The 57,671-nt window shown below is 62.6% G+C and carries 46 protein-coding genes and 2 pseudogenes (1 of these 48 running past the window's edge); 20 read left to right on the top strand and 28 right to left on the bottom strand.

Annotation, left to right across the window (positions count from 1 at the left end):
- The 4 genes from ACFSQT_RS31530 to ACFSQT_RS31515 form a co-directional block, all read left to right on the top strand.
- Positions 1–101 carry the end of a 4a-hydroxytetrahydrobiopterin dehydratase gene (locus ACFSQT_RS31530; RefSeq protein ID WP_136621984.1) on the top strand. It extends 265 nt beyond the left edge of the window, so 101 of the gene's 366 nt are visible here — the last part of the coding sequence; its start codon lies off the left edge, out of view; it ends in the stop codon at positions 99–101.
- A gap of 35 nt (positions 102–136) precedes the next feature.
- Complete coding sequence (locus tag ACFSQT_RS31525; protein ID WP_379025471.1) at positions 137–463, top strand: antibiotic biosynthesis monooxygenase family protein; 327 nt, start codon at positions 137–139, stop codon at positions 461–463.
- Between the two features lie 67 nt (positions 464–530).
- The gene (locus ACFSQT_RS31520; RefSeq protein WP_379025469.1) at positions 531–1,451 is read left to right on the top strand and encodes a complex I NDUFA9 subunit family protein; all 921 of its coding nucleotides are present in this window, start codon (positions 531–533) and stop codon (positions 1,449–1,451) included.
- Between the two features lie 320 nt (positions 1,452–1,771).
- Positions 1,772–2,116, top strand: a complete 345-nt coding sequence (locus ACFSQT_RS31515) for a hypothetical protein (protein WP_379025467.1) — start codon at positions 1,772–1,774, stop codon at positions 2,114–2,116.
- Between the two features lie 517 nt (positions 2,117–2,633).
- Here ACFSQT_RS31515 and ACFSQT_RS31510 read toward each other — a convergent pair.
- Positions 2,634–3,577 (bottom strand): IS630 family transposase gene (locus tag ACFSQT_RS31510; RefSeq protein ID WP_379018015.1). Its coding sequence is split into 2 segments (ribosomal slippage): positions 2,634–3,241 and positions 3,241–3,577, totalling 945 coding nucleotides; the frame shifts between segments, so codons are not numbered across the junction.
- Positions 3,578–4,213: 636 nt separating this feature from the next.
- Between ACFSQT_RS31510 and ACFSQT_RS31505 the strand changes: the two genes are divergently transcribed.
- The gene (locus tag ACFSQT_RS31505) at positions 4,214–5,428 is read left to right on the top strand and encodes an NAD-dependent formate dehydrogenase (RefSeq protein ID WP_379025465.1); all 1,215 of its coding nucleotides are present in this window, start codon (positions 4,214–4,216) and stop codon (positions 5,426–5,428) included.
- A 333-nt stretch (positions 5,429–5,761) separates the two neighbouring features.
- Here the strand turns inward: ACFSQT_RS31505 and ACFSQT_RS31500 are convergent, their stop codons facing one another.
- Positions 5,762–6,136 carry a VOC family protein gene (locus ACFSQT_RS31500; RefSeq protein ID WP_379025463.1) on the bottom strand — a complete coding sequence of 125 codons (375 nt, stop codon included), beginning with the start codon at positions 6,134–6,136 and terminating at the stop codon, positions 5,762–5,764.
- Between the two features lie 143 nt (positions 6,137–6,279).
- Entirely contained in the window at positions 6,280–6,795 is a 516-nt protein-coding gene (locus ACFSQT_RS31495) for a GNAT family N-acetyltransferase (RefSeq protein WP_379025461.1), read from the bottom strand.
- A gap of 70 nt (positions 6,796–6,865) precedes the next feature.
- On the opposite strand from ACFSQT_RS31495, the pseudogene ACFSQT_RS31490 reads away from it, so the two are divergent.
- Positions 6,866–6,996: pseudogene (locus ACFSQT_RS31490) on the top strand (UvrD-helicase domain-containing protein); the annotation flags it as partial.
- Positions 6,997–7,082: 86 nt separating this feature from the next.
- On the opposite strand, the gene ACFSQT_RS31485 reads toward ACFSQT_RS31490, so the two are convergent.
- The 4 genes from ACFSQT_RS31485 to ACFSQT_RS31470 all read right to left on the bottom strand — a co-directional run bounded on the left by ACFSQT_RS31485 (position 7,083) and on the right by ACFSQT_RS31470 (position 10,255).
- Positions 7,083–7,703 carry a nuclear transport factor 2 family protein gene (locus ACFSQT_RS31485; protein WP_379025459.1) on the bottom strand — a complete coding sequence of 207 codons (621 nt, stop codon included), beginning with the start codon at positions 7,701–7,703 and terminating at the stop codon, positions 7,083–7,085.
- An 84-nt stretch (positions 7,704–7,787) separates the two neighbouring features.
- The gene (locus ACFSQT_RS31480) at positions 7,788–7,973 is read right to left on the bottom strand and encodes a sigma factor (protein WP_379025457.1); all 186 of its coding nucleotides are present in this window, start codon (positions 7,971–7,973) and stop codon (positions 7,788–7,790) included.
- Positions 7,974–8,013: 40 nt separating this feature from the next.
- Positions 8,014–8,319 (bottom strand): hypothetical protein, encoded by a 306-nt coding sequence (locus ACFSQT_RS31475; RefSeq protein ID WP_379025455.1) that lies wholly within the window; start codon positions 8,317–8,319, stop codon positions 8,014–8,016.
- 388 nt (positions 8,320–8,707) lie between these two features.
- Positions 8,708–10,255 carry an FAD-dependent oxidoreductase gene (locus ACFSQT_RS31470; RefSeq protein WP_379025453.1) on the bottom strand — a complete coding sequence of 516 codons (1,548 nt, stop codon included), beginning with the start codon at positions 10,253–10,255 and terminating at the stop codon, positions 8,708–8,710.
- A gap of 500 nt (positions 10,256–10,755) precedes the next feature.
- Between ACFSQT_RS31470 and ACFSQT_RS31465 the strand changes: the two genes are divergently transcribed.
- The 3 genes and pseudogenes from ACFSQT_RS31465 to ACFSQT_RS31455 all read left to right on the top strand — a co-directional run bounded on the left by ACFSQT_RS31465 (position 10,756) and on the right by ACFSQT_RS31455 (position 16,445).
- Positions 10,756–11,217 carry a phasin gene (locus ACFSQT_RS31465; RefSeq protein WP_379025451.1) on the top strand — a complete coding sequence of 154 codons (462 nt, stop codon included), beginning with the start codon at positions 10,756–10,758 and terminating at the stop codon, positions 11,215–11,217.
- A 1,339-nt stretch (positions 11,218–12,556) separates the two neighbouring features.
- Positions 12,557–14,306, top strand: a pseudogene (locus ACFSQT_RS31460) (adenylate/guanylate cyclase domain-containing protein).
- 507 nt (positions 14,307–14,813) lie between these two features.
- Positions 14,814–16,445, top strand: a complete 1,632-nt coding sequence (locus tag ACFSQT_RS31455; protein WP_379019611.1) for an IS66 family transposase — start codon at positions 14,814–14,816, stop codon at positions 16,443–16,445.
- A 331-nt stretch (positions 16,446–16,776) separates the two neighbouring features.
- On the opposite strand, the gene ACFSQT_RS31450 is transcribed toward ACFSQT_RS31455, so the two are convergent.
- Complete coding sequence (locus ACFSQT_RS31450; RefSeq protein WP_379025449.1) at positions 16,777–17,961, bottom strand: NAD(P)/FAD-dependent oxidoreductase; 1,185 nt, start codon at positions 17,959–17,961, stop codon at positions 16,777–16,779.
- A gap of 212 nt (positions 17,962–18,173) precedes the next feature.
- On the opposite strand from ACFSQT_RS31450, the gene ACFSQT_RS31445 reads away from it, so the two are divergent.
- From ACFSQT_RS31445 to ACFSQT_RS31425, 5 genes are all read left to right on the top strand, one after another.
- Complete coding sequence (locus ACFSQT_RS31445) at positions 18,174–19,079, top strand: LysR family transcriptional regulator (protein ID WP_379025447.1); 906 nt, start codon at positions 18,174–18,176, stop codon at positions 19,077–19,079.
- A 90-nt stretch (positions 19,080–19,169) separates the two neighbouring features.
- Complete coding sequence (locus ACFSQT_RS31440) at positions 19,170–21,254, top strand: hydantoinase/oxoprolinase family protein (RefSeq protein WP_379025445.1); 2,085 nt, start codon at positions 19,170–19,172, stop codon at positions 21,252–21,254.
- A gap of 4 nt (positions 21,255–21,258) precedes the next feature.
- Positions 21,259–23,244, top strand: coding sequence for a hydantoinase B/oxoprolinase family protein (locus tag ACFSQT_RS31435; RefSeq protein WP_379025443.1), 1,986 nt, complete (start codon positions 21,259–21,261; stop codon positions 23,242–23,244).
- Positions 23,241–23,543 (top strand): (2Fe-2S)-binding protein, encoded by a 303-nt coding sequence (locus ACFSQT_RS31430; RefSeq protein WP_379025441.1) that lies wholly within the window; start codon positions 23,241–23,243, stop codon positions 23,541–23,543. Before ACFSQT_RS31435 ends, ACFSQT_RS31430 begins: the two co-directional genes overlap by 4 nt.
- Positions 23,540–24,907, top strand: a complete 1,368-nt coding sequence (locus ACFSQT_RS31425) for an FAD/NAD(P)-dependent oxidoreductase (RefSeq protein WP_379025439.1) — start codon at positions 23,540–23,542, stop codon at positions 24,905–24,907. The genes ACFSQT_RS31430 and ACFSQT_RS31425 overlap by 4 nt, the downstream gene beginning before the upstream one ends.
- A 38-nt stretch (positions 24,908–24,945) precedes the next feature.
- On the opposite strand, the gene ACFSQT_RS31420 is transcribed toward ACFSQT_RS31425, so the two are convergent.
- Entirely contained in the window at positions 24,946–26,271 is a 1,326-nt protein-coding gene (locus tag ACFSQT_RS31420; protein ID WP_379025437.1) for an NAD(P)/FAD-dependent oxidoreductase, read from the bottom strand.
- A 224-nt stretch (positions 26,272–26,495) separates the two neighbouring features.
- Between ACFSQT_RS31420 and ACFSQT_RS31415 the strand changes: the two genes are divergently transcribed.
- A complete protein-coding gene (locus tag ACFSQT_RS31415) occupies positions 26,496–26,972 on the top strand; it encodes an Lrp/AsnC family transcriptional regulator (protein ID WP_379025435.1) in 477 nt (158 codons plus the stop codon).
- Between the two features lie 81 nt (positions 26,973–27,053).
- On the opposite strand, the gene ACFSQT_RS31410 is transcribed toward ACFSQT_RS31415, so the two are convergent.
- From ACFSQT_RS31410 to ACFSQT_RS31380, 7 genes are all read right to left on the bottom strand, one after another.
- Positions 27,054–28,709 carry an ABC transporter ATP-binding protein gene (locus tag ACFSQT_RS31410; protein ID WP_379025433.1) on the bottom strand — a complete coding sequence of 552 codons (1,656 nt, stop codon included), beginning with the start codon at positions 28,707–28,709 and terminating at the stop codon, positions 27,054–27,056.
- Complete coding sequence (locus tag ACFSQT_RS31405; protein WP_379025431.1) at positions 28,706–29,557, bottom strand: ABC transporter permease; 852 nt, start codon at positions 29,555–29,557, stop codon at positions 28,706–28,708. Before ACFSQT_RS31405 ends, ACFSQT_RS31410 begins: the two co-directional genes overlap by 4 nt.
- Entirely contained in the window at positions 29,554–30,504 is a 951-nt protein-coding gene (locus tag ACFSQT_RS31400) for an ABC transporter permease (protein WP_379025429.1), read from the bottom strand. Before ACFSQT_RS31400 ends, ACFSQT_RS31405 begins: the two co-directional genes overlap by 4 nt.
- 91 nt (positions 30,505–30,595) lie before the next feature.
- Positions 30,596–32,206: an ABC transporter substrate-binding protein gene (locus ACFSQT_RS31395; protein WP_379025427.1), complete on the bottom strand. Its 1,611-nt coding sequence runs from the start codon at positions 32,204–32,206 to the stop codon at positions 30,596–30,598.
- Positions 32,207–32,269: 63 nt separating this feature from the next.
- Positions 32,270–32,962 carry an HAD-IA family hydrolase gene (locus ACFSQT_RS31390; protein ID WP_379025486.1) on the bottom strand — a complete coding sequence of 231 codons (693 nt, stop codon included), beginning with the start codon at positions 32,960–32,962 and terminating at the stop codon, positions 32,270–32,272.
- Positions 32,963–33,229: 267 nt separating this feature from the next.
- Positions 33,230–34,603: an aspartate aminotransferase family protein gene (locus tag ACFSQT_RS31385; RefSeq protein WP_379025425.1), complete on the bottom strand. Its 1,374-nt coding sequence runs from the start codon at positions 34,601–34,603 to the stop codon at positions 33,230–33,232.
- A 14-nt stretch (positions 34,604–34,617) separates the two neighbouring features.
- On the bottom strand, positions 34,618–35,457 hold the full coding sequence (locus ACFSQT_RS31380; RefSeq protein ID WP_379025423.1) for a GNAT family N-acetyltransferase: 840 nt from the start codon (positions 35,455–35,457) through the stop codon (positions 34,618–34,620).
- A 320-nt stretch (positions 35,458–35,777) separates the two neighbouring features.
- Here ACFSQT_RS31380 and ACFSQT_RS31375 point away from each other — a divergent pair, with 320 nt between their 5' ends.
- Positions 35,778–36,446: a haloacid dehalogenase type II gene (locus ACFSQT_RS31375; RefSeq protein ID WP_379025421.1), complete on the top strand. Its 669-nt coding sequence runs from the start codon at positions 35,778–35,780 to the stop codon at positions 36,444–36,446.
- A gap of 16 nt (positions 36,447–36,462) precedes the next feature.
- On the top strand, positions 36,463–37,737 hold the full coding sequence (locus tag ACFSQT_RS31370; RefSeq protein ID WP_379025419.1) for an NAD(P)/FAD-dependent oxidoreductase: 1,275 nt from the start codon (positions 36,463–36,465) through the stop codon (positions 37,735–37,737).
- A gap of 38 nt (positions 37,738–37,775) precedes the next feature.
- Here ACFSQT_RS31370 and ACFSQT_RS31365 read toward each other — a convergent pair whose 3' ends face one another.
- The 6 genes from ACFSQT_RS31365 to argE all read right to left on the bottom strand — a co-directional run bounded on the left by ACFSQT_RS31365 (position 37,776) and on the right by argE (position 44,354).
- On the bottom strand, positions 37,776–39,233 hold the full coding sequence (locus ACFSQT_RS31365; RefSeq protein ID WP_379025417.1) for an NAD-dependent succinate-semialdehyde dehydrogenase: 1,458 nt from the start codon (positions 39,231–39,233) through the stop codon (positions 37,776–37,778).
- Positions 39,234–39,249: 16 nt separating this feature from the next.
- Positions 39,250–40,293 (bottom strand): tartrate dehydrogenase, encoded by a 1,044-nt coding sequence (locus ACFSQT_RS31360; RefSeq protein WP_379025415.1) that lies wholly within the window; start codon positions 40,291–40,293, stop codon positions 39,250–39,252.
- Between the two features lie 10 nt (positions 40,294–40,303).
- Entirely contained in the window at positions 40,304–41,767 is a 1,464-nt protein-coding gene (locus ACFSQT_RS31355; protein ID WP_379025413.1) for an aldehyde dehydrogenase family protein, read from the bottom strand.
- A gap of 150 nt (positions 41,768–41,917) precedes the next feature.
- Positions 41,918–42,271: a cupin domain-containing protein gene (locus ACFSQT_RS31350; RefSeq protein WP_379025411.1), complete on the bottom strand. Its 354-nt coding sequence runs from the start codon at positions 42,269–42,271 to the stop codon at positions 41,918–41,920.
- Between the two features lie 23 nt (positions 42,272–42,294).
- Complete coding sequence (locus ACFSQT_RS31345; protein WP_379025409.1) at positions 42,295–43,218, bottom strand: 2-hydroxyacid dehydrogenase; 924 nt, start codon at positions 43,216–43,218, stop codon at positions 42,295–42,297.
- Between the two features lie 11 nt (positions 43,219–43,229).
- Complete coding sequence (gene argE / locus ACFSQT_RS31340; protein ID WP_379025407.1) at positions 43,230–44,354, bottom strand: acetylornithine deacetylase; 1,125 nt, start codon at positions 44,352–44,354, stop codon at positions 43,230–43,232.
- Between the two features lie 240 nt (positions 44,355–44,594).
- Between argE and ACFSQT_RS31335 the strand changes: the two genes are divergently transcribed.
- A complete protein-coding gene (locus ACFSQT_RS31335) occupies positions 44,595–45,494 on the top strand; it encodes a GNAT family N-acetyltransferase (RefSeq protein WP_379025405.1) in 900 nt (299 codons plus the stop codon).
- Positions 45,495–45,976: 482 nt separating this feature from the next.
- Here ACFSQT_RS31335 and ACFSQT_RS31330 read toward each other — a convergent pair whose 3' ends face one another.
- The 6 genes from ACFSQT_RS31330 to ACFSQT_RS31305 all read right to left on the bottom strand — a co-directional run bounded on the left by ACFSQT_RS31330 (position 45,977) and on the right by ACFSQT_RS31305 (position 51,411).
- Complete coding sequence (locus ACFSQT_RS31330) at positions 45,977–47,017, bottom strand: EscU/YscU/HrcU family type III secretion system export apparatus switch protein (RefSeq protein WP_379025403.1); 1,041 nt, start codon at positions 47,015–47,017, stop codon at positions 45,977–45,979.
- Between the two features lie 168 nt (positions 47,018–47,185).
- Complete coding sequence (gene sctV, locus ACFSQT_RS31325; protein ID WP_379025401.1) at positions 47,186–49,351, bottom strand: type III secretion system export apparatus subunit SctV; 2,166 nt, start codon at positions 49,349–49,351, stop codon at positions 47,186–47,188.
- Positions 49,348–49,659, bottom strand: a complete 312-nt coding sequence (locus ACFSQT_RS31320; protein ID WP_246691349.1) for a tetratricopeptide repeat protein — start codon at positions 49,657–49,659, stop codon at positions 49,348–49,350. The genes sctV and ACFSQT_RS31320 overlap by 4 nt, the downstream gene beginning before the upstream one ends.
- Positions 49,660–49,676: 17 nt before the next feature.
- Complete coding sequence (locus ACFSQT_RS31315) at positions 49,677–50,006, bottom strand: hypothetical protein (protein WP_379016934.1); 330 nt, start codon at positions 50,004–50,006, stop codon at positions 49,677–49,679.
- A gap of 101 nt (positions 50,007–50,107) precedes the next feature.
- The gene (locus ACFSQT_RS31310; RefSeq protein WP_379025399.1) at positions 50,108–51,109 is read right to left on the bottom strand and encodes a SctD/MshK family protein; all 1,002 of its coding nucleotides are present in this window, start codon (positions 51,107–51,109) and stop codon (positions 50,108–50,110) included.
- A 119-nt stretch (positions 51,110–51,228) separates the two neighbouring features.
- Positions 51,229–51,411: a hypothetical protein gene (locus tag ACFSQT_RS31305; RefSeq protein ID WP_142868881.1), complete on the bottom strand. Its 183-nt coding sequence runs from the start codon at positions 51,409–51,411 to the stop codon at positions 51,229–51,231.
- Positions 51,412–51,624: 213 nt separating this feature from the next.
- Here ACFSQT_RS31305 and ACFSQT_RS31300 point away from each other — a divergent pair, with 213 nt between their 5' ends.
- Positions 51,625–52,485 (top strand): MurR/RpiR family transcriptional regulator, encoded by an 861-nt coding sequence (locus ACFSQT_RS31300; protein WP_379025396.1) that lies wholly within the window; start codon positions 51,625–51,627, stop codon positions 52,483–52,485.
- A 78-nt stretch (positions 52,486–52,563) separates the two neighbouring features.
- Positions 52,564–57,267, top strand: a complete 4,704-nt coding sequence (locus tag ACFSQT_RS31295; RefSeq protein WP_379025394.1) for a LysM peptidoglycan-binding domain-containing protein — start codon at positions 52,564–52,566, stop codon at positions 57,265–57,267.
- Positions 57,268–57,671 lie beyond the last annotated feature (404 nt).

Here is a 57,671-nt window from a genome sequence, read left to right as displayed (position 1 = left end):
CCAAGAAGATCAAAGGGCTGCACGAGAACGATTTCATCATGGCGAGCAAGATCGATCGGGTGCTCGATCGCTCGGGCCGGCCCGTCGACCGCCAGCAGTGACACGGCAAATCCATCGCCAATCTAGCGAGGTTTCCATGACAAAGATCCGAACCGACAACCAACCCGTCACCCAAATCACCATCGTCGATTCTGAACCGGACAAGCAGGCCGAGGCATTGTCCGTCATGACCGAGCGGGCGCGCTTTATGGCGCGCCAGCCTGGCTTCATCTCAATCAGCCTGCATCGCAGCCTCGACGGGCGGCGCATCGTCAACTACGTCCAATGGCAGAATCGCGATCTCTTGCGATCGGCTCATCAATCGCCGGAATTCCGGAAGGAGTGGGGTCATTTCGATCAGTTGACGGACGAGATCGATCCCAATCTGTACGAGGTAGCCCAGGTGATAGATAGTGGTCAGTAGGCGTGCCGCCCACGTGACCTGAACCGCCGGGTCGAGACGGCCGACAAGAGCTGACAAAGTCTAAGCCATGGCTGCCATGAACCATCGCGTCGTCACCGTGTTCGGTGGAACCGGGTTTCTCGGCCGCCGCGTTGTTCGGCATCTCCGCGATGGTGAGTTTTTTGTTCGGATCGCATCAAGACATCCGGAACGGGCCAAGAGGCTGTTTGGTTCTGATGATCCGCAACTTCAATCGGTCGAAGCCAATATCCACGATGAGCGGGCGATCGCCGATGCACTTGCTGGTGCTTACGGTGTTGTAAATGCGGTCAGTCTTTATGTCGAACAGGGACAGGAGACCTTTCATTCCGTGCATGTCGAGTCAGCCCGGCGGGTTGCAGCCCAAGCACACCGAGCTGGCGTCGAACGGCTCGCTCACATTTCAGGAATCGGCTCCGATGTTGCCTCGCCGTCGCTCTACATCCGTAAGCGTGGCGAAGGCGAACTGGTGGTGCGTGCCGCGTTTGCTGACGCCACTATCATCCGCCCGGCGGTGATGTTCGGGCCGGATGACGCGTTTCTCACCATTGTCCTCAAACTTCTCCGCCGGCTTCCAATCTATCCGATGTTCGGTCGCGGCCTGACGAGATTGCAGCCGGCCTATGTGGGCGATGTGGCAGAGGCGACCGCAAGAGCGCTGCAGGGGACGGAGACGCATGCGATCACGTACGAGTGCGGCGGTCCTCGCGTCTACTCTTACAAGGAATTTCTCAGAGCCGTTGCGCACGAAGCCGGTCTTAAGCCCAAACTGATTCCAATCCCATTTGCCGCTTGGCACGCGCTGGCTTGGTTCGCCGAAATGCTCCCGAGCCCGCCTGTCACTCGGAATCAAGTGGAACTGATGCAGGTCGACAACGTGTCATCGCCGGAGATGCCGGGATTTGGAGAACTTGGAATTTCGCCGTACTCGGTCGAGGAAATGCTCCAGGAGATATTGTGGGATCACTGATTAAAGAGCTTCTTCGGCTAGTGCGCTCCCGCCAAGGGGAACGACAAGGGCAAGGTCGAGGGCATGGTGAAGTATTCCCGCTCGAACTTCATGACGCCGATACCGGCGGCGGCGAGCGTCGATTAGTCTTCGGTCTATCGTCTGCTCAGGGCGCACGACCTGATCAACAGTCCGGCCTTCATCGTCATGAAGGCTGCCAACGAGTTGAGTCGTATGTACCAAACCGGCACACTATATATCGATGGTCGCCTGCACCTTCCCGGCAAGCCGGCGAGTGGAAGAGACCACCACGCTTTCGCCCAACAAAGGGAGAAGCGATAATGACGTTCAATGACTCAGCGGACTCAAAGCAGCTTTCAATACTGGCCACAGTGGTCGATGATTATTGCCGTCAGGCCGGGATAGCAGCGGGCGATCCGGCCAGGGAACGTCTTGGCCGTCAAATCATCGAGTTGTTCCAAAGCGGCATGGATCATCCAGACGAGTTGTTGTTGGCCCTAAACCATCACTACGACGAGTGGCTTGGTGAGGTTGGCCTGCCGTCGTCTTGTGCCGACCAAGCCGCATCGCTGATCTCTGGCGCTGCTCCCTCTCCTGCGGATCACCCGTCGATGTCGCCGCAACGCTTCCCCCAACGAAAAACCCCGCAGGGGCGGGGCTTCTAGTATTTTTCGGCGCGGGCTTGCGCTCCACTGAAAACAGTGACGGAGCAGTTAGGCGACAGGGCCAGCGTCTGCCGTTACGGCGAGTCAGGATATCGTTGCATCATCGGCGTTCCGAGCCGCGTCGAACGCGACAGGTCGATTCATGACATTGCTGACGGCAGAACCAGCGAGTGTGCGCGTCACGGAAGCCGGAAAGCAGCGGTCGTTCAATTACGGAATTCGGATGCAATTGTATCGACTCCGACTATCCTTGCACACCCTGCAAAGCTGCGCCGATGGCGCTTGCAAGGACGACAGGAAAACACCACCTATAGACTGATAGCGAACAAGCTGGAAACGTCGGTTCAAGTCCGACGGCCCCGACCAAATCGGGGTTTCGTCTAGGGTAGGACACCACACTTGGTAAACGCCGCTCCCTTCCGGTCGAGCGGCGTTTTCGTATTTTCTGTAAAAAGGCAACAAACGGCCCGCATTGTGGAAAGGCTAGCCTTGTAGCGCTGGCTAGAGCACGTCCGGTTTAATCTGGGTCATAACCTGCGGCCTTGAAGTAGTTCTGGCATTCGGCTGGGGTGAAGAGGTCGACGAGCGATCCGACGGCGGTCCACAGGGCTGTGATTGTCCTCTCGGCTTTGGCCCGCATAAGAGCCTTGAGTTTTGAGAAGGCGTTTTCGATCGGATTGAAGTCGGGGCTGTAGGGCGGCAGGAACATGAGCCTCGCGCCGGTCGTCTCGATTGCATCGCGAACGCCGGCGGCCTTGTGGGCGGGAAGGTTGTCCATCACGACGATGTCGCCCTCCGACAGGGTCGGGACCAGCACCTGCTCGACATAGGCCAGGAATACGTTGCCGTTCATGGCGCCGTCATAGACGAACGGGGCGGTCATGCCCGTCAGCCGCAGTGCGCCGGTGAAGGTGGTGGTTTTCCAATGGCCGTGCGGCACGCCCGCCCGGCAACGCTCACCGCATGGCGCACGGCCCCGCAGCCGGGCCATCTTGGTCGATAGTCCAGTTTCATCGATGAACACCAGCTTTGCCGGATCGAGGTCGAGTTGGCCGTCGAACCACGCACGACGGCGCTTCAGGATGTCGGGACGATCCTGCTCCAGTGCATGTGCGGACTTTTTTTGAACGTCCAGCCGTGCCGGCCAAGCCAGGCGCTTAAGGCGCTGCGACTGATCCGAGCCGATCGCTCGACCGCCAGCCGCTCTACCATCTCGTTCAGCGTGATGTCCTTGCGCTCATCGATCAACCCCACGATGAAGGCTTTATGCGCATCGAGGCTGGACGCGCGTCGACGGCCTTGCGGCCGCGGCGTCCGCTCGCCGATCTTCGCCCGTGCGATCCACCGGATTGCACTCGATATGCCGACGCCGAACCGCGCCGCCGCCTGCCGGGCAGACATGCCCGCGTCCGAAGCCTTCAAGACCCGCGATCGAAGATCGTCGCTCAGTGCTCTTCCCATCATCCACCTCATCAAAGTGGATGTTGAATCACCCGCGAAGCCCGACGTCACATCACAATCGATTCATTGATCGCGGGACGTGCTCTAGTGCGTCCGCAACTCGAACTTGATCAGGACTTGCATAAGCTGCCTGTCTGTCTCGTCACTTTCGCCATTTCCAGGTGTGACATCGGTGAGCGTTGCGAACTGGCTTGGCAATACCGTCTGAGCGGCAAGCGATGCGAGATTCCTCTGCTTGATAAGCGCTGAATAACAGGTTGTTTGCAATCTTTGAGGGGATGCAGAAGCCCTTGAGGCCTGCGAAGTCGGAGCCTGTCAGTGATCATGATGCACGGTGCCCAACCTCGGCAATTCTGAAGTGTCCGCATCAAGCATTTGTTGTCAGCAGAGCGTGCGCGCGGTCTGAAATAAAGGAACTCGAACGCTGCACCAGTGCCGCCCGCAGCACTTGAAACCATGCCCGGGTCTTCCATGTAATACGCAATAGCGCACAACTTTCCGAATGAGGAAGCGCCGGCAGATGAGTCTGCTCCCCACCAGCAATTCAACAGAGCATCGCCGTGCCGACCATCGTTGGCCGGCAGCGTTAACAACAGAGCGTTTTCCTCTTCGTTGTCAGACGAAGGGAGATACACAATGGCAAAGGTCGTTTGCGTCCTCTATGACGATCCGGTCGACGGTTATCCGACAAAATATGCGCGGGACGGCCTGCCAAAGCTCGACCGCTATCCCGGCGGCCAGACACTTCCCACGCCGAAGGCCATCGACTTTGAACCGGGGGTTCTGCTCGGCAGCGTGTCGGGCGAACTCGGCCTCAGGAGATTTATCGAAAGCGCCGGGCACAGCCTGGTTGTGACTGCGGACAAGGACGGTCCCGACAGCGTTTTCGAACGCGAACTCGTCGGCGCTGAAATCGTCATCTCGCAGCCGTTCTGGCCGGCATACCTGACCGAAGAACGCATAGCCAAGGCAAGCAGACTGAAGCTTGCGATCACCGCCGGCATCGGATCCGATCATGTCGATCTTCAGGCCGCCATGGACCGCGGCATCACGGTCGCCGAGGTGACTTACTGCAATTCGATCAGCGTGTCCGAGCATGTGGTCATGATGATCCTGGGGCTCGTGCGCAACTACATCCCGTCCTACCAGTGGGTCGTGAAAGGCGGCTGGAATATCGCCGACTGCGTCGCACGCTCCTACGATATCGAGGGAATGCAGATCGGAACCGTCGGTGCCGGCCGGATCGGCAGCGCGGTGTTGCGCCGGCTGAAGCCGTTCGACGTCAAGTTGCACTACACCGATCGCCACCGCCTGCCTGAGGTGGTCGAGAAAGAGCTTGGCGTCACCTTCCACAAGGACCCCGCATCCATGGTCGGCGTCTGCGACGTGGTCACCATCAATGCACCTCTGCATCCCGAGACGGAAAACCTCTTTGACGAGACGATGATCGCCAGGATGAAACGCGGCGCCTATCTGGTGAACACGGCGCGCGGCAAGATCTGCAATCGTGACGCCATCGCCCGCGCGCTGGAGAGTGGCCAACTCGCTGGCTATGCCGGCGACGTCTGGTTCCCGCAGCCGGCTCCCAAGGATCATCCGTGGCGATCGATGCCGCATCACGGCATGACGCCGCACATTTCAGGATCGTCGCTCTCCGCCCAGGCGCGCTACGCCGCGGGCACCCGCGAAATTCTCGAATGCTGGTTCGAAGGCCGGCCGATCCGTGAGGAATATCTGATCGTCGATGGCGGCAAGCTCGCCGGCGCCGGTGCACATTCCTACAGCGCCGGCGACGCCACCCGCGGTTCGGAAGAGGCAGCACGCTTTAAGGCCAGGAGTGATCCGAGCTAGATCGATTTCCGCTGCGCTCGACTCGGACGGGAAGAAGACAAGGGTGACGTGGGGCAGATCAACATGGGTCCTGCTGCCAAGGTTGACGAAAAGACCAAGGCCGAACTCAAGAAAAATTGGACGATGATGCTGGCCGGTTTGAAAAAGTCCGCTAAAGAAGATTGATGTGTCCGTGCCTCTGATTAGCGTTAACACGCTAGGGCGGAGCGGTTGGACGGGGACTCATCCCAACCGGAACAAGTCAGTATCCGCGCATGTATTCTCAAATTTCGTTGACTGACAAGTCTTCCCGATGTGTCGCGATCTGCCATCTATTCCCCCACGCATCCCGCATCATCGCTCGTCGGTCGTCGGTCGCCATAAGGGCGTGTCCTTGGGTTCCTCAATCGACTCTCCGCCCGCACCGATAGCACGCCGGTACGTTTCGTCAGCGTCTTCTACATACACATAGAGGAAAGCCGGCATTGCTTCGCGTTCGCCATCGCCGCTGACCATCACGATAGGGTCGCCAATCTTCTCTCTGCCGGCGCCCCAGTCCGGTACTCGCCGGTCGCGTCGAATACGGTTTTGAGAAATTCGACCAAGCCCCTGACGTCGTCGGTGACGATTCTCGGTGTGACGTGCGCCAGCCATCGGGCTGAAATTTGACCATTTGCTCACCCTATCAGTCAGCCACGACAGTTGCATGAGGGGCGAGGGGTTAGCCATGCTGCCTCGTGGGCTCTGCACGTTACCGGCGGATCGGCGCGGTTGGCGCTGCAGTCGTTCCTCGAGGGATCCTAAGCTTTCTGCCGCAAGTCGAACAAGAGCGCGTGCTCGGGTTATAGGGCCAGGTTCGGTCCTCAGGGCGCTTACCCACGTAGGAACAGATGAATTTCCTGACCGGGATGTTCAGTGGACGGGTAGGGAGACCCATTGGCCGTGAAACCGCGAGCCGGCAAGATTCGTCGCATGGCGGCATTATTGCTGCGTGTTGTAGCGAACACGGCTGATCCGCTTGCGAATGACAGCGCCGCGTCGACGAGACGCCAGCCCAATTTATGACGGCGATGGCTTTCTGCGACGACCACATACCCTAGTTCGACTGGGTAGGCGGCGGCGTCAGCATTTGATTTCGACTTGGCAAAGACGGCGGTTCGATAGTCCGGCTCTGGATTTTTAATCGCTGCAGTTCCGACCAGCTTCTTACCGTCATAGAGCATGACTAGGCCCCGCGCGCTTTTAATGTGTTCAAGCAGCCCATAGTGGGAAACTTCGCCCTCCGAAACAACCAACCTGACAAAGGCATCGAGTTCTTTATCGGAATATCCATGCGGGGGCTTGGCGGTCAACGAACTGAGATGTTGCATCGCTTGAGCATAGGTCACTCAGATTGAGGTCGCAAATTCATCGACACGGGCGGGCCGAGAGCGCCCTCCTCAGTCCTCATCTTTCCAGATGATCCGCCGCACCACCCTTAAGCTCAAGCACGGTGAAGGATGGATCGCCGGGCCGCGCTCGTCATCGCGGGTGCGGGTTCCGGCAAGACCAATACGCTTGCCTATCGCGTCGCGCATCTGATCGTCAAGGCGCGGCGCAATCCAAAGCAAGCTCCGTGCCGCGCTTAGCAGCGACAGGTACTTGCCAGGCCTGTGCTCTCCGCCTGACGTTCCGCTCAATCGTCAATCGAGCGGACTTCCGCGTCGATGAGACAATGGGGCGCGTAGCGGAAATCGCGGATCTGGATGACCCGCTCTTCAAGCCACTCGACCAGCATGAAGCCACGCACGCCGCTTTCCGGCGCCTGCGGGTCGCGGATCAGGATGGCCGACCTGCCGTCGACAAAGCCGAGCGACAGCGCCCAGTCGCGCACGCGGTAGTAATTGCCGAAATAGTTGGAAACCTGAGCCTTGCCGCGCATGCGGGTGCGGTTGACGACTTCGAGCTGGATATCCTCGGCGATCAGCGCCCGCACTGCGTCGAAGTCGCGTGCGTTGAACAGATCAACATAGCGGCGCAGGCGCCGCTCGTCGTCGACATCGAGCCGCGGCACGACCGCCTGATCTGGTGCCGATGCCAGCAGTTTCAGTTGCGCCCGCCCGCGATGCAGCGCCGCCTTGGTCGCGGCCAGCGTCGCACCTGACACCTCGCAGGTCTCGTGCAAGCTGAGGCCGAGCACGTCGACGAGGATCACAGCGCTGCGCGGCGCAACCGAAAGCTGCATGAAGCTGCGCAGGCCGGTCGCGGCGGCGAGCCTCGCGTCGGCGCTGCCGGAGGGATCCTCGATCGTACTCATATCGGCCTCTTTGATGCGCAATCTCTCCCGATTGCGCCGGCGTAGATGATCCTGCGCGGCATTGTGGGCGATGCGAAACAGCCATTACTCGGGCCGCTCGACCGCGGCATTGCCATCGAGCGCCTGCAGCGCCTTTAACAGCGTCTCCTGCACGATGTCTTCGCCGTCGATCACCGAGCCGGCCATGCGGGCGCAGTAGCGGTGCAGTTTCGGCCGCAGCCCGGTCAGCATCGCCTCCAGCGCCGGCCGGTCGAGTTTCTGTGTGCTCATGGCGTCCATTCTCTTAAGCGGTTGCCTGCAAATGACAGGTCTACTCGGTGGCGGCCAGCATACGGTAATTGCCGACGGCTTTGGCGGACGATCTGACGACCGGCGCCGACCGCCGCTCCGCATGATCCGCGCTGAATGCCTTGAAGGCCGCGAGTCCGGTGATCGCGGAGCTATCTTTGTCCTGGCTGACGATGTGGATGAACTCGCCGTCGTCCTGTTCGAGCACGAGATAGCGCACTGCCGGTGGCGAAGCCTCACCCAGCGCCTCGAACACCTTTGTCACCAGCGCGCGGTTCGCGTCCAGCTCGGCGCCCTTCACGCTGTAGCGAATGAGTGTGTAGCCCATCGTCCGTGTCCTGAATGGTTGACCTGCACACAAAGACGTTTCGTGGTGCCAAAAAGATTCTCGCACCCGACGAATCTTTTTGGCCGCCCGTATCGTCTTTCACCCTGGGGACGGCTGCGCCGCAGCCATCAAAGAGCAGGAGAGACAATCATGCACATCCAGTTTGCCGAGCTGCCGGTGTTCGACCAGGACCGCGCCAAGGCGTTCTATGCCGACCATCTCGCCTGCCAGGTTGCAGCCGATCAGCCGATGGGCGATGGCGGCTGGCGCTGGATCGAGCTGACATTTCCCGGCGCCGTGACGAACCTACACTTCGTCAAGCCCGCCGATGACGCGCCGGGTGCGGAGCCTGTGCTGGTGCTGGTCGATTGGAATGTCGAGGCGACGGTCACATCCTTGAAACAGCAGTCATTTGCCGCTCCATTTCCACCTCGGCCGTTAGGCTCTCGATGTCTCGGAAAATCGAAGCGACAGCCAGTGTGCGTCCCTTGTGTTTGAAACGCACGAGACAATCCTTGGCGGCAATGTCACCATCGACCGCGATCTCGTCCCATCGCTCGGCATGACCGACATAATTGATTGGGATGTCGTAGTGCTGGCTCCAGAAGAACGGGGCGGCGGCGTACTTCTCGCGCTGTCCGAGCATGTTGAGTGCTGCGGTTTGCCCCTGTCTCTCTGCAACCACCCAATGCTCGACCCGAATGTTTTCACCACTGTGGGGATTGGGCCACCGCGCAATGTCCCCTGCCGCGAAGATCCCGGGCGCGTTTGTCTCCAGAAAAGCGTTCACCACGACACCACGATCGAGGCCAAACCCAGCCTTTTCGGCGAGCCCGATCCGCGGCCGCACGCCGATGCCGGCGACGACGAAATCCGCCGTCAACGTATCGCCACTACTGAGTTTCACCTTCCTGCCGTCGATGCTGATCGCAGTGTCCTCGAGATGGAATACGACACCATTCTCCTCATGGAGGGCGCGAATGAAGTCGCCCATTTGCGGACCCAGGACGCGCTCCATGGGCCGTTTGCCTGGCGCTACGACATGAACGTCGATATCGCGCGAGCGCAGGGCCGCGGCAACTTCCAAGCCAATGAAACTGGCGCCAAGCACGATGGCGCTGCGGGCAGTCGTGGCTCGCTCGATGATCGCCTTGCAATCTGCGAACGATCGCAGCGTGTGAACGTGTGGCTGGTTGGCGCCGGGTATGGTCAGGCGAACCGGTTCGGCTCCGGTCGCAAGGAGTAGCCTGTCGTAAGGGGTCCGGGCGCCGTCTGCGAGTACAACCTCGCCAGAACGCGCGTCGATGCTGGCGACGTTCGCATTGAGACGCAGGTCGATATCGTTCTTCGAATAGAAGCTTTCGCTGCGGAGCGGAATCCATTCCTCCGGTGCTTTGCCGGCGAGGTAGTCTTTGGAGAGATTGGGCCGATCAACGGGCGGCGCTTCGTCGTTGCTGAACATGACGATGCTGCCTTGATAATGTTCGCGCCGCAATCTTTCGGCCGCTGCGAAACCGGCCGCGCCGCCGCCGACAATGACGATTTTCTCGGGAACCTGGCCAGAGCCTCCAACGCGCAGTTTCGATACAGTCCGTTTTCGCTTCTCTCCCACGAATATCCGATCATCGCGCAGTTCCACCGACCAGCAAGCGAGTTGATTGAAGGCGGGGGCACGCAAGGCTTCGCCTGTACGCAAATCGAAGCACGCGTGATGCCACGGGCACCGAACGGTATCCCCCACCACAAGACCGTCGACGAGCGGTCCGCCGTAGTGTGTGCAAGTCGCCCCGATGGCAAAGACCTCGGCCCCACGGCGCACCAGAAGCACCTGTTCATCGCCGCAATAGCCCATCAGCTTTCCGCCATCGGGAAGATCGGAGAACGCGATGCCCTGAGCCAGATCCGGCCTGTTTAATTTGGTATGACCTTCAGCCATTTCCTTCTCCCTGGCGATCCAATCGCCTGTACGGCCGAGAAGCGGGAAATCTTCAGGTCCACCAGCCTCGGAATACCTTCTGCCTGGCTAGTGCGCCTTCAGGTTCTCGACATCGCTTGTGCCCAAACGTCCGGCCACGTCATTCGTTGCCAGCTTGGGTAGCATGCACACTTCAATTTCCCGCCATCAAGGCAGCCGGCCACGATGAAAACGCTCGATCTGTTCCGAACGCGCATCGGTTAGGTCCGCTCTGCGACCCGAAGCGGACCGTGGCTGCGAATTGCATGAGCGTGGTCAAACGGGTCGCAACGGGACATTCGGAGTCGCGCGGCGCCAAGGAATCCCCGGCTCAGTGATCATGCCCATACTGAACCCTATTCGCGCAGCACCGGGCGCAGCCCGCGCGCAAATTCATGTCGGCTTCATAAATCCGTTGCGACGATTTCGTACATGAAGGAGACGGCTTTGTTTTGAGGCCGCCGCTGGAAAAGGATGGAAAAATGTCCAAGATCACCGGCAAGACCGAAACGATCGAAAACGTCGAATTCCCTACCTTCGACCCGTCCAAGGCTGCCGAGCAAGTTCGCGCTGTCACCGAACGGGGCGTTGAGCAGTCGACGGAAGCATTTTCCAAATTGAGTTCGGACGCCGAAACGGCTCAAAAGGCTTTTGAGTCGACCTTTGAAATGGCCAAGACCACCAGCAACGAGGTGTCCCTGAAGACGATTGCCGCTCTGCGAGCCAATGCCGAAGCCGGCTTCGCGCACCTCGAAGCACTGGTTGCCGTGAAGTCGCCCGCCGAGTTCTTTGAACTGCAGACCGCTTTCCTGTGCAAACAGATCGAAAAGTCCGCCGAGGAGGCCAAGGGCTTCCAGGCTGTGATGATGAGAGCTACTGAGGACGTGTCCAAGCCGATCAAGGATGCCTTTGAGAAGGCTTTGAAGGAACGCAAGGCCGCCTGATTGCTTCAGGCAACCTGAGACCGAAGGTCAGTACCTCGTCCGCAGGGGCACCTCGCGCCGGTCTTCTTCCATTTGGTCGGACGGCTTTGTCTGCCCGACCGCATCGGAGTGACATCGCCCTCACGGTTTTCAGGCTCGAAGCGGCCTTGGCTCACGCTCTCACACGGCCCTAAGCATCTGGCACCAGGGTTTTTGCCATTGCGTCGTTGCGGCTAGGCGCCTTGTTGATGGCGACCGTGTTGAACGATCCAGCAATCGTCAACGCTAAGAACCGAGAGCTTTACTGCCTGCAGGACATGGTCCCTTTCTATGAAAAATGGGGTTTCCTGCCGAGCCTCTCATGCGGAAGTCCGCATAAGACGGCGAAGGCGCAACGGTCGCTCATGCTATCAAAGTGGTCGGAGCTGCGTCAGGGGATAGTTCCCCTAACTCGTTCTCCCATTGAAAGCTGGGTCTCGACTTGTCTCGGAATTGGTCCTTTGGCGTATGACAATTAGCGTCCGTTCCCTGCGGAGCAGATGTGGTCTGCACTAGTCAGGTCTCTTCTTTGGGTCGCCAGACCATACGAGAACATACGAAGAGGATACGGTTTGGCGAACCACTCGCTAACTGATTGTTTTTGTTGAAAAGACGACGTCCCTCCGGGCCTACCATGGCCATTGATTTTGCAACGAAAAAATGCCCTAGTTGGAGCGGTGACGGTACTTTTCGAGACGGCTAGGGCGCGCCGTCGAACGCCGCAAAGTGCAAAAAATCGCCCGATTGGTCCCGATAGTTGGTGAAACCTCAAAATATTTTTTGTGGCGAATTTCCCTTTAAAATCAAAAACGCAATTTTTTGACGGCTCTGGCGTCGGACTTTTCGTGATTGCAAAAAATATTTGGCAGCAATTTCAACGGGTTATATGATGTCTGAACAATCGAGTGGGAGTGAGGGGCACGGCGTCAGTAGCGACGTTCGGCAGCCCTCTTGCTCTTTCGACCGTTCCTGTGCTCTTTCCTGACCGTTTGCCTGATCAGATAGGTCGTTGCTTCGGAAGTAAATCCCGTTCGGCCCCACAGAGGGCTATGGCGTACTGCGGCGTACAAATAGGCTGGTCCCAGCAGGCCCGAACCAGGGGCTGTGGTTTGCTATTTTCGGGTCGCGGCAGCTTTGACCCCAAAGTAGCCCTTCGGCAGCACCCGCGATCGGACCATAAACCACGCCATGTGAGGAATGGTCAAAGGGACGTGGTGAGTTGATCGCTGCTGGCGCCGGCACTGCACGCTCGCATTCGAGGTAGGACTAGAATACGCTCGCCGCCCGGAGCTTCGACCTATGGAAGAGGCAGGATACAAGCATGGAGCGACGCCTCACCGCAATCCTTGCTGCCGACGTCGTCGGCTACAGCCGCCTCATGGGAGCCGACGAGGTTGGCACGCTCGCACGGCTGAAGAGGCTTCGCGCCGAAGTGATCGAGCCCAAGATCACAGAGTCGCACGGACGCATCGTCGGTTCCGCTGGTGACAGCCTTCTTGTCGAATTCGCCAGCGCAGTCCACGCGGTGCAGTGTGCGGTCGAAGCCCAGGAGGGATTGGCCGCTCACAATGCAAGTTTGCCCGAAGACAAGCGCATGACTTTCCGCATGGGCGTGAATTTGGGCGACGTGATTGCAGAGGACGATACGATCTACGGTGATGGCGTGAACATCGCCGCGCGGATCGAGAAGCTTGCAGAACCTGGCAGCGTCTGCGTCGCGAGCAACGTCTACGAGCAGGTCAAAGACAAACTAGACTATGCCTACACCGACCTCGGTAGCCATCAGGTCCACAACATCGTGGCGGCGGTGCGCGCCTATCGGGTCAGTCGAGCAAAACCCACTTCGGCATTCTCGACAAGGGATACGCTGACGCTTCCCGAAAAACCGTCCATCGCGGTCTTGCCATTCGACAACCTAAGTGGCGACCCCGAGCAGGGCTACTTCGCTGATGGCATGGTGGAGGAGATCATCACCGCGCTGTCCCGGACGCGCTGGCTGTTCGTCATCGCGCGCAACTCGAGCTTTACCTACAAGGGCCGGGCAGTGGACATTAAGCAGGTCGGACGCGAGCTTGGTGTGCGCTACGTGCTTGAAGGGAGCGTGCGTAAGGCGGCTAGCAGGTGCGCATCACCGGGCAGCTTATCGATGCGACAACGGGTGCACATCTATGGGCCGACCGTTTCGACGGCGGGCTGGAGGATGTTTTTGACCTGCAGGAGGAAGTGACCAGGAGCGTCGTCGGAGCGATCGCTCCGAAGCTGGAAGAGGCAGAGATCGAGCGGGCCAAGCGCAAGCCGACCGAGCACCTTGACGCTTACGACTACTATCTGCGCGGGATAGCAAGCCTCCACCAGTTGACCAGGGAATCCACCGCAAACGCCCTCCAGTTGTTTTACAAAGCCATCGAACTCGACCCTGAATTTGCCTCGGCATACGGCATGGCCGCCTGGTGTGCCGTCATACGCAAGGCGAACGGTTGGATGACGGATCGCAAGCAAGAAACCGCCGAGACGGAACGCCTGGCTCTGAAGGCAGTGGCTTTGGGCAGGGATGACGCGGTTGCGCTCGCACGCGGCGGGAGCGCGCTCGCCTTCGTCGTGGGCGACAACAATGGCGGGGCAGCGTTCATTGATCGTGCGCTTGCACTCAATCCGAACCTGGCCACTGCGTGGCTATTCAGCGGCTGGGTCAGAGCCGACCTCGGCGATACGGAAACTCACTCCAGCACCTTGCGACTGCGATACGCATGAGCCCAGTCGACCCGCTCATGTTCGATATGCAGAATGCGGTTGCAGTGGCTCATCTCTTCGCTGGTCGATTTGAGGAGGCATCATCTTGGGCTGAAAGGTCGTTGCGGGAAAAGCCGGACTTTTTGGGGTCGTTGCGCTTTGCGGCTGCAAGCTATGCTCACGCCGGCCGAATCGAGGATGCGCAAAAGGTGGTGAGCTGAATTCTCGCCCTAGATCCTAGCCAACGAATTTCCAATCTCGCCGACGTCGTTTCAACTAGCCGTGCGGCCGATATGGCTCTGCTTTCAGAAGGTTTGCGAAAGGCGGGGCTGCCGGAATAGCGCTGCCAGGCTGGCGCATCGATCGCGAGTTGGGAACGCACCGAGATCGCAAAGACCGCACCGTGGGTGCCGTCGGCCCTCGCACGCTAACGATGGCACAAACCGCCATAAGGCGCCGTACAAGCGATCCCGCGTCATGTCAGGGGGCACTCATCCCAACTCGTCGCGTGGGCCAGCGATTGGGGCGCCTGTGGCGAAGCACCTGCTCGATCTCAAAGACGACGGTATTTTTGAGTGCTGCGCGACCGGACCTGCTCCGCCTCTACAAGAAGAAAAATCCACCGGTCCTATCGATAGTCCGCGAAAGCGCGGAATTCCTGACCAGCGATAATTTGTCAATGAAATCAAAAGCTCAAATTATTGGCGGTATGTTCGACGGTATCTGTGTTGAACGAGAATAAAATGCTTTGCGAAATCAACCGGTTATCATGGGCTGAAAGTAACCGGGGCAGATTTCCGGGCGGAGGTGGGGTTTGCAGGGGGGCGGGTTTGTGATTCACCCTTTGCGTGACTCTGCCGCCGAATGATTCGCTTGAAGGCCTGTCGCTGGCGGAACTCCGCGGGCTGGTTGGGACGCTGCTCGGCGAAGTGCGGGGTCTTCACGGACAGGTCGAGAGCCTGCAGATGGAGAACCAGGCGCTGCGCGCCGACAACCAGAGCCTGAAGGACGAGATTAAGCGTCTGAAGGACCTGCCTCCGCGGCCGCCAATCAAGCCGTCCAAACCGTCGGGGATGGAGAAGGCGACGGGGGCGAAAGCGGCCAAGGGCAAGCGTCGGCGGCGCGGCGCCAAGCGCGACAGCGCTCGTGTGAGCCGCGAGGTGACGGTTGCGGTGAGCTCCCCTGCGGGCTCCCGCTTCAAGGGGTATGAGACGATCCTGGTGCGCGATCTGGTGTTGTCGGCCGAGGTGGTGCGCTACCGGCGCGAACGCTGGGTGACCCCCAGCGGCGAGACGATCGTGGCGCCACTGCCGTCGGGGATTGTCGGCGGCTGGGGCGCGAACCTGCGCCGCTTCATCCTGGCCTGCCATTTTCAGGGCCAAGTGACGACGGAGCGATTAACCGCACTCTTGACGGGCATTGGCGTCGACATCTCGAAGCGTCAGGTGGTGCGGCTGATTTCGGAGGGCCTCGAGGTCTTCGTTGCAGAGGATCGTGACGTGTTGCGCACCGGACTTGCCACGGCGCGCTGGATCACGGTCGATGATACGTCGGCGCGCCACGCCAACCAGGACGGCTACACCGCTCAGATCGGCGATGACCGCTTCACCGCGTTCCGCACCGGGCGATCGAAGTCACGGGGGGCGTTCCTGGTAACGCTGCGCGCCGGGCACGGCGATTACGTCATCAATGACGAGGCGTTGGCCTATATGCGCGGCCGCAACCTCGCTGGTCCGGTGATCGACCGGCTGGCGGCTTTCCCGCAAAAGGTGTTTGCCGACAGCGCCGCCTGGCAGGCGCATCTGGCAGCACTGGGCCTCGACCAGCTTGCGGTTGAGCCGAACCCGGTCAAGATTGCCACTGAGGGGGCGATGTGGGGGGCGATCCGCCATCATGGCTTTCTTGCCGACGCCGTTATCGTCTCCGATGACGCCGGCCAGTTCCGCATCGCCGACCATGCTCTGTGTTGGGTCCACGCCGAGCGGCTCGTCCACAAATTGGTGCCGATGACGCCAGACCAGCGCCAGGCCGTTGACGTCATGCGCCAGTTGATCTGGTGGTTCTATCACGACCTGAAGAGCTATCAGCGGTCACCTTGTCCGCGCCGCGCGGCGGCCTTGCGTGCCCGCTTCGACCGCCTGTTCAAACGACGAACCGGCTACGTCATGCTCGACAGGCTGCTCACCCGGCTTCACCGCCGCAAGCATGAACTCCTGCGCGTTCTCGATCGCCCCGAGATCCCACTCCACACCAACGGTTCGGAAAATGACATTCGCGCCGTCGTTATCAAACGCAAGATCTCCGGCGGGACCGTCAGTGACGCAGGCAGAGATGCCCGCGATGTCCTGCTCGGCCTGATGAAGACCTGCACCAAGCTCGGCGTCTCCTTCTTCGCCTACCTCGGCGACCGCCTTGGTATCCCCACACAAACCGCCGTTCTGCCGCTTCCCGATCTCGTCAGCCAAGCCGCTCCAGCCTGATCGCCCGGAAATCTGCCCCGGTTACGGGCTGAAACAATCGAGTGGGAGTAGAGGGTAATTGACGACATGACATGGTTGTCGGCGGCGATTTGCGCTGCCGTGCAATTGCTGTCGCATCCCAATCTTCTTCCGCTGAGCTTGGCGTTCTCACCATCTCTGACTCTGCAGATCTGATCTGCGCCCACCTGGGGATGATGTAAAGCCGCTTCAAAGGGCAAGAGTGCTCTGGCATAGAATAGCGTGCACAAGGGTCTGAACCTGTCATCGCGAGCGGGAGCGAAGTTGGTTAACAGATCAGTCCGAATGCAAGAATGCCGCTGAGCCGATCAATTTAAATCAACTTCTCCCGTAAGGCGTTGGAACCGTTCCGGTGAGGCCCCGATTCGTCTCTGTACGAACAAGCCGCACGGCCGAAACGATCGATCCTGAAATCATCGAGCGGTGTTTCGCAGCGACCGGTCGTGATGAGTTCGGCCATCGCGTCGCCCACACCCGGACCAAGCTGGAAACCGTGTCCGCTGAAGCCGAAGGCGTGGAACAGGCCTGGCGTCGTCGCCGAGCGTCCCATGACCGGCAGCATGTCGCGCACGTAGCCCTCGCAGCCGGACCAGGTGCGGATGAGCGCGACCTGCGCGATTGCCGGCAGCAGCCGCGCGACCGCGCGCAACTGCGTCGGTAGGCGCATGGGGTCGGCGATCGCATGGCCGGGATCGAGGTCCACCGGCACCCTTTCGGCCGCGCCGCCGAAGACGATGTTGCCCCGCTCAACCTGACGCAGATAGGCGCCGTAGTCCTTGTCGCGCGTCCAGATGCCCACCACGGGCAGGATCCGATGCGGCAGCGGCTCGGTCACGCCCATCTGCGGGCCGCGGGCGTCGAGCGGAACCTCTTCGCCGAACTGCGCGGCGATGCGCGCGCCCCAGGCTCCGGCCGTGTTGAGCAGGCAGCCGGCGGCGAATGTACCTTTTGAACTGGCGACAAGGAAACCGGAGCCCGTGTAGGTGATCTTGTCGACCTCGGCTCCCTCGATGATTTCCGCGCCGAGCTTGCGGGCAGCCGCAGCAAAGGCAGGGACGATCAGCCGCGGATTGCCGCTGCCATCTTGCGGAGAGAACGACGCCGCGACCGCTTCGGGACCGAGGCCGGGAAAGCGGGCACGTATCTCGCATGGGCCGAGTTCTTCCAAGTCAAGCCCCCAAGGGCGCGCTGCCTCGGCATAGGCCCGCATGTCGGCGAGACCGCCTTCATCGAAGATCAACCTGATATGACCAGTGGCGCGAAATTCTACGTCGTGGCCAAGCAGTCTTTCGGCTTCGCCCCACAGCTTGAGCGAGCGATGGGCCAACGGAAGCTGAGACGGATGACGCCCCGTGCGCCGGATATTGCCGAAGGAGGCGATGGTTGCACCGGCGCCGATCCGATTGCGCTCGACTAGCGTCACGCGTGCCCCGCGCCTGGCGAGGAAATAGGCCGAGGCCGTCCCCATCAGTCCGCCGCCCAGCACGATCACATCCATAGCGGCCTCTTGCGAAAAGTAACCTTTTCTGAAGCGGTTCAGCCTTTGATAGAATGGCTGACCCGCTCTAAGCATTTGTTTTTATGCAATTCCGGACGGAAAACCGCTGCGCACTTTTCCTGGAATTGCTCTGGGCCGATCTTGTCCGTGCCGCGCCATTGCGTCAAAGATGGGTTTGGACAAGAACCATAAGCTTTACCTATGGAGTGGCAATGCGGGCCCGGCAGCTCGAAGTGTTCATCGCCGTCATGCGGGCGGGCACCGTCACCGCCGCTGCGCGGATGCTGAACATTTCCCAGCCCGCTTTGAGCCAGATCCTGCTCCACACCGAGGACGAACTCGGCTTCACGCTGTTCGAGCGGGTGAAGGGCCGGCTGCGGCCGACCCCGGAAGCGCTCGAGATCTTCGCCGATGCCGAGAGGCTGTCGGCGGGGCTGGAGGGCCTGCGCCGCAAGACCACCGACCTGCGTCTGGGCCGAACTGGGCTGGTCCGGGTCGCGGCCTCGCCGCCGCCGGCCATGGCGATATTGCCGCGCGCGTTCACCGGATTCCGGGCGCAGCATCCCAATATTTTGCTGCGTTCGCATATGGCGCCGATCGCCGCGATCATCGACATGCTGCGCGCCGGCGATGTCAGCCTCGGCGTGGCCATGGACGACCGTCTGCCTCCCGATATCGAGGCGGAAGTGATCGGCAACGTCGGCTTCTCATGCCTGCTCCCCGCCGGGCATGCGTTGGCCAGAAAAACCGAGCTGACGCTCGCCGATCTCGTCGGCGAGGAATTGATATCCTATCGCGGAAACACCCGTCCCGCCGACGAGTTGGCCCATGCGGCCCGCGCGCAGGGTGCGACGCTTTCGCCGTCGCTCGAGATCGACGTGTCCATCTCCGCGGTCGGCTTCGTCCAGGCCGGTCTGGGTATCGGCCTCGTCGACGCGCTGCTGCCGTGGCAACAGTTTGCCGGGCTTGCCGTCAGGCCGCTCGCGGCGGGGCCGGAATTTCCGATCGCGCTGCTGACCTCGCGCACACGGGCTCTTTCGCGGGCTGATGAGACGATGCGCAAGCAAATCCGTGCGGCCTGTTCCGCCGTTCTGAGCGAAGACGGCACAAGGGCATAAGCAAACCTTATATCCTTGCTCGTCATACGTCTTGGACCCGGACCACCCGGTCATGCCAGCTTTCGGGCGGCAGACAGGAAGGGACGCGTCATGGACGATGCCATCGCTTGCGCGGCGGATGAAGTGCACAACGGAACCGACTGGAAGGTCGGCGTCGATATCGGCGGGACATTCATCGATTTCTGCGCGCTCGAAGCCCGCTCCGGACGGATCGCCTCGCTGAAAGTGCTGACGACGCCGGAAGATCCGGGCGCCGAACTGATGACGGGCCTCACGCTTCTGGCCGAACGCGAAGGCTTAGATCCTGCGCACATGACGCGCTTCGTGCACGGCACGACCGTCGGCATCAACACGATCATCCAGCGCAAGGGCGCGCCGCTCGCGCTGTTCACCAATGCCGGTTTCGAGGATGTGATCGAACTCGCGCGGCTGCGAATGCCGGACATGTATTCGCTGTTCTGCTCGCGGCCGGACCCGCTGATCTCGCGCGACATGGTGTTCGGCATTCCGGTCCGCATGCGTGCCGACGGGAGTGAATCCCAGGCACCGGACATGGCGGCGGTGGAGAGGGCGGTGGCAGTGGCGAAGGCAAACGGGGCGCAAGGGATCATCGTCTCCTTCCTCCATTCCTGGCGCAATGTCGCGCAGGAAGCCTCCGTCAAGGCGGCGATCGCGCGTCTCGCGCCCGATCTCTTCGTCTTCTCCTCGGCCGAGGTGTGGCCGGTCATCCGCGAATACGAGCGCAGCTCGACCGCCATTCTCAATGGCTATGTCCATCCGCGCGTCTCGGGCTATCTGACGGCGCTGGAAGAGCGGCTGAAGGGCCGCGGCGTGCCGGCCCGCCCGATGCTGACGAAGTCGAACGGCGGGCTGATGAACGCTGCCGAAGGCAAGCGCGCCTGCGTGAACATGCTGCTGTCGGGAACTGCCTCCGGCGTCATTGGCGCCTCGTGGCTGGCGCGTCAGGCAGGCGAAGACAAGGTTCTTACCCTCGACGTCGGCGGCACCTCGGCCGACTTCGCGCTCATCATCGGCGGCGAGGCGCAGTTCGGCACCGGCGAACTGATCGGCGAATTCCCGCTGCATATCCCCTCCGTGTCGGTGAGCTCGATCGGCGTCGGCGGCGGCTCGATCGCCGGTGTCGACGCGCAGGGGGTGTTGCGGGTCGGGCCGGAGTCGGCCGGTTCGACGCCGGGCCCGGCATGCTATGGCCGCGGCGGCGGGCGGCCGACGGTGACGGACGCCATGGTGGTGTGCGGATGGCTCGGTCACAGCGAGATGGCCTACGGCCAGCTGCGGATCGATACCGGACTAGCGCATCGCGCGGTCGGCGACCTTGCCGCCCGGCTCGGCCGCCCGGTCAAGCAGACCGCGCAGGCGATCCTCGACATCGCGGTGTCGGAGATGTTCGTCGAGGTCGAGAAACTCGCCTCGCGCGCCGGCGTGGACTTGCGCGATTTCACCTTGATGCCCTTCGGCGGCGGTGGCCCCATGCTCGGCGCCTTCCTTGCTCGCGAACTGGGGATTAAACGTGTCATGGCGCCCCGTCGTCCAGGCGTGGTGTCGGCGCTGGGCGGTCTGGTGGCGGATCTGCGCGGCGACTTCATTCGCACCATCTTCAGCCCGCTGTCGGGCATGTCGCTTGCCGGAATTCGCGAGGCCTTCGAGGCCCTCGCGCGTGAGGGTCGCGACTGGCTTGCGGCGCAGGGGCACGACGGGGCGGCGGAGCTCAGTCTCTCCTGCGACATGCGTTATGTCGGGCAGAGTTACGAGATCGAGGTTGTCCTTCTGCCGGAATGGCTGACGGACGGCAACGCGGGCGCAATCGGGCAGGCCTTCCACCTCACCCATCAGCAGCTCTATGATTTCCACGACCCGGACGGCGAGATCGAGCTTGTGAACGTCCGGCTGTCAGCCATAGGCGCCGGGCCGAAACTCTCCCTCCCGGAGACCGAAGAAGTGGGAGTTGCGGCCATCCCGGCGCGCCGGCTCCCGGTCTATACCGGCTTGAGCGTCGAAACCGTCGACCTCCACGACCGGCAGGCCCTCGTGTCGGGCAGCACGTTCCACGGGCCTGCCGTGGTCGTTCAGGAAGACACCACCTTCGCCATTCCCGCCGGAGCGCAGGCAAGGGTCGACCGCCATCTCAACCTTCTGCTGACCTTCCCGGAGTGATCCCTTGTTTGACCGCACAAACCTTCAGGTTCTGGCGAACCACGCCCGCGCGGCGGCCGAGAACATGGCGCACACGCTGCACCGCACCGCGCACTCCGCCTTCGTCAAGGAGACGCAGGACTTCACGGTGATGCTGATGGATCGCTCAGGCGCGACCTTCGCCGTCCCAATGGAACTCGGCGCCACTTGGTATCCGGGACTGTCGTATCACCGCGCGATCGCGATGGTGGACGACTACCGGCCGGGGGACGTTGCGTTCACCAACGATCCCTATTCCGGCTACGTTGCCACGCACGCACCCGACACGCATCTGTGGAAGCCGGTCTTCGTCGACGGCGAGATCGTCGCCTGGACCGGAGGGCACATCCACAACACCGACATGGGCGGCGCAGTGCCGGCTTCACTCAGCCGGGCGCTGACCGAAATCCATCAGGAAGGGATTCGCTTTCCTCCCATGAAGCTGGTGAACGAGGGCGTCTTCGACGAGACGATCCTGCGGATCATGAGCACCAATGTGCGCAAGCCCGACCTCAACATCGGCGACATCAAGGCGCTGGTCGGCGCGCTCAACAGCGGCGAGCGCAAGATCCAGGCAATGGTGAGGAAGTTCGGCAAGGCCGGCTTCATCGAAGGCGTTTCCGCTCTTCTCGACCATGCCGAGGCGCAGGCGCGCGACGTGCTGCGCTCTATGCCCGACGGGACGTGGGAATTCGCCGACTATGCCGACGAGGATTCGGTCGAAGCCAATCCGTGCCGGCTGAAGCTGAGGCTGACGATCAGCGGCGACAAGGCGGTGCTCGACTTCACCGGCTCCGATCCGCAACTCGGCTCCTCGCTTAACGTGCCTTCAGGCGGCGACCCGCGCCACACCATGCTGTTGGTGGGCGTCTACTACGTGCTCTATACGCTGAACCCGAAGATCCTGCTCAACACGGGCCTTACCCGGCCATTCACCTGCATCACACCTCAAGGTTCGGTGCTGAATCCGGTCCACCCCGCCGCCGTGGGCATGCGCTCGCTCACCTGCGCCCGGCTGCGGTCAGTCATCTTCGGCGCCTTCTCGCAAGTGGTGCCGGAGCGCCTGCCCGCGGCGCCGGCCGGCAACAACTGCATCGTCAACGTCATGACCACGGACGAGCGGACCAGCCGGAGCGTCATCGCGGCGGTGAACCCCGTGGTCGGTGGCGGCGGCGCGATGCCGCATCGCGACGGCACCAACGGATCGGGAGCCGATGCCGCCTATCTCAAGAACACGCCGATCGAGATCACCGAGACCGAAACCCCGGTCGAATTCGTGAAATACGGGCTCGCCAGGGACAGCGGCGGTGCGGGCCGATGGCGCGGCGGGCTGGCGACCGAGATGGCCTTCCGTGTCTTCGCCCCCGATTCCAGGATCACGGCGCGCAACCGCGACCGTAGCCTCTTTCGTCCCTGGGGCGTGCTGGGCGGCAAAGCGGCCGGCCTGTCGGACATGGTTGTCAATCCGGGGACCGAGCACGAGCGGCGGCTGGGCAACATCGACACTGCGGTTCTGCAGCCTGGCGACGTGCTCGACATCCGCTCCGCCGGAGGCGGCGGGCGCGGCGATCCGCATGAGCGCGAGTCGTGGCAGGTCGTGCAGGACGTACGGCGCGGCTATGTCTCGCCGGCTGCGGCCGAACGCGACTATGGCGTCGTCATCCGCAACGGTCGGGTCGACGAACAGGCGACGAAAAGGCTGCGCGCACGGAAAGGGCCGGCGGCCGGCCATTTCCATTTCGGTCCGGAGCGTGAAGGCTACGAAGCGCAGTGGACGCCGGCCGCCTATGACCGGCTCACCGCCATACTAAGGGACTTGCCGATTCACTGGCGGTTCTTCGCCAAGACGGAGATATTCCGCCGCATGAAAGGGCGTTCGGGACCGGAAGGCGTCCAGGTGGCGTTCGATGCGGTCTGCGAACGGTTCCCCGAACTGCCCCGTCCTCGCCCGGTGCAAGAGGCCGCTGAATGATCGCCACCGGCCGCATCGTCCGGCTGGCCGAGCGCGACCGAGCGCAGCTGCATTTGTTTCTCGACGGGCAGGTGTGCACTGCACTCGCGGGCGATACCGTGCTGACCGCCATGCTGGCTTCAGGGCATGCGTTGCGAAAATCCGAGTTCGGACCCGAGCCGCGGGCCGGGTTCTGCCTGATGGGAGCCTGCCAGGATTGCTGGGTGTGGCAGGACAAGGGACCGCGGCTGCGGGCGTGCTCGGCACTTGTCAGTGAAGGCATGCGGTTGCGCACGACGCCATCGGAGAGCTGGCCGTGAGCGAAACCTTGCCGCCGCGGATCGTGATCGTGGGCGCCGGTCCAGCCGGCATAAGGGCGGCAGCTACGCTGGTCGAGGCCGGGCTCCATCCTGTGGTGATCGACGAAGGGCAGCGCGCAGGTGGGCAGATCTATCGCCGCCCGCCGGCCGGGTTCACCCGCACACCGGAGCAACTCTACGGGTCGGAGGCGGCGAAGGCCGGCGCGCTGCATGCGCACTTCGACCGGCTAGCCGCAGAGGGGCGGCTCACCCATTGTGCGGCGAGCTCGGTCATCGCAGTGCATGAGGGTCGGCTGCACATGCTGGGGGAGGGCGGCGTGCAGATGATCGGCTATGATCGCCTGATCGTAGCCACCGGTGCGTCCGACCGCGTCGCTCCGGTCCCGGGCTGGCAAAGCGCTGGCGCCTACAGCCTTGGCGCGGCGCAGATCGCGCTCAAGGCGCAGGGCGTGGCCCTCGGGCGGCGCATCGTGCTGATCGGATCGGGGCCTTTGCTGACGCTGGTCGGCGCCCAGCTCGTCGAGGCTGGGGCGGATGTGGTGGCGGTGCTGGACACCTCTCCCTGGCGCCAGCAGATGCGGGGGCTCTGGGAACTTGCCGCGCGGCCGTTGGTCGCGCTGCGCGGTCTGGCCCTCCGGGCAAGGCTCGGCGGTCGCTATCATGCAGGCGTGACGCTCGAACGGATCGAGGCCGACGGGAAAGGTGTCACAGCGATGCGCTGGCGCGACGCCGGCGGCAGGGAACGCCTCACTCCATGCGACATGATCGGCATGGGCTGGCACCTGCGGGCGGAGGCGCATCTGGCCGACCTGGCGGGATGCGCCTTCATTTATGACGAGCAGTGGCGGCAATGGCTGCCAAAAACTGACGAGATGGGTCGGGCCGGCAATGGAGTCTACCTGGCGGGCGATGGGGTTCGTCTTCTGGGAGCGGACGGCGCGGAGATCGCAGGGCGTCTCGCGGCGGCGGTATGCCTTGCCGATCTCGGACATCCGGCGCCCACCACCAATGCCGATCTGCGCAAGCTCGCACGGCTCGAGCGCTTTGCCCGCGGCCTGGCTTGCGCTTTTCCCTGGCCGGCCGCGATGGTGCGGGCGCTCCCTGATGAAGCAATCGTCTGCCGCTGCGAGAACGTGACTGCCGGAGCCGTACGCGAGAGCGCGGGTTTCGGCGGCGCCGAGGCCAACAGGGTGAAATCGCTGTCGCGCGTCGGCATGGGGCGATGCCAGGGGCGCTATTGTCAGTTGGCTGCCGTTGAGCTTGTTGCGACCCAAGCCGGCTGCACGCCCGACGCTGTCGGCCGGTTCCGCGGGCAGGCTCCAGTCCGGCCAGCGCCTATCGGCGCTTTTCTGCGGAACGGCTGATGCAATTGCGGAGGCCGCGCATGGATCAGGATCACATCCTAGAAATCGGCGACCTTCCCCCAGGCCGAAGCATCGAAGCGCTGCGGGTCGTAGGACTTCGGATCAACGATCGGTTTGGAGCCAGTCACCAGATCGGCGACGAGGTGCCCGGCGCCGGGTCCGATGCCAAAGCCGTGTCCTGAAAACCCGGCAGCCAGGAAGAAACCAGGAATGGTATTTATCTCGCCGATGGCAGGCACGCCGTCCGGCGTGCTGTCGATGTAGCCGGCCCAGGCCGCGCTGATCCTGGTGTTGCGCAGGGCCGGCAGCAGCTCGAGCGCCCGGGCGTGGGTCAGGCGGATGGTCGCCTGGTCCGGAGCCGGATCGAGGGTGCGCATCCGCTCCATCGGCGTCGGCTGGTCGAGCCGCCAATGCCGGAGCGTTTCGTGGCCCGAGCGCATGCCCTCCAGACCGCCGGGTGCGAGGCTGCGCCACCGCTTCAGAAACATGGGCAGGAACTGCGACGAGAAACGCAGCTGCTGCGGCGTGACGTCCACGCGGCCGCGTCCGCTTATGGCGAGCGTGTAGCCACCGTCGCTGCGACGAGTGGCCGAGATTCTTGCTGTGTGCAGCGCATCCGGCAGGCCCTCCGCGCCCGGCGAAACGGACAGGATGGAGGAGCGGACCGACGCCTGCGGAAAGCGGAAACCGAACTGATGGCAGAAGGAGGAGGCCCAGGCGCCGCCGGCCAGGACTGCCACCTTCGTCAGGATCGTTCCGCTTTCCGTGACCACGCCGCTCAGGCGCCCGCCCTCGGTCTCGATACCGCGCGCGGCGCAATTCTGGTGTACGGAGCCCCCGAGCTTGAGAATGGCGCGGGCGACCGAGGGCGCGGCCCGCGACGGATCGGCGGTGCCGTCGGTAGGCGAGGAGACCCCGCCCTTCCATGTCCGGCCCGTGGCGCGGCCCCGCTCGCTGGCCTCGGCGCCGTCAAGCATGTGCGTGGTAATGCCGGCCGTTCTGGCGAAGTCACGCCAGCGCGCCCAGCCGGCCAGTTCCGCCTCGTCATTGCTGAGATAGAGCAGGCCGCAGCGGCGAAAGCCGGTATCTTCGCCGGTTTCCGTCGCAAAGCTGTCCCACAGATCGAGGCTGCTGGTCGCCATCGGCAGCTCGCGGGCGTCGCGATTCTGCTGGCGGCACCATCCCCAGTTCCTCGAGGATTGCTCGGCGCCGATGCGTCCCTTTTCGACAAGCGCGACCTGCATGCCGCGCCGCGCAAGGTAGTAGGCCGCGAAGACGCCTACGATGCCGCCGCCGATCACCACCGCGTCCGCGGACTGGGGCAGTTCGCCTGATGTCTCGATTTGCTGCAGTGGCGCGCGCATGGTCCTCTCTGCCTTGAAGCGCCAATTTAGCGCGTTGCGCAGGCAGCCGCTGCTGCAATTGAGGCCGGCGCAGAATTTTATTCCGGCAGTTGGCTCAAAATCGGGAGTCACTGCGTTTCAAAGCGCTGTCCGCTTGGATGGACAGGCCAACGGGCTGTGGTAGTGTCAATGTCCATAAGCAAGGCAGCATTTTGTGCTGTGGCGTGCGTTCTGCGGAGACGACCGTGAAACTGGATCGGATCGACATAAAGATTCTACACGAATTGCAGAAGAACGGCCGCATCACCAATGTGGAACTGGCCGATCTGGTGCATCTGTCGCCAAGCCCGTGCCTGATGCGGGTCAAGAAGCTCCAGTCGGAGGGCTACATCGAAGGCTATTCCGCGCAAGTCAATATCAGCAAGCTTGGCCAGACGCTGACCGTGTTCACCGAAATCACCTTGAAGAACCACCGCCAGGTCGACTTCGCCCGCTTTCTCGCTGTCGTGGAGAAGATCGACCAGGTCATCGAATGCCACCTCGTGTCGGGCGGCTACGACTATTTGATGAAATTCGTGACCGCCGGCATAGCCGAGTACCAAACGATCATGGAGCGGCTGACCGACATGGATATCGGCATCGACAAGTATTTCAGCTTCGTCGTGCTGAAGTCCCCCATCGTCAAGACACACATGCCGCTGCCCAGCCTGTTTCCGAGGTAGGACTCCGCGCTTCGTCGCTCTGGGATCCGTTTCAAAGCAATTCCGGACGGAAAAGCGCCACAGGCCTTCCTGGAATTGCTCTTAGCGATGGCCGTACTGGCTGACCAATTCTGGGTCGCGGACGAGGCCGTCGAGCCATGTCGGGTCAAGCTTCGGCACGGAGGAGAACAGAAGCTTGGAATAGGGGTGGGTGGGCGCCTTCAGCTTGTCGGGCGTGATCTGCTCCACCCGCTCCCCGTTGTACATGACCATGATCTCGTCGCAGATCGCTTCGACGACGGAGAGGTCGTGGCTGATGAAAATGTAGGAAAGGCCCAACTCGCGCTGCAGCTCCTTGAGCAGTTCGATCACGGCGGCCGCCACCACCGTGTCGAGCGCCGAGGTGATTTCGTCGCAGATGATAAGCTTCGGTCCGGCCGCCAGCGCGCGCGCGAAGTTCACGCGCTGCTTCTGGCCGCCCGAGAGCTCCGACGGGCGACGGTAGCGCAGCGCCCTGGGCAGGCGAACCATGTCGAGCAGTTCGTCCACGCGCTTCGAGCGCGCCTGCCTGTCGAGCCGGTGATAGAAGGCCAGCGGCCGGGAGATGATATCCTCCACCGGCTTGGCCGGATTGAGCGCGGTATCGGCATACTGGAACACGATCTGCATCTCGCGCAGCTGGTCCTGGCTGCGTTTCCCTGCAGCGCGCTGCAATTCCTTGCCGTCGAATATGATGTCGCCGGCCGCCGCCGGATGGATACCGGCGATGACGCGCGCCAGCGTCGATTTTCCGCAGCCGGATTCGCCGATGATGCCGAGGTTGCGCCCCTTCTCGACGACCAGGCTGACGGAATCGACGGCCCGGATGAGTGGCAGTCCGTCATCCCGCACCGCGCCATAACCTGCCGTCACATTGTCGATGCGCAGCAACGGCTTCGCGCTGGCATCCGCGTCGGCATGCGCTTGCCGCGGCTTCGGCTCGAAGGCAGCCAGAAGTTCGCGCGTATAGGGGTGCTGGGCAGCTGAAAGAATCTGAGCCGTGGAGCCGGTCTCCTGCACTTCGCCGCCCTTCAGCACAACGATGTGGTCGGCGATCTGGGCGACGACGGCGAGGTCGTGGGAGACATAGACACCTGCTATCCCACCCGCCCGCATGACCGACTTGAACGCCTTCAGCACGTCGATCTGCGTCGTCACGTCGAGTGCCGTCGTCGGCTCGTCGAAGATGACCAGCTTGGGATCGCCGATAAGCGCCATGGCCGCCGACAGCCGCTGCAATTGCCCGCCCGAAACCTGGTGCGGATAACGGGAACCGATCCCTTCCGGGTCCGGCAGCGACAAGGCCCTGAACAGCTCGACCGCGCGCTTTCGCGCCTGCTCGGGCGGCATCAGCCTGTGAATGCGCGTAACCTCGATCACCTGCTCCATGATGGTGGACGAGGGGTTGAAGGAGGCGGCGGCACTTTGCGGAACATAGGCAATGTCGGTGCCTCGCAACCTGGCCCGCTGCTTTTCGGAAAGGGCGGCCATGTTCTTGCCGTTCACATTGATCTCGCCGCCGGCGATCCGGCAGCCGGGCCGCGCATAGCCCATCAGCGAGAGCGCCACCGTGGTCTTGCCGGACCCGCTTTCACCGATCAGGGCGACGATCTCGCCGTCGGCGATGTCGAGGCTGACGCCCTTGATGATCTCGACAAGCCGTCCGGCGTCGGTCCTCGCCTCGATCCTGAGATTCCTGACCTCGACGAGATTGGTCATGCGTCCCGGTCCCTGATCTTCTGCGGCAGGTTGTCGATCAGCAGGTTGACGCTGATGGTGAGGCTGGCGAGCGCCAGCGAGGGCACGATGACGGCGGGGGCCGCGAAGGGCAGGCCGCCGATGTTCTCACGCACCAGCGCACCCCAGTCGGCAAGCGGCGGCTGCAGACCGAGCCCGAGGAAGGACAGGCCGGAGAGCAAAAGCACGATGAAGACGAAGCGCAGGCCGAAGTCAGCCAGCACCGGGCGAATGATGTTGGGCAGGATCTCGGACCCGATGAGGTAGGCGGTACTCTCGCCGCGGACACGGGCGACGGTGATGAAGTCCATGGTGTTGATGTTGACGGCGAGCGCGCGCGCGAAGCGGTAGGCACCCGGGATATAGATGACGGCGAGCGTCAGGATCAGCACGGGAATCGACGAGCCGACGGCGGCGACGACCACAAGGCCGAACAGCTTGCTGGGGATGGAGTTCATGGCGTCCAGGAAGCGGCTGAGGCAGGTGTCGAGCCAGCCGCCGGTGACGGCCGCGATCATACCCAGCACGACACCTGAAAAGCAGGCGATGGAGACGGCGGCCAGCGATATGCCGACGGTGTAGCGTGCGCCCATCAGAACCCGCGAAAGCATATCGCGCCCCAGATAGTCCGATCCGAGCCACAGCCCCTGGCGCATCGGGCCGAAATAGTCGTCATCGACGATGTCGCCGATCGGATGGGGAATGACGTAGGGCGCGAAGATCGCGACGAGCGTCCACGCCAGGATAACCAGTGCGGCCACGACGCCCACGAGGTTGTAGCCGTGGCCCAGGAAGGACCGTCGGGAGGTTGTCGCGCGCGCCATCGTCATCTGAGCCTCGGGTTGGACATGATGGCGACGACGTCGGCGGCAGTGATGAGGAAGAGATAGCCGAGGCAGAAGATCATCGCGCAGCTCTGGATCAGCGGTAGGTCGCGGGTCGCGACCGCATCGACCATCAGCTTGGCGATGCCGGGATAGTTGAAAATCGTCTCCACGATGATGACGCCGCCGACCAGATAGGACAGCGAGAGCGCGACCGCGTTGACGATCGGCCCAAGCGCGTTGGGGAGCGCGTGCCTCAGCACCATGCGGCTGCGCGAGGCGCCTTTCAGAAGCGCCATCTCGACATAAGGCGTGGAGAGCGTCTCGATCACCGCGGCGCGCGTCATGCGGATCATCTGGGCGGAGATGACGAAGGTGAGCGTGATCACCGGCATTGCATAGATGCGCACGAGATCGGTCAGTGAATGCGCTTCATTGACCGAGGACAATGCCGGCAGCCATTTGAGATAGACGGCGAAAAGCAGGACCGCGAGTGTCGCGACCATGAATTCCGGGACAGAGATGACGCCGATCGACAGGATGGTGACGGTGCGGTCGTAGATGGAGCCTCGCAGCATCGCGGCGGTGATGCCGAGCGTCAGCGCCAGCGGCACCGAAAGCAGCGTGGTGATGCCGGCGAGCTTCGCGGTGTTGACCAGGCGCCCGCCGATCAGCGCCGCGACGGGCATCTCGTTGGCATAGGAGGTGCCAAGGTCGCCGTGGAGCAGGCCGAGAAGCCAGCGCAGGAAGCGCAGGATCGCCGGATCGTTGAGATGCATGGCCTCCCGCAGGCCGGCGACCGCTTCTGGAGTCGCCGCTTGACCGAGCAGGATCGACGCAGTGTCGCCAGGCAGCATGCTGGTGGCGAAAAACACGGCGAACAGCACGATCAAAAGCGTGACGGCCGCGATCCCCAGCCGCTTCAGCACGAGGTTAAGAACCCCAGACGTCATGGAAGCGCTCTCCGCGGTTGCGTTCGGCCAAACAATCGTGCGCAATGCAATGCCGGGGGACCGGCTGACCGGCCCCCGCGGCAGGCATCTCCTAGGCTTCGAGCCAGAGATATTCCGCCATTGCGTAGCCCATCATGCCACCGAGCGGGTTCGCCTCCAAACCCTTCACCTTGCTGGAGAGGGCATCCACGTTGGAAATGTAGGCCGGGATGATGGTGCCGGCCTCGTCGGAGACCATGACCTGCATCTGGTTGTAGATTTCCTTGCGCTTGGCCTGGTCGAGCGAGCCGCGCGCCTCGACGAGCAGCTTGTCGAACTTCTCGGACTTGTACTGGCTTTCGTTCCAGGGCGCGTTCGAGGCGTAGAGGAGCGAGAACAGGATGTCCGGCGTCGGGCGTGGATTGATGTTGCCGAAATGGATTGGCGCCTTGAGCCAGTAATTGTCCCAATAGCCGTCGGACGGGACACGCTGGACGTCCAGCTTCATGCCGATATCAGCGCCGGAGGCCTGGATGATCATCGCCATGTCGATCGACGAAGTCGCGGCGTCGGACGCGATCACCGGGATGGACTGGCCGAGCAGGCCTGACTTCTGGAAGTGGAACTTCGCCTTATCCGGGTCGAAAGCCTTCGGCTTGATGTCGGGATTGTGGAAGATGTTTGCCGGCGAGACAGGCTGGTCGTTGCCGATCTCGCCAAGGCCGCGCAACGCCGATTTGACGATCTGCTCGCGGTTGACGAGATACTTCATGCCAGCCACGAAGTCGGCCTTGTTGCCCGGATCCATGTCGAGCCGGATGTTGAGGTCGGTGTAGTTGCCCGAGGTCGTCTTCGACAGCTCGAAGCCCTGCTGGCCGCCGATGAGCTTCATCGCACGCGGATTGATCGCGGCGGCGAAATTAATGTCACCGGAAAGCAGAGCGTTGACGCGGGCGCTGTCGTCGCTGATGGCGATGAATTCGAAAGAGTCCAGGTAGGGCTTGCCCGATTTCCAATAGTTCTTGTTCTTGGTGACGACCGACCGTACGCCCGGTTCGAAGGTTTGCAGCACGAAGGCGCCGGTGCCATTGCCCTTGGAGAAGTCCGTGGTGCCGTCCTGGACGATCATGAAATGATGCAGCGCCAGGATGGTCGGCAGGTCGGCATTCGGGTCGGCGAGCGTGATCTCCACGGTCGACTTGTCGACCGCCTTGAAGCCAGTCATCTGCGCGGCGATCTTGGCAACCTTGGAACCAACCGATTTGTCGAGATGGCGCTTCAGCGAGAAGACGACGTCGTCGGCGGTGAGGTCCTTGCCGTCATGGAAGGTGACGCCCTTGCGCAGCTTCACCCTCCAGGTCTTGGCGTCCTTGCTGTCGAAGCTCTCGGCCAGCTCCATCTGCGTGACGCCATCCTTGTCGAGGAAAGTCAGGCGGTTGTAGAGCGAGCAGCAGCGGACATAGTCGGTGGAGAGCGACGCCTTTGCCGGATCGAGCGTGTCGGCGGTCGAGGACGACCAGCCGGCGGCCTTGAAACTCCCGCCGGAAACCGGTGTGGCGGCGACGGCATTGGTGGCACGGCCGAGCATCACGCTGCCCGCGGCAACAGCGGCGCCGCCGGCCAACAGCATCTTGAGAAGTTCGCGGCGGCTCGCGCCCCGCCGAATGGCGTTTTCGACCATGGCATCGTCTGCGCTGGTCCAGTTCGTGATCTTGTCGGTCATATCATTCCCCTTTCTGTTTGTTTCTCCGGGATGCTCGTCTTGTCGCGGCTTTCCGGCTTGGGCTCAGGTTCGTTCCTTCAGGCTTTCCCGCACGGCCGCCGCAAGGGAGGCCATCGAGGTGAAGTGGTGGTCCGGCACGGTAAAGCGCTCCGGCTCGATTGTGCCGCCATAGCCCTTCTGGGCATGCCGGCGCTCGATCCAGCAGTTGGTCAGGCCAAGCGCGCGGGATATGCCGATGTCGTGATACTGGCTTTGCGCGACGTGCAGGATGTCGTCCTTGTTGTCGCCGCGCGAGGCCACGAAATCGAAGACCTTCTGGAAGAACGCCGGATCCGGTTTCTCCGTGCCGGTATCGTCGGCCGTGAAGGTGGCGAAGAAGGGCGATCCGAGCTGCTGCTCGAAATGGTCGAGCGCCCAGCGCCGGGCATTGGTCATGGCAATCAGCTTGTGGGATTTCGCAAGCTCGGCCAATGCCGCCGCGCTGTCGGGAAAGCCTTGCCAGGCGCTGGCGGAGTCCCGCAGGCGGACGCTGTATTTCTCCTCGGCTGGCAGGCCGAGCCGCGGCGCGATGACCATGTAGACGCGCACCAGATCGTCGGGAAACAGGCCCGCATCAGGCATGTAGCGGGCCTGCCGGTACAGAGCCAGCGCGGCTTCGCCATCGATGGAGACGCCAGCGTCGGCGGCAATCCCGGCCAGGCAGGTCGCAATGCCGCCTTCGAAGTCGATCAGCGTGCCGACGACGTCGAAGGTCATGTATTTGAACTCGCTAAAGCCCCTGGCCAAGACTGGCTCTCCTCTGCGCGCGGCCGAATTGCATGGTGCTGAACAGAACAAAATTCCGTGCTGTCCCGGGCGTCGGCCTTTTCAAAAGCCCGGAAATTCGGGCCCTCTGGCCTTGTCTTAAGAGCAGTCTGGCACTTCCCCCGCGCTGGATTCGCCGAAAACGCGCAGGGCTGCGGCACAAAATTGCGAAATCGTCTGCCCCAGCGCTATTTCGAAACACGCGGTACTCGGGTCCCGTCATGCCAGGGCCTGGCGGACATCAGGATCGTCCAGCGTCTGGTCGAGCGTCCGGCGCGTGCGCTCGATGATCGCATCGATGTCGTCGTCGGTGCAGCAGAGCGGGGGAGCGTAGCCGATGACCCCATGCGCAAAGGCACGGATGATCAGGCCGTTGTCCCACGCCCTGTCGAAGACGCGCCGCGCCGGCATGGCCGATGCTGGTAGCGGGGTCTTCTTCTCCTTGTCGACCACCAGTTCGATCGCGGCAAGCATGCCTCGACCGCGCACATCGCCGACGAGCGGGTGGTCGCTCAGGCCTGCAAGTCCCGCCATCAGGCGAGAGCCGGCCTTGACGCCATTCTCCAGAAGGCCGTCTTCGTAGAGCTTCAACACCTCGAGCGCGACGGCGGCGCTGACGGGATGAGCGGAATAGGTGTAGCCGTGGCCGACCGCAGAACCGCCCGCGCCATCGGCGATGACGTTGTAGACATGATCGGCCATGAATACGGCGCCCATAGGAACGTAGCCCGAGGTCAACCCTTTCGCTGTCGTCAGGAAATCGGGAACGATGTCCTCGTCCGTACAGGCGAACAGGGGTCCCGTGCGGCCGAAGCCGGTGATCACCTCGTCGGCGATGAACAGGATGCCGTACTCCCGGCAGAGTTCGCGTATCGCCTTGATCCAGCCCTTCGGCGGGACGATCACGCCGCCCGAGCCCTGGATCGGCTCGGCATAGAAGGCGGCGACGCGCTCCGGTCCGAGCTCTTCGATCTTGGCCTTCAGCGCGGCGAGCGATGCGGCGGTGATCGCGTTCCCGTCCTCGCCCACCGGGTTGCGATAGGGGTAGGGCGAGGGGATCTTGTGTTGCCATTCAAAGGGAATGCCGAAACCGTCGTGAAAGGCGGGCAGGGCGGTCAGGCCCGCGCCGACCACCGATGACCCGTGATAGCCTTGTTCGATGGAGATAAACTGGTCGCGTTTCGGCTCGCCCCTGGCATTCCAATAGTAGCGGACGAAACGGATCGTGCTGTCGATCGCGTCAGACCCGCCGAGCGTGAAATAAACATGATTGAGATTCCCGGGTGCGCGCTCGGCCAGCTCCGAGGCGAGCCGGATGGCCGGCTCCGAGCCGAGGTCGAAATAGGCGGTGGCGTAGGGTAGCTCGCGCATCTGCCGGGCCGCCGCCTCGACGATGCTGTCGTGGCCGTAGCCGGCATTGACGCACCACAGCCCCGCGAAGCCGTCAACGAGTTGCCGGCCGGATGCTTCGGTCACGGTCGCGCCCTTCGCCGATTTCAGCACGCGCACGCCGAGCGCCTCATGGCCGCGGTATGAGGAGACCGGATGGATGAGATGGGCGCGGTCGAGTTCGATCAGTGAATTGGCGAGCATTGTTGTCCTCCGGACTAGCCGAGCGCCTGGTTGGCGAGGGCGTAAACTTTCTGTCTGATCTGTTCCGCGCCGTTCTTGGGCGGACGGTCCATGGCCACGCCGCCGCCGGCATGGGCAAGGCCGATTTCCTCGAGCCAGCCGGCGATACCCGTTCTGCTGTCGGTATCCACCCGCAGGAAGGCGCCGGGGCGCGAAGCGGCGAAGAAGCGGATCAGGGTCTTGGCATCCTCGGCATTTCCCGCGATGACCGGCCCGATTACCTCGCCGCGTCCAAACGGGCGGATCGCGGCATAGGCCTCGATGGCGCCGTTGCGGCGGATGATGGCGAATTGGCCGCGCTCGGCCAGTGCATCGATCAGGGCTTCCCGGTCGGCGCCATAGGCGTCGCGGTCCAGCGCCTTGATTTCAGGCAGATCGTCAATGTGTGCGGCTTCCACGCCGTTGGGCGCGCCAAGCTCCTTCACCATCCCCTGATGCTGCAGGATCGTACCGGACGGCACGAAGCCGAGCTTCTCATAGAGAGGCATGCCGTCAGTCGTCGCAACGAGCCGCAATGGGCGGTCCCTTGCCAAGTCAAAGGCCTGTTCCATGAGCCGGCGCCCGAGCCCCTTGCCACGCACGTTCCTGTCGACGATCACCATGTTGATCATGGCGCAATCCGTGCCGTAGGGCGTTACCAGTATAGTTCCGGTGACGCGGCCCTGGTCGTCGACCGCGACCGCGCCGCTCGAGAGCTGCAGCGCCATCTGCCAGTCCTGCGGGCGATGCGGCCAATTCTCCTGGCGAGAAAGCGCCAACGCGCCCTCGATATGGTCAGGCCCGAAGTCCTGGATTTCGATCTCGCCCTGCTGCATGAGGCATCCTTCCGTCTGCTGCCCAAGTCTCGGCCATCGGCGCGCCGCAGATCGTCTGAAGGCTTTGGCTTTGACGGTATCTTTCGCCGTAGCGCGAGGGGTGCGCCGCATCTTGTGCTGGCGCCGTCCGCGGTGGACGCGCTTCACGTCGCGCGCGGCGCCGCGTTCGGCACTCCAGATGCTATAGCGTGCCAAACAGGATGGCGGATACGGAACTTTCTGCTTTCGGGAGGGCGATTTCGGTCAGGTGGGTCGCCACCTGCCGTCCTATGATGAAATACATCCCAGCGCGGATGTGCTTCCACCGGAGATCGACGGACATGGCTTCCTTCAGGCCCAAATACATCACCTTCGACTGCTACGGCACGTTGACCCATTTCCAGATGGCGGAAGCGGCGCGCGACCTCTACGGCAGCCGGCTCGACGAACCGCGCATGCAGGAGTTCATCAAGAACTTCGCGGCGTATCGGCTTGACGAGATCATGGGCGACTGGAAGCCCTATGCCGACGTCGTCCACAACGCACTCGAGCGCTCCTGCAAGCGCAACGGCGTCGCCTTCAGCGCCGACGACGCCAGGATGGTCTATGAGCGCGTCCCGACCTGGGGGCCTCACGCGGACGTTCCGGCCGGCCTGGCGAAGGTGGCCAAGGAGATTCCGCTGGTTATCCTCTCCAACGCCATGAACGCGCAGATCATGTCCAATGTCGAAAAGCTCGGCGCGCCGTTCCATGCCGTCTACACGGCAGAGCAGGCGCAGGCCTACAAGCCCCGCTTCCAGGCTTTCGAATACATGTTCGACATGCTGGGCTGTGGCCCGGAGGGCATCCTCCACTGTTCGTCTTCGTTCCGCTACGACCTGATGTCGGCGCACGATCTCGGCATCAAAAACAAGGTCTGGGTCAACCGTGGCCACGAACCGGCCAACCCGTACTATGGTTATGTCGAGATATCAGACATTTCGGGTCTTGCGGGCGTGGTTGGTCTTTGAAACAGGCGGGTTGCCGATGAAGTTCGTCTCCTACTGGCACGACACAGCCCCCGTCTTTTCCGGCGGGGCGCAAGGCCCGGTCGAGGGGCACTACGATGCCGCCATCATCGGTGGCGGCTTCACCGGTCTCGCCGCGGCGCGCCAACTGGCGAAGGCCGGCGCCAAGGTCGCCGTGCTGGAGGCGGAGCGGGTGGGCTGGGGCGCATCCGGTCGCAATGGCGGACACCTGAACAACGGCCTCGCCCACAGCTACCTTTCGGCCAAGGCGGAGCTCGGCAAGGAACGGGCGATCGCGCTCTACCGGGCGCTGGACAGTTCCGTCGACACCATCGAGGCGCTGGTCGCCGAGGAAGGCATCGACTGCAATTTCCGCCGCGCCGGCAAGCTGAAACTCGCGTCCAAGCCGCAGCATTTCGAAGCGATCGCCCGCAACTTCGAAGCCATCCATGCCGAAGTCGATCCGGATACGGCGCTGCTGTCGGCGGCAGATCTCAAGTCCGAGATTGGCTCGCCCTTCCACGGCGCGATGCTCTCGAAGAAGAGCGCCATGATGCATATGGGCCGCTATGTGGCAGGCTTGGCCACGGCCGCCGCCCGCCACGGTGCCGTGATCCACGAGAACGCGGCAGTGACCGACCGCAAGCAGGCCGGTGGCAGGCACGAGCTCACCACCTCCCGAGGCCGGATCAGTGCCGACAATGTGCTGGTGGCGACCGGCGCCTACACCACGCCGAATTTCAGTTACTTCCGCCGCAGGATCATTTCCGTCGGCAGCTTCATCATCGCCACGCGGCCGTTGAGCGACGCCGACATCGCCGCGACCATGCCCGGCAACCGGACTTGCGTAACCTCAATGAACATCGGCAACTACTTCCGGCTTTCGCCGGACAGGCGCCTGATCTTCGGCGGTCGCGCGCGCTTTTCGGCGACATCGGACCAGAGCTCCGACGCCAGGAGCGGACAGGTATTGCAAGCAGGCCTCGCGGCGATCTTCCCGCAGCTTGCCAAGGTCGAGATCGACTATTGCTGGGGTGGGCTCGTCGACATGACCAAAGATCGCTTCCCGCGCGCCGGCTACCATGATGGTGTCTGGTACGCGATGGGCTATTCCGGCCACGGCGCGCAGCTTTCCACCCATCTCGGCATGATCCTGGCCGATGCCATGCTCGGCCGCGAGGACCGCAATCCGATGAGGGGGCTCGAGTGGCCGTCCATCCCCGGCTATTCCGGCAAGCCCTGGTTCCTGCCGATGGTCGGCCTCTACTACAAGGCGCTCGACCGGATTCAGTGATCGTCGATCCGGCCCGGTCGGGCTTCAGCCAAATTGCCTCAGCCCAGCCCGCCCATGTGGAAGCTCTTCATCTCGAGATATTCCTCGATGCCGGCCTGCGCGCCCTCGCGGCCCAGACCGGACTGCTTGACACCGCCGAAGGGGGCCACCTCCATCGAGACCGAGCCGGTGTTGAGTCCCACCATGCCGAACTCCAGCGCCTCGCCGACGCGCCAGGCGCGTTTCAGGTTTTCGGTGTAGAAGTAGGAAGCAAGCCCGTAGGGCGTGCCGTTGGCGAGCGCGATCGCTTCCTCTTCCGTCTCGAACCGGAAAAGCGGCGCGACCGGACCGAACGTTTCCTCGCTGGCGAGCTGCATGTCTTTTGTGGCGCCGGTCAGCACCAGCGGCGCGACATACTGAGGACCCTCCGGCAGCGCCGGCTTTTCGGTGATGATCATAGCACCTTTGGCGAGCGCGTCCTCGACATGGCGGTTGATCTTCTCGACCGCCACCATGTTGATCATCGGCCCGATGGCGACGCCGGGCTGCGTGCCGGGCCCCACGGTCATGGCGTTGACGCGAGCGCTGAGCTTTGCGGCGAAGGCTTCGTGGACACCGGCCTGGACGAGGATGCGGTTGGCGCAGACGCAGGTTTGGCCGCCATTGCGGAACTTCGAGACAAGCGCGCCCTCGACGGCGAGATCGAGATCGGCGTCGTCGAAGACGATGAGGGGCGCGTTGCCGCCGAGTTCGAGGCTGAGCCGTTTTACGCTGTCGGCCGCGCCGCGCATCAACAGCGAACCGACACGCGTCGAGCCGGTGAAGGAGATCTTGCGAACGGTCTCGTTCGCCATGATCTCGTTGCCGATTTCAGCCGGCATGCCCGTAACGATGTTGATGACGCCGGCGGGGATGCCCGCGCGTTCGGCGAGCACGCCGAGCGCCAGCGCCGAATAGGGCGTGAACTCGGATGGCTTGATCACCACCGTGCAGCCTGCGGCCAGCGCCGGCGCGACCTTGCGGGTGATCATAGCGTTGGGGAAGTTCCACGGCGTGATGATGCCGCACACACCGACCGGTTCCTTCAGCACGATGATGCGCCTGTCTGGCGTCGGCGAGGGGATGGTGTGCCCGTTGATGCGGCGTGCCTCCTCCGCGAACCATTTTACGAAGGAAGCGCCGTAACGGATCTCGCCCCGGGCCTCGTCCAGCGGCTTGCCCTGTTCCGCCGTCAGGATCAGCGCCAGATCGTCCAGATGCGCGAGCATCAGGCCATGCCAGGCTTCGAGCAGGGAAGCGCGTTCGGCATTGGTCCTCTTCTTCCAGTCGCCATAGGCGGAAGCCGCGGCCTCTATGGCCGCACGAGTCTCCGGACCGGCCATGTCGGGCACCGCGCCGATCGTTGCCTGGGTCGCCGGATCGACGACGTCGACCGTCCTGCCGGAGTCTGCAGCGACCCATTGGCCGCCAATCAGGCCGGTCTCGCGGAAGAGGTTTTTGTCTTTCAGGTTTTTCATCGAAACGACCTTGCAATCAGGTGAGCGCCGCGACGATTGCGGCCGTTATGGATTTCGTGCTGTCCTTGCCGGGAATGGTGCCTATGCCTCTGGCGGTTGCGGCTTCGACTGCCTTCATGACGCGGCTGGCCGCAGCCTTTTCGCCGAGATGATCGAGCATCAAGGCGCCGGACCAGATGGTGGCGATCGGATTGGCGATGCCCAGATGCGCGATGTCGGGCGCGGAGCCGTGCACCGGCTCGAACATGGACGGCGCCGTGCGGTCGGGGTTGATGTTGGCGGAGGCGGCGTAGCCGAGCCCGCCCTGGATCGCCGCGCCGATATCGGTCAGGATGTCGCCGAACAGGTTGGAGGCGACGACCACGTCGAGGCTCTCCGGCGCCATGATCATCCGCGCGGCGAGCGCGTCGACATGATAGCTGGTCACGGCGACGTCAGAGTACTCCGCAGCCAGCTTGCGGGTGATCTCGTCCCAGAACACCATCGAGTATTTCTGCGCGTTGGATTTGGTGACGGAGGCGAGCTTGCCGCGCCGTGTCCGCGCCTGCTCGAAGCCGAAGCGCAGGATGCGCTCGACGCCGGCGCGGGTGAAGATCGAGGTCTCCACGGCGACCTCGTCCAGCGTGCCTTGATGCACGCGCCCGCCGGCGCCCGAATATTCGCCTTCGGTGTTCTCGCGGATGCACAATATGTCGAAGTTTTCCGCCCGCAGCGGGCCTGTCACGCCCGGCAGCAGGCGGTGCGGCCGGATGTTGGCATATTGCACGAATGCCTTGCGGATCGGCAGCAGCAGGCCGTGCAGCGAAACGGAATCCGGCACCTCCGCCGGCCAGCCGACTGCGCCGAGCAGGATGGCGTCAAAGCCGCGTAAGGTCTCGATGCCGTCCTCCGGCATCATGCGGCCGGTATCCTTGTAGAATTTGCAGGACCAGGGGAACTCGGTTCCGGTCAAGGCAAAGCCCGCGTGTTTGGCCGCGGTCTGCAGCACAGACCAGGCGGTGGCGGTCACGTCGCGGCCGATGCCGTCACCGGGGATCAGGGCGATCGAATAGGACTTCATCGGCACCTCTTCACAGGCTGATCAGGACGCTCTTGGTCCTGCGGTTGGCTTGATAGGCTTCGCGGCCGAGATCCTTGCCGATGCCAGAGCGCTTGTAGCCGCCGGTCGGCAGGATATGGTCACGCGAGCGGCTGTAGCGGTTGACCCAGACGGTGCCCGCTTCGAGCTTGCGCGCGAAGCGGATCGTGCGGGACAGATCGGAGGTGAACAGGCCGGAAGCCAGTCCATAGGTCGGATGGGTGGACAGCGCCAGCGCCTCTTCCTCGGTCTCGAAGGTCTGGACGGTCAGGACCGGGCCGAAGATTTCCTCGACGATCGCGGGATTGGTCTGGTCCACATTGGCGATCAGCGTCGGCTCGTAGAAATAGCCTGGGCTGTCCATGGTGTGGCCGCCGGTCAGGCATTGGCCGCCGGCTTCGACCGCGGCCCGCACGATACCGTCGACACGCGCCCGCTGCCGTTCCGAGATAACAGGTGAATAGTGCGTCGCCTCGTCCCAGGTCGGGCCGGGGCGTGCCGCCTTCATCTTCTCCAGGATCGCGGCCGTCAGCCTGTCGGCGACGCTCTTCTCGACGATCAGCCGCGTGCCGGCGACGCAGGCCTGGCCGGCGTTGAAGGTGACACTGCCCGCGATGGCCATTGCGGCCTTGTCCAGATCAGCATCGGCAAAGACGATCTGCGGGCTCTTGCCGCCGAGTTCCAGCGTCATCGGCTTGACGCCGGTGCGGGCAACATTCTCCATGATGGCCGAGCCGGCGCGCGTCGAGCCGGTGAAGCTGATCTTGGCGATCTCGGAATGGCCGGTCAGCGCCGTGCCGGTCGTCGGACCGTCGCCGAGCACCACGTTGATCAGCCCGGCCGGCAGGCCTGCCTGGACGGCGAGCTGTGCCAGATAGACGGCCGAGAAGGGTGTCATTTCCGACGGCTTCAGCACGACAGCATTGCCTGCGGCCAGTGCCGGGCCGAGCTTCCAGCCAGCCATCGAGATGGGGAAGTTCCACGGCGTGATCGCACCGACCACGCCATAGGGCTCGCTCATGATCATGCCGAGGCTGGCATCGTCGGTCGGCACCAGCTCGCTGCCTTCCTTGTCGGCGAATTCAGCAAAGAAGCGGATCTGCTCGGCCGTTACGGCGATGTCGCCGGCTACGAGCTGGCCAACGGGCCGGGTGGAGCACAGAGCCTCGATCCTGGCCAGCGTTTCGGCTTCTACCTCGATCAGGTCGGCCCAGGCCTGGAGTGCCCTTGTGCGCACGCGTGGCCGAACGCCGCCCCAGTTGCTGGCCTTTAGCGCCGCCTTGGCGCTGTCCACCGCGCGGTGGATCATGTCGGCACTGGCCACGGGACTGGCGGCATATACTTTGCCGTCCGACGGGCGACGCATCTCGATCGCACCCTCGGCCGCGATCAGTTCGCCGCCGACGAAATGGCCGACGGGAAGGCAGACGGTATCCGGATCGAAGCTCAGGCCCACGGGCGCCTACTTTCAGCTATTCTGGAGGAACCTAACGCGAGCAGGAGCGCAGCATGCGCCGTTCGGCGATCAGTGGCGGATGATTGTTGCGTACCGGCGATGAGAGACGGCAAAATCTGTTGCGGAGGCCGGCGCCCCAGGCCGACCCTTTTATCCAACCGTGACGTAGATTTTGCGCACCGTTTCGATGGTCTTCCAAACACCGGTGAAGCCGGGCTTCAATACGAAGCTGTCGCCGGCGCGGTAGGTCACCGCCTCGCCGCCATCGGGCGTGATTTCGATCACGCCGGTGAGGATGTGGCAGAACTCGAAAGTCTCCCCCTTGATCGAGCGCGTCTCGCCGGGCGTCGCTTCCCAGACGCCGGTATGGACGAGGTCGCCCTTGGCGGCGTCCTGCGCCCAGGTCTTGAAGGCAGGGTTTCCGGCAATCAGCCGTTCGGGCAGCGCCTTGGATTCGCGCGGCGGGAAGGCAGGGCTGGTGTCGACGGTCTTGAGCAGGGACAAGGGATGGCCTTTCAGGTTGGATTTCAATAGCCGCGCGACCGGTCGACGAGCCCGATGGGGTCGAGCCCGGCGCGGTGGCGTCGGATGTTTTCGATGACGCCCCGCGCAGCGGTCGCGGGCTGGGTGACGCTGGCGACATGCGGGGTTAGGATGATCTTCGGATGCGACCAGAACGGATGGCCTGTGGGCAGCGGTTCGGGATCGGTCACGTCGATCATAGCCGCCGAAAGGTGGCCGCGATCGAGCGCGGTGACAAGCGCCTCGTCATCGAGCTGCGGCCCCCGGCCGGTGTGGACGAGGGCCGCGCCCTTGGGCAGTTTCGCAAACAGGTCGGCATCGAGGAAACCGCGCGTATCTTCGGTCAGCGGCAGCAGGCAGACCAGTATGTCGCTGGCCGCGAGCATCCCGTCCAGCCCGAGCTCGCCATGTTGACAGGCCACGCCCTCGATCTGCCGTGCCGAGCGGCTCCAGCCGGCGAGCGGAAAGCCGAAGGGCTTTAGGCTATCGAGGACTGCCCGGCCGAGGTGCCCGAGGCCAAGCACGCCGATCCGGCGCAACCCGGCCTGCAGCTGCGGGATGTCACGCCATTCGCCGGCGCGCTGCTGTGCCAGATAGGCAGGCAGGTTGCGATGCAGGGCGAGCACGGCCAGCGCCACATACTCCTGCATCATGCGCACGATGCCTTCCTCGATCGTACGCACGATCTTCACCTGCTCCGGTACGCTATCGAGGCGGAACTGGTCGACCCCGGCGCCAATGGAAAACAGGATCTCCAGGTTCCTGTAGCGGGCGAGGTCTTCTGGCGCGGTCCAGGTAATGAGATAGCGCACGGCGTCGGGATCGACCGTTGCGGCATCCATCGTGAAGGGGACGTCCGGCAGCTCCTTGGCGAAGGCATCGGCGAAGATCGCCCCGCGCCGCGCATCGGAATTGAACAGGAATGTCATTCCGGTTCCCTTCAAGCCGCGCAGCGGGCGCCCAGCACCTCGATCAATCGCTGGCAGGTGGCGAGTTCGCTGGTGAGTATGTATTCGTCCGGCTTGTGGGCGCGGTCGATGTCGCCCGGTCCGCAGATGATCGCATCGAACCCGGCGGCCTGGTAAAGTCCAGCCTCCGTGCCGTAGCTGACGGCGGCAAGCGGCGCTTCGCCAGTCAACTCGGCTAACAGTCCCGCCAGTGCGGCGTCTTGCGGCAGCGACAGCGCCGGATAGGCGCTCATCGGTGTCCACTCGACCCGAAAGCCTTCGGCCACAAGGGCCTCTGCCCGCGCCTTTACCGGCGCGAGCAGGCTCGCCGGGTCGACACCGGGAACCGCGCGAGCCTCCAGGTCCAGCGTGCAGGTGTCGGGGATGATGTTCACCGACTGTCCGCCCGACACCACGCCCGCTTGCAGCGAGGAGTAGGGCGGCTCGAAGGCAGGGTTGAACGGACCGTGCGTCAGCCGCTCGGCTTCGCTCACGGCAGCGGCCAGCGCACCGGCCACGGCATGGATGGCGTTGAGCCCGAGATCGGGCCGCGAGGAATGGCCGGGGCGCCCTTTGATGATCACGCGGGCGGCCGCCTTGCCCTTGTGGCTGCGCACGGCGCGCATGCCGCTCGGCTCGCCGACGATGACGCCGAGCGGCTTCGCGCAAAGTTCGGGAAGGCGGGCGATCAAATGTGGCACGCCGCGGCATCCCACCTCCTCGTCATAGGAGAAGGCGAGGTGGATTGGCCTGGCAAGGCGCAGTCCCGTTAGCGCAGGCACGGCCGCGAGTGCTGCGGCCAGAAACCCCTTCATGTCCGTGGTGCCGCGCCCGTAGAGCCGCGCGCCCTCCCGGCGCAGCGCGAAAGGAGCCGAACTCCATTGTTGCTCGCCGGCAGGAACGACGTCCATGTGGCCGGACAGGATGTAGCCCGGGATATCGGCGGGCCCGATTGTCGCGAAAAGATTGGAACGGTCGCCTTCCGGCCCTGGAAGCACTGTGACCTGAGTTCCGTATTCCGCGAGATAGGCCGCGATCCAGCCGGCGATATCAGCGTTCGGCCTGCCGGCGACCGATGGAAAGGCGACGAGACGGTCGAGGATGTCGAAGACGTTCATTCCAGCCCTCAAAACATTTCGGGTCCGCCGGGATCGATGCCGTCGACCATATGCTGCTAGATTTCCAAAGAGAGTGTGCGCGTTCTTTCGCGATTGCGTGCCGAAAGCGGAAGTGTTTCAGTTGAATCTTGCGTTGGTACGCGGCTTTCGAGCAAATCGTACCGGGCTGCTTGTTTAGCGTTGGCCGGACGTGGGCGGTGGCCGGCAGGTCGCCCTCCCTCGTGGTAATCTCTCAGGGGCATGGACTTGAAGCCTTCCGAAAGCTTGAAAATCGATACTTTCTCGATGCGCATCGACGATATCGAAGGCGTCGATCTGGATCGGTTGCACGCACTCTCGCTCTCCGTGGGATGGCCGCATCGCGCCGAGGATTGGCAGTTCCTGCGCCAATCGGGACAGGGGTTCGTGGCGCTCGATGAGATCGGCCGGGTTCTCGGCTCGGCCATGTGGTTCGCTCATGGCGCCGGCTTCGCGACCGTGGGCATGGTCATCACCTCGCCACGCCTCCAGACGCTGGGCGCGGGGCAATGGCTGATGAAGCGGGTCTTCGACAGGGTAGCCGGCCGCGACTTGCGCCTCAATGCAACCAGAGCGGCGAGGCGGCTCTATCTCTCGCTCGACTTCCAGCCGGAGAAGACTGTCTATCAATGCCAGGGCATCGCCCGCCTGGAGACGACGGGTAGCCCGGCGGACATTCTCGATGTCAGGACCTTGGACCCAAAGGATATTCCGGCAGCGATCGCGCTCGACGCGGCAGGATTTGGCGTGAGGCGGGCGGCACTCATCGAAAGGCTTTTCGCACACTGGGCCGGCTATGGTCTTTTCAAGGATGGCAGGCTGAGCGCATTCGCGCTCTGCCGGCCGTTCGGGCGAGGCCACGTCGTGGGGCCGGTCGTGGCGGAATGCGACGCCGACGCTGTAGCGATCGTCCGGCCGCACGTGGCCGATCATTCGGGGTCTTTCCTGCGGATCGACACCCACATGGACAATGGCGAGTTCGCCGCCTTTCTGTCGCATAGCGGAATGCCTGTTTTCGACACCGTGCTCACCATGTCGATGGGCAAACGCCTCTCCGATTTTGCCGTCGGCACCGCGGTTGCACCAGTGACCTATGCGCTCGCCAGTCAAACTCTTGGGTAGTTCATTCCAAGGACGCGGGCCGTCGCGGCTGTCCACGCCTCGCCGGAACTCTTGCGGCGCTAACTGGGAGAACCGACATCGAGGTAACTAAGGGTTTGCAACTTTGCCGGATCAAACGCAGCAGGCCGCGGAACCTTACGGAACGATACAGGAAGATTTCTGATCTTAGATCACAAAAAACTCAATAAAATCAACGTTCTTGCCGCATCCTCCGGCCCCCACCATGACTATTGATTTGCAACGAAAAAAACCCTGTCTGCAGCGGGTGACGGTACTTCTTGAGAGACGCTCCGTCGAAAACCGCAAAGTTCAAAAAACGTCCGTTTGGTCCCGATAATTGGTGAAACCTCAAAAAATTTTTTGCGGCGATCGCGATGGCCCAGAGCGTTGCTGACAGACCGCTCGCCGGATCGCCCATCGTGTTCCCCGATTGATCGCTCGCGGGAAACGATACCTGCTAAGAACGACCGCGGTTTTTTGCCTCAAGTGAGTCCGTGCCGGACGAGATGGCGAACGACCGGCGAGAACATCTGCTGGCCGATATAGGATCCGGTGCTCGCATTCTCGAAGAGTGGTTCGGCGACGGCAGCATCCTCGACTATCGCGATACGTGCCTGGCGCGCTTGAGCTACTATCTCGTCGGCTGCGCGGCCTTGGCCCTTGCCGACGACCGTCGGCACCGGCGTTTCACCCTTGACGTAGCGCAACGCCACGGCGCGGTCGCCGGACACGAAGACGATGACCGCATTCTTCACACCCAGTTTCGCGGGTTGCATCACTGCTTCGCGCCGCTGCCGCTGCTGTTCGTGGCGGATCAAGGGATCGCCTTCGAGATCCTTGTGTTCGCGCTTGTATTCGGTTGTCGTCATGCGCATGTCGCGAAGGAACAGCCAGCGCTGAATGGGAACGTCGATCAGGCCGATAACGACAAAGGCCAGGGCTGCGGCAACTCCAAGGGGTGTCAGCACCGCCTTGATGATGGGCTCCAGGCACGACTGACCGCAGCCTGGTGCATCGAAGAGCGGCTGCAGCCACGCGGTCAAGATGAATACGAACAGGCTTGCCAGCAACACCACCTTGATCAGGCCCTTGGTGAACTCGATGACGTTGCGGAGCGACAGGATTTTCTGAAGGCCCTTCGCCGGGTTTATGTGATCGAACTGCGGCTTGAGCTGCTCAAACGAGAAGACCGGCCCGAACGTCCCTAGCATGCCGAAAGCCACGGTGAAAACGACGACGATCCCGACCAGCGGCAATGTGGCAAGCATCAGCAACGAGGACGAATGGCGGATGGCCCGCAGGCTGACCTCCCCGAACGAGCCGCCGGACATCGTCACGGTCTGCACGAGTTCCGAAAGGCGCCTGAAGAGCATCGGCCAGGAAAAGTAGAGATACGCGAGCGCCGCGAAAAGGGTGAAGCCGGAGACCAGGTCGCGGCTCTGCGAAACCTGGCCTTTGCGGCGGGCGTCCCGAAGCTTCTTGTCGGACGCCGGTAACTTCTTTTCTTCAGCTTCTTCGGCCATCTTGCTATCTTATCGCACTGTCGTGGTTCCACTAACCGTCGCGATAGCGAGCCGGCGCAAATCCGTCCGCCTGGCGCCAGCGGCTGGTCGAATGCCTGCTGCGGTATCGTGGATTGTCATGCCGTTCCTCTCCTGAATCCCCAAAAGTCCCCGTCCGTCCGGCTGGCGTCATGAGGTTGCCTCTTGCCCGGCCTTCGGCTGAGCCGATGGCAGCGACTGGGAGACATTGCGCGCGCCGGCTTTGCCCGAGCGGCCGGCGATCGTGGCCAGCGGCTGGACGTTGAATTCTTGCGCGAGTTCCTGGAAGGACAGAACTGGAAGCTCGATGGCATTGTGAATGAGCAGGCTGCGCATATGGCGCCGCACGTCCATCGCGGCGAGGACCACTGGCGAGACATCGGTGGCGTTCTGTGCCAGCGCTCGCTCGATTTCGGTGACCAAGGCCCGCGCGTCATCGTCCGAAAGATTCAGGAATGTCCCGGTCGAAGTGCTTTGCACCGCGTTTCGCAGGATATCCTCGGCCGATCGCTGCAGGACATAGGCGGCGATGATGTTGTTGCGGCCGGCGGAGCGGAAGCTGATCTGGCGTTTCAGGGATGTGCGGACATATTCCGTCAGCAGCACGACGTCCTGTTCGCGCTGGCCCCATTCGATCAGGGCTTCGAGAATCAGGCGCAGATTGCGGATCGGCACGTTTTCGCCGACGAGCCGGCGAAGCACTTCCGCGATCTTTTGCAGCGGCACGATCTCCTGTGCCTGTTTGACCAGGTCCGCGTAATCCGGCTCCATGTCCGACAGAAGCCGGCGCGTCTCCTGAATCCCGACGAAATGGCCGGCATAGAGCCGAAGGGCATTTCCGGTCCATCTGGCCGCTGTTTCGGCCGGTGCGGAGAAGACGAAGCCAGCGTCCATCAGGATCGATATGTGGCTGTCATCGACCCACACGAATTTGCGCTGACCGGCAACCGAAGGACCTTTTTCGTAAGTCACTTCGAGCAGATCGAGATGCGTTGCGTCCGCTTCGACAAGAACGCGGTCGGCCGGGATTTCGGCGTCCAGGATCGGTGCACCCTCCAGATCGACGCGGATGCCGCGCGGTGAAAGCATCTCGTCGACCTGCATGCCGATTGCGGGAACGTCGACACCGAGATCGCCGAAGAGTTCGCGGCGCACGTCGTCGGCGAGCGCGGCGAATTCGGGCTCGGGGATCGAGCGTCCGAGCTCGATTCCGAAGCGTACGACGACGCGATAGGAAGGAGGCAGTGTTCCGGTGGGGATTGCTGAAAGCGAGGTGGAATTCCCTGGTTCGGGCGTCGCGATCTGGCCGATGTCCTTGGGTTCGGATTCCTGGGCCGTGCGGCGATTGATTGCGTAGGCGCCCGCTCCGAAGCAGGCGCCAAGGATGAGGAACACGATGGCGGGGAAGCCCGGCACCATGGCAAGGCCGACCATGATCACCGCAGCAAGCGCCAGCGCTCGGGCGTCCCGCAGCAGCTGACTGGTTATCTGCTGTCCAAGGTCTCCCGTTCCGTCGGCGCTGCCGACGCGCGTCACCATCGTACCGGCAGCCACGGCGACGAGCAGTGCCGGTATCTGCGCCACCAGCCCGTCACCCACGGTCAGCAGCGAGTAGGTGGCAGCCGCGTCCCCCAGGGACATATCGTGCTGCAGCGTTCCGACGGCGAAACCACCGACAAGGTTGACCAGAATGATCACGATTCCGGCGATGACGTCGCCCTTGACGAACTTCATGGCGCCGTCCATCGCGCCGAACAACTGGCTTTCACGCTCCAGCTGCTGGCGCAGACGGCGTGCCTCCGCATGATCGATGTCGCCGTTGCGCAGCTCGGCATCGATACTCATCTGCTTGCCCGGCAGCGCATCGAGCGTGAAGCGCGCGGCGACCTCGGCGACGCGTTCGGCACCCCGCGCAACCACGATGAACTGAGCGACGGTGATGATCAGGAAGATGACCAGGCCCACCGCAATACTGCCGCCGACGACAAAGGTGCCAAAGGCGGTAATGATGTCGCCCGCGTCGGCCTGGAGCAGGATCAGTCGCGTGGTCGTGATCGTGATGGCCAGCCGGAACAAGGTGGCGATGAGGATGACCGACGGCAGCGACGAGAACTGGAGCGGATGAGAAACGTAAAACGAAGCCAGCAGGATCAGCACGCTGATGGCGATATTCGCGGTGATGAGAATGTCGACGAGGAATGTCGGCAATGGAATGAGCATCATCACCACGGCGACGAGCAACAGGAGGGCAATGACCAGATCGCTGCGGCGTGACAGCCTGGCCAGGAATTGCAGAAGTCGCTCCGATATGGTCATTCAACACCTCGTTGCGACAGGAAGCTCAGCAAGGCACTGCGCGCCTCGGTCTTGCGCCCGGCCACGAGCAAGGCGCGGCTCTTCAGCAATGCAAGCGCCGGGTGATCCATGCCTTCCAACGTCTCCAGCCTGGCAATCGTGGCAAGGGCCTTTTCCGCCTCGCCATCGAGTATGAGCAGATGAGCCAATGTCCTGAGGACGCCGGCGTTTCCCGGCGAGAGCTGTGTGGCGATAAGCAGGTACGCCGCGCCCCGCTTTGCCTGCCCGTGACACCCGTAGAGATAGCCCAGGACGTGCAGCAGATGCACCGTGTCATGCGGGTCGGTCAGATTTCGATCCCTTCCTGCATGCGACCAAGCAGATCGCGATGGCGCTCTATCTCATCCTCCATCAGCGTTCTGGCGAGTGTCTTGAGTTGCTCGCCACCCTCAAGGTCAGGGACCAGGTTCGTTATGAAATGCTGGAGAATTGGCACGGAGCGACGCAGGATGGCTGGCTCGGGAATGCCGGGCATGACGAAATTGCTGAGGATCTCGTCGAGCGATTCCCCGGCCGCACCCGCAGAGGGCTGGAATTCCGCGGTGTCTGGCTTTTCCGTACCAGTGGCGGACTTCGTCCCCTGAGCACGGTTTGCGGCCTTGTCGGCGCCATTCATCCGTCGCCGGTTGATCGATTGACCGCGTACGCCTTCGGCCTGTCGGACCTCGCGGCCGTCGACCCTTGCCGTGTCGAACCGCGGCCCTTCAAGCCGGCGGCTCACGGATATTTCAGCGCGACCGTGGCGCCGCCCTTGGTCAGGACAAGTTCCGTCTCGCCGATATGCTTTATCGTCCAGCCGTCATTCGTGAAGGCACCTTCGTGGTAGCGTGCACCGTCGGCCGCGATGACGTAAGGCCGCTCGCCGTACCAGATTGCCTGCAGCGTCAGGCGCGGAGCCAGCTCCGCGTTGCCGGTCATGACGTTGGAGACGAGGGCAATGTGCGCGCCGAACGCCTGGTCGAACCAGGATTGCGTTTCAGTCCAGACGCCACTCTTGTCATTCGGGATCATCCCCGAGACCACGAGGCGTCCCGATGATCGCTGAACGGTCAATGTGCTTATGCCTGAGTGCTCGAGATGCTGCTTGAGCTGGCTTTCAGCGTCGGCGGCGCCCTGCATTTGCAGCGGCGATGAATCGTCCAGGGTTTGTTGCCTTGCCTCGCCTGCGAAGGCCATTCTGACCGGCTCGCCGTCCTGGGACGATAGCTTCTCGCCAATGTCGGGCCTGGCGAAAGAGAACCCGTTCGCAGCGACGGAAACAGCGAACACGGCAAGGAGAACGCTGCCCGCAACCAGGAGAGGGCGATTGGAAACCGCCCACCGGCTGGAGGGGCGTTCCGGGTTGACCATCTGGATACGGGCGTCACCGATACTTATGGTGATTGGCAGCCTGCAGCGGCTGCCATGTCCCTCGTGGATGGTCTCGCCTGTGGCAAGCGTGACATCACCGCCGACAGCTTCGATTTCAAACTGGCTGCCTTGGCGCCGCAGTCTTGCATGGATCGGCGCGATGCCGGCATCCCTGAGGACAATATCCGATTCCGTGCTGGAGCCGATCGTATAGACCGGCTCGACCAGACCGATTTCGGCGCCGGCGTGAAATCCGTGGGTTACGCTGAGCGCGATGGAATGTCCGGCTGCCGGGGAGGGGGCGACAAGCGATCGGAACCGGCGCGCCGGCGCCGCATCCAGATATCTGCCGATAGGGCTAGCGGTCATGCCACTTCTCTCGCCGATGACGATTCAAAATGCAGCCAGACGACGGCGTTGAAAGGTTCTGCCGTGCCAGTACGCCGCCGGTTGCTTGCGGCGGCGTATGGGTTCGAGAATCCGCTGGCTCAGGCCTTTTCGGCCGACTCGCCGAGCGTCTTCGCGGTGCTCATAAGCATGTCATGTTGGGATTTCGCGATCTCTTTCGTGATCTCCAGCCCAAACATGCGCTCCTGTTGCTTGATCATCTTGTCCAGGTTCTGTTCCGGCGATCCTGTAGAGCCGGAGGTAATGGGAGGGGTAACAGCCATCATTGTCTCCTTGAGGACTATTCAAGTTACAAACTCCAGACTCACACCGCTGCGATCCGGCAGGTTGCGAAGCCAGTCTAAGGCAGCATGATCGAAATTGAAAGTCCATTTGGAATATATGAGCCACTCAAGTTCCAAGTGTTGCATTGCCGGCGTTCGAGGAGTAATCTGCGAGGCGGGTGAATGGGGTATTTCAGGATGGAAAAAGGTCCTTTGGCCGAGCTGTTGGTCGAACGGTTTGAGACTATGCCGCCGCAGTTGCGGGTCGCCGCGCGTTTCGTGCTGGATCATCCCAAGGATGTCGCGCTGATGTCGATGCGCGAGCAGGCGCACCAGGCCGGTGTTTCGCACAGCACGATGATGCGGCTGGCGCGATGGCTCGGGCTGGAAGGCTACGAGGATATGCGCAGCCTTTATGCGCGTGCGTTGCGTGAGACGATTGCCGGGGAGCCGGCGCGGCAAGGTATCGAACAGCGGGGAGATCCGGGATATTCGACCGCCGGCGTCGTTGCCGACACGCTCGCGGCCCAGATTTCAAGTCTTGGTGAATACGGCAATGCCATGCAGATCATTGCCGCGGCCGACCTGCTTGCAAGGTCACGCGATCTGTTCGGTCTCGGCTCGCGCTCCGCCTATCCGGTCGCGAGCCACTTCGTTCACCTCATGTCGTTTCTGGCTGGCGGTGACCGGAAGGTGACGCTTGTCGGCGAGATGGCCGGACAGGGCCTGGATGCCCTCCAGCACGCCGGACGTGGCGACGTCCTGCTGGCCGTGGGCATGTCGCCTTATGAGCGCACGACGATCGACGTGGCGCGCCAGTCGGCCAGACAGGGTGTCGCCGTGGTGGCAATCACCGACAGCAGCGTGTCGCCGCTGACGCGGATCGCGCGGGAGACAATCATCGTCACGTCGAATTCGCAGTCGTTCTTCCCAAGCATGGCGCCGGCGTTCGCCGCCGTCGAGCTTCTGGCGGCGCTGACGGCAGTGCGGTCCCAGACGGATGCCGCGGAACGAGTAAAACAGTCGGAAGAGCAGCTTGCAGCTTTCGGCATTTATTGGAAGCCCCCTCGATAACATCCGAAAGGGTGCGATCGGGCGGGGCGTGACGGCGGCCAAGGCTGCCGGCGACAGTGATTTCCGGAGGTCGTCCAGATGGTTCGCTCGATAACGCTCACCAAGCCGCCGCTCCAGCCGCAAAAGGTCAACGCCACGGCAAACGCCGAGCAGATCGCGCGGCTGGAGGCGCAGGCGGCGAAGCTCCGGGAGCAGATCAGGCTTGCCAACAGGATGGGCGAGCGCGATTGGGCGGCGCAGGCCCGCCAGGAACTGGCGCAGGTGACGACGCAGCTGAGTTCCCTTCAGCCGGCGCAGGTTGCCGCTCCGGCGGCGCCGGCTTTGAACGCCAGCACCGGCACATCGGGCAACGGCACGACGGTGACGCCGGCGCTCTATGTGCGGACGGATCTCGCGGCACCCACGCTGATGTCGGTGAAACTTGACGGAAGCAAGCCCGAAGACAACGCCGCGGAAGCGACGACTGCCCGCAACATCGTCAACGACGTCACCGGCGGCAAGAGCATCGACCAGATTGCGTCTGCCCGCGGCATGACACGCGACCAGGTTATCGCCGCGCTGAGGTCCGGTGGCATGACCGTGTCGACCACCAATCCGACAAGCGACAATGGCGACGTGCAGGCGACGAAAATCACGGATGCCAGCGGCCACACCGTCACGCAATATTACGACTATCAGCACGACAGCTACTATACGAGCGTGGAGCAGCCCAACGGCACTGCGACCACCACGCCGATCCGGGATGGGCTCGGACGCAAGGAAACCAGCAGCCGCGATCCCGATACCGGCGCCATCACGACGCGTTATGAGGACGACCTTGGCACGGGCACCGTTACCGAGCGGACATCGCTGCCCAACGGTGCTTCTGTGGAAACCGTGACGCCGGGCGCCGGTCCTTCCCTTCCCGTGACCACCGTCACCGGTCCGGACGGCCACAAGACCATATTGGCTTACCGTCAGGATCCAGGCGGGAAAAGCACGCAGACTATCAAGGAAGGTCTGGCCGACGGCAAAAGCATCGAGCAGATCGCACAGGAGAACGGTCTCACCAGCGAGCAGGTGATCGCCGAATTGCAGGCCGCCGGCTATCAGGTCAAGACAAGCAGCAATAGCGACGTGCAGTCGGTCGAAATCGTCGAGGCGCACACTGGCGACAAGACTGTCTACTCGCATGACTATCAGCACGACACACGCACCGTCGTGACCACGGCCGACGGCAAGGAAACCTCGCGATCCGTCGATGGCAACGGCGGGACCCGCAGCAGTGTGCGCAACACCAAGACGGGCGAAACCACGACCACGACAGCCGATCCGAAAACAGGGACCGAGACCAAGACCGTCACCGACAAGGACGGCCGGGTGACAACGACCACCACCGAGAAGATCAATGGCGGCAAGCCTGTCGAGTACGAGGTCAAGCCGGGCGACAATCTGACCCTGATCGCGCAGCAATATGGCATGACGCTGGATGATCTCAGACGGACGAATCCGGAACTTTTCAGCTCGCACCGCGACCCGGACATCCTCCATACAGGCGAAAAAATCACCATCGAAAACGGTACGCGCACGACCGTGGAGGTCGCCTTCAACGGCTACACGCTGACCACCAAGCCCGATGGCAGCATGACGCTGCACAACAATACCACCGGCACCGACCTGAAGATCGAGGCAGGAAGCACGCAGGCCGCTTTGGCCAGGACGCTGCTGGCGGTGAACCCCAACAGCAGCAATTCCGAGGAGGCCCGGGAAGGCCAGGTCGTGAAGACCTTCGTCGAAGGGCTGTTGGCCGGTGAGACCCTGCCCAGCCTCATCAACGCCGCCGAGAAAGCCGGACAGGACAAACAGGCCCTGATCGATAAATACGGTCTGGGCACGGCTGCCAAGCCCAAGCTGGATGGGCAAAACAGGGTTGTCGATCCGTTCGGCGATCCGCCGCGGGGTAACGCGCCTTCCGGCGGCAAGTGGACGCCGATGAAGATCGACGGCGTCTGGACCTGGGTCGATCCCCAGGTCGCCCAGGCTATCATTACCGAGAACATCGCCCTGTCGCGCATCACCGAGACGCGAGCTCTGGCTGTCCAGCAGCAGGAGCAGCTCAACGTCGATATGCTCGACCCCGCCTGCAAGGATGCCGTCGATGGCGCGCAGACGATCATAAACAAGGCGCTGGCACCTCTCGGTCTGCAATGGGCCGCGCAGAAACCGAAGGGCACGCTTGCCGATGCGGGGGAGCGGCTGACCAAGGCCAACACCTTGCTGCAGAACGCACGGGATGCCCGTGGGGAGTACGAAAACGCCGGCAGGGTTCTTGGCGATGCGATCGCCCAGCAGCGCGAACTCAAGCCACTAATTGATCCCAACGCGCAGGCCTTTACGTCGACGGACAAGCCTGCCCCCGATCGGCAGACAGAATATGCGCAGGGGCTTGCCGACCATGCAGCCGTCGATAAGCTGTTTTCCGAGGTCGGCTTGCATCTGGGCAAGGGCGATAAGTTGACGATCGATTTCCTGGTAGGACAGGCCGAACTCGACGGTGTTCCGACCGACTCGAAGGAATACAAGGACCTCAAGGCACTGCAGACGACGGCAGGCAATCAGCTCGAATTGGCGCAAGCCTATCAGAACTACTTCGGCGCCCATGCCGATGCCACGCAAGTGGGCGCGCAGCAGGCGGATCTCGAGCACCGGCTGCTCGTCGAGTACCTCGGTCAGAAGAAATTCGATCCAAACGAGAAATACAACAGATATAGCGGCGACTACCTGGGGCACTACAAGACGTCGACGATCGAAATACGCGATGGCCAGGTCTGGGTCGTCAGCCATTTTGACAAAGGAACGACAGAGCAGCAGCTCACCTACAATCCGAGCGACAAGAATATCAAGGGCGAATATCGCGACCGCCAACTCAACAAGGAATGGCAGCAGTTCCTGGGCGGCACCAGTTCCGCCATGAAGGTGTGCACGGCAAATGCCCCGGTGGCGGCAAGGGCCAGCGAGGCCCAGGCGGCGAAGGATTTGAATGATGTCCTGGATCGGCAGCTCGGCAACAGCATTACCGACCTGAAGACGACGCTGACGACGCTGCAGACCAACTTCAACAATGCGCTGACGCAACACGGGCCGGGAACGGTCGATGCGCCCAAAGGGACGCTGCCAGATGGCGTGCAGCCGGTCGAAATCAATGTCGGCGGTCAGACGATCAAGGTGGCGCCCGAGGTTGCCCAGAAATACAACCAGATAGGGATCGACGCGCTGACCCAGGGCGGCAAGGCAATCTGGATCGACCTGGATACACAGGACGATGATCACAGTGGCCGCTGGGTCGATCCCGAGCTGGCGGTCTCGAAGCTCAAGCTGGAGGCGACAAGGGCTCAGATAACGCAGGCCGAGGATTTGCGCAGGGTGGTGCAAGGTTTCAGCGACTACCATGAGCTTCGGCTCAGCGATCCCTCGCTCCTGGCCGACCGCAACAGCACGGTGGACAAGACCTATCTGGACGAACATCAGCAGCAGACGCTCGACGGCATCTATGAGCCGAAGTTCCAGCAACTGCTCGACAGTGGCTACGACAACGAGTTCCGGGAACAGCGTGGGACGGCCCTCGATGACACGGTCGCCAGGACGCTCGGCCTGGATCGTTCGACCGATGAGGGCCGCGGGGCGATCGACAATGTGACGGAGGAGATCCGCGATATCGGCGGCGACAACCCGTATGTGCGCAGCGTGCCGATCTTCTATGTCGACGACGAGGTCGGGACGCAGCAGGTCACGCTCTTTGCCGTGCGCGACGGTGACGGCAACACTCGCTATGTCGACGTGACCGGCAAGAAGTTCGACAACCTCGGTGATTTCCAGGACAACAACAGCCAGTTTGGCGAGAACGGCAAGCTCGTCGTTCCCAAAGGCCTGGAGATGAAGGCGGGAGACGACGGCAAGATCGCGCTTGAGGTCGTCAAGTCGCGCAACGTCTCCGTCTGGGACAAGGTTGTCGATCCGCTGGTGGGCATCGGGACCGGCATCGCCACCATCCTGTCGTTCACGCCGGCTGCGCCGATCGCGGCGCCGCTCGCCTATACCGGTGCCGCCTATCTCGGAACCAGAGCGGTCATAAACCAGGTCAACCATCTGGAACATGGCGGCGAGTGGGACGATAGAGAGTCACTGATGAACATCGCCAGCGCGGCGACCACGGTTCTGCCCATGGCGTCCAGCGGCCTTCGCACCATTGGCCTGGCGGGAAAGGAAATGACCGCCCTTCAGGCCTTCCGCGGCAGCATAGGCGCAACACGATCCGGGTCTTCGCTGGCGCTCGAGACCCGCAGCTACATGCAGTCGACGGCTGGCCTGAACAAGGCGGCGTGGGGAATGGATGTCGGCTCGGTGATTGTCGGCGCACCTTTGCTGGCGACCTCTGCCTACGATCTCGCCGTCAACGGAGACCAGATGAATGGTCTCCAGCTTGCCAACGCGCTTACGGGGCTTGGCACCGGCATCACTGGCACCGGCCTCGGCATCCACGGTCTGCGCACGTTGCGGCCGGGCACGGGCACGCAGGCGAGTTCCAAACGCAGGGTCCACGAGGGTCTTGCCTATACCCCGTACGCACAGGCAGGAGGCTCAAGTGACGCTGTTGGTCACGGTGAGACATGGAGATGCCAAAACGCACCCGCCACGAGCAGCCGCCAGGGGCAATGGACCGCGGCAAACATTGCCGCCCGCGCACAGCTAGGGAGGAAGGATACTTTTATTCCACTCGGGGTTAGCGACTCTAGGTTTTTTTAATGTATCAGTTGGGTGGAGATGTTTTTTGTTGAACGCCGGTCTATTGCCAACAAAGTGCTAGGGCTAAAAACTACGATCCAAAACGAGTGTCGGTTAATATACAGAGTGTTGGATATCAATAAAAGGATCCTACCCATCGTGCTATCGACATTTATCAAGGAAGATTCGTTTAAGGATGGCCACCTTATTTAGGTGGCCTTTTTTTTTTACTGATGGAATAACCTATGCTGCAGCTTTTCTACTAAATCCAATAATGGGCTTGTGCGGACGGTCAGGATTTGAGTGGCGCTGCTACGCTGAGTGCAATCCACAAAAGGCGATCAGTTGCGGTGGTATGTTGCCGACTTGGCAACGATTGTCGCCGTTGAGGATGCCAGTTGGTCCGAAAGTTTTACCCAGTACTC

Origin of the sequence: Mesorhizobium calcicola (genome assembly GCF_042682105.1) — a bacterium.
Classification (GTDB): domain Bacteria; phylum Pseudomonadota; class Alphaproteobacteria; order Rhizobiales; family Rhizobiaceae; genus Mesorhizobium; species Mesorhizobium calcicola.
Note: the sequence above shows the minus strand (reverse complement) of the source record. Positions and strands in the feature narration are given on the sequence as shown.

Bases quoted from the DNA above. Each gene is read 5' to 3' on its own strand.
- ACFSQT_RS31525 (WP_379025471.1), top strand. From the start codon at position 137: ATGACAAAGATCCGAACCGACAACCAACCCGTCACCCAAATCACCATC.
- ACFSQT_RS31520 (WP_379025469.1), top strand. From the start codon at position 531: ATGGCTGCCATGAACCATCGCGTCGTCACCGTGTTCGGTGGAACCGGG.
- ACFSQT_RS31515 (WP_379025467.1), top strand. From the start codon at position 1,772: ATGACGTTCAATGACTCAGCGGACTCAAAGCAGCTTTCAATACTGGCC.
- ACFSQT_RS31505 (WP_379025465.1), top strand. From the start codon at position 4,214: ATGGCAAAGGTCGTTTGCGTCCTCTATGACGATCCGGTCGACGGTTAT.
- ACFSQT_RS31500 (WP_379025463.1), bottom strand. From the start codon at position 6,136: ATGGCTAACCCCTCGCCCCTCATGCAACTGTCGTGGCTGACTGATAGG.
- ACFSQT_RS31485 (WP_379025459.1), bottom strand. From the start codon at position 7,703: ATGAGTACGATCGAGGATCCCTCCGGCAGCGCCGACGCGAGGCTCGCC.
- ACFSQT_RS31480 (WP_379025457.1), bottom strand. From the start codon at position 7,973: ATGAGCACACAGAAACTCGACCGGCCGGCGCTGGAGGCGATGCTGACC.
- ACFSQT_RS31475 (WP_379025455.1), bottom strand. From the start codon at position 8,319: ATGGGCTACACACTCATTCGCTACAGCGTGAAGGGCGCCGAGCTGGAC.
- ACFSQT_RS31470 (WP_379025453.1), bottom strand. From the start codon at position 10,255: ATGGCTGAAGGTCATACCAAATTAAACAGGCCGGATCTGGCTCAGGGC.
- ACFSQT_RS31465 (WP_379025451.1), top strand. From the start codon at position 10,756: ATGTCCAAGATCACCGGCAAGACCGAAACGATCGAAAACGTCGAATTC.
- ACFSQT_RS31450 (WP_379025449.1), bottom strand. From the start codon at position 17,961: ATGGATGTGATCGTGCTGGGCGGCGGACTGATGGGGACGGCCTCGGCC.
- ACFSQT_RS31445 (WP_379025447.1), top strand. From the start codon at position 18,174: ATGCGGGCCCGGCAGCTCGAAGTGTTCATCGCCGTCATGCGGGCGGGC.
- ACFSQT_RS31440 (WP_379025445.1), top strand. From the start codon at position 19,170: ATGGACGATGCCATCGCTTGCGCGGCGGATGAAGTGCACAACGGAACC.
- ACFSQT_RS31430 (WP_379025441.1), top strand. From the start codon at position 23,241: ATGATCGCCACCGGCCGCATCGTCCGGCTGGCCGAGCGCGACCGAGCG.
- ACFSQT_RS31420 (WP_379025437.1), bottom strand. From the start codon at position 26,271: ATGCGCGCGCCACTGCAGCAAATCGAGACATCAGGCGAACTGCCCCAG.
- ACFSQT_RS31410 (WP_379025433.1), bottom strand. From the start codon at position 28,709: ATGACCAATCTCGTCGAGGTCAGGAATCTCAGGATCGAGGCGAGGACC.
- ACFSQT_RS31405 (WP_379025431.1), bottom strand. From the start codon at position 29,557: ATGACGATGGCGCGCGCGACAACCTCCCGACGGTCCTTCCTGGGCCAC.
- ACFSQT_RS31400 (WP_379025429.1), bottom strand. From the start codon at position 30,504: ATGACGTCTGGGGTTCTTAACCTCGTGCTGAAGCGGCTGGGGATCGCG.
- ACFSQT_RS31395 (WP_379025427.1), bottom strand. From the start codon at position 32,206: ATGACCGACAAGATCACGAACTGGACCAGCGCAGACGATGCCATGGTC.
- ACFSQT_RS31390 (WP_379025486.1), bottom strand. From the start codon at position 32,962: ATGACCTTCGACGTCGTCGGCACGCTGATCGACTTCGAAGGCGGCATT.
- ACFSQT_RS31385 (WP_379025425.1), bottom strand. From the start codon at position 34,603: ATGCTCGCCAATTCACTGATCGAACTCGACCGCGCCCATCTCATCCAT.
- ACFSQT_RS31380 (WP_379025423.1), bottom strand. From the start codon at position 35,457: ATGCAGCAGGGCGAGATCGAAATCCAGGACTTCGGGCCTGACCATATC.
- ACFSQT_RS31375 (WP_379025421.1), top strand. From the start codon at position 35,778: ATGGCTTCCTTCAGGCCCAAATACATCACCTTCGACTGCTACGGCACG.
- ACFSQT_RS31370 (WP_379025419.1), top strand. From the start codon at position 36,463: ATGAAGTTCGTCTCCTACTGGCACGACACAGCCCCCGTCTTTTCCGGC.
- ACFSQT_RS31365 (WP_379025417.1), bottom strand. From the start codon at position 39,233: ATGAAAAACCTGAAAGACAAAAACCTCTTCCGCGAGACCGGCCTGATT.
- ACFSQT_RS31360 (WP_379025415.1), bottom strand. From the start codon at position 40,293: ATGAAGTCCTATTCGATCGCCCTGATCCCCGGTGACGGCATCGGCCGC.
- ACFSQT_RS31345 (WP_379025409.1), bottom strand. From the start codon at position 43,218: ATGACATTCCTGTTCAATTCCGATGCGCGGCGCGGGGCGATCTTCGCC.
- argE (WP_379025407.1), bottom strand. From the start codon at position 44,354: ATGAACGTCTTCGACATCCTCGACCGTCTCGTCGCCTTTCCATCGGTC.
- ACFSQT_RS31335 (WP_379025405.1), top strand. From the start codon at position 44,595: ATGGACTTGAAGCCTTCCGAAAGCTTGAAAATCGATACTTTCTCGATG.
- ACFSQT_RS31330 (WP_379025403.1), bottom strand. From the start codon at position 47,017: ATGGCCGAAGAAGCTGAAGAAAAGAAGTTACCGGCGTCCGACAAGAAG.
- sctV (WP_379025401.1), bottom strand. From the start codon at position 49,351: ATGACCATATCGGAGCGACTTCTGCAATTCCTGGCCAGGCTGTCACGC.
- ACFSQT_RS31315 (WP_379016934.1), bottom strand. From the start codon at position 50,006: ATGAATGGCGCCGACAAGGCCGCAAACCGTGCTCAGGGGACGAAGTCC.
- ACFSQT_RS31310 (WP_379025399.1), bottom strand. From the start codon at position 51,109: ATGACCGCTAGCCCTATCGGCAGATATCTGGATGCGGCGCCGGCGCGC.
- ACFSQT_RS31305 (WP_142868881.1), bottom strand. From the start codon at position 51,411: ATGGCTGTTACCCCTCCCATTACCTCCGGCTCTACAGGATCGCCGGAA.
- ACFSQT_RS31295 (WP_379025394.1), top strand. From the start codon at position 52,564: ATGGTTCGCTCGATAACGCTCACCAAGCCGCCGCTCCAGCCGCAAAAG.